Origin of the sequence: Nitrospira sp., assembly GCA_016873435.1 — a bacterium.
Lineage (GTDB): Bacteria > Nitrospirota > Nitrospiria > Nitrospirales > Nitrospiraceae > VGXF01.
Genome location: VGXF01000012.1, coordinates 1 through 45,225 on the forward strand (window position 1 = coordinate 1; position 45,225 = coordinate 45,225).

Below are 45,225 nucleotides of genomic sequence, written 5' to 3' on the forward strand. Positions count from 1 at the left end.
GAGAGCTGCTGTCCGGGGCTACCGCCCTGCAATGCAAGCACGGTGTACTTCAAATAGTCTAATTCCTCAACCACCGCCACCTTCACCCGCACCGCATGCGGCGTTGGCCACGTACCCCGCTGGATGGCGTAGTCGTAGGAAAAGGCCGGTTCGCGCGGCTCGCGATACGGGCCACTCACATTTAAGATAGTAACGGGATTGGTCATGTTGCGCTATTGATCCACCGCTATCAATGAGGCGGCATTCGCGAGCAATGAATCGAACCTGTACGTCGTAAGTATCGATGGTCCCGATTTAATTTTCAATTACGAACGGCTCGTGGTTCATTTTCTGCCCCCTCGCTCATCCCTTATCAGCCCCGCCGGCCGGCAAACAGCCCGACCAGTTTACCTGCCGCCTCCGTGCCGTCCTTGATGCAATCGGGAATGCCGATCCCCCGATACGCTGCGCCGGCCAGGACGAGGCTCGGATAGCGGTCCAGCGATCGCTGCATCGTGTCCAAGCGATCGAGATGGCCGAGCGTATATTGCGGCATCGCGCGATCCCACCGGTTCACGTTGACATAGGAGGGCTCGGCCGTGATGCCGGCGATCGTCCGCAACTCCTCGCGCACTAGCTTTGTGAGCATCGACTCGTCCTGTTGCAAGACGGCTTCACGCCCGATGCCGCCCAGATAGCACCGCACCAGCGCCTGCGTCTGCGGCGCCCGGTGCGGCCATTTCAGCGACGTCCAGGTCGCTGCCAGCAACGGCCGACCTTCCGCCCGCGGCACGACAAAGCCGAATCCGCTCACGGCGGCGCCGAGCGCGGCGGCAGGATAGGCCAGCGAGATGGTCGCGGTGGACGCGTAGGGGATCGCGCCCAGCAGCTCTGATGCGATCGGGCTCAGCGGCCGAATTAACTCGGCCGCCACGAAGGCCGGCGTGGCCAGCACCACCGCGTCCGCCGACACGACGGAGCCGTTGCCCAGCGTGAGATCATACGCCCATTCGCTCGACCGGTTCGTGCTTGCCTGGCGCACGCGCAGCGCCGCGACCGACTGCTGCGTCATGAGTTTCGCACCCGAGGCCATTACCTTGGCCACCAGCGCCTGCGTCAGTTCCGCCAGTCCGTTTTTCAGCGTGACGAACATGGTGCGCCCGCCCGCTCCGCCGGCGGACCGGCCTAATGTAGGTGAGGCTGGACGGCTTGCCAGCATGCCGCGGATCAGACTGCCGTGTGTTCGTTCCAGTTCGAGAAAACGCGGGAACGTGGCCTTCATACTAATCTGTGTCGCATCGCCCGCATAGATGCCAGCCATCAAGGGCTCCACTACGCGCGTGAAGGCTTCACGCCCAAGACGCCGACTGAAAAACTGCGCGAGTGATTCGTCTTCGTCAGAACGGCGCGCCGGCAGGACCAAATCCAACCCCATGCGTGCGATGCCCGGCCATGAAACGAGCCCGCTCTTGAAAAACGGCCCCAGCTTGGTCGGCACGATCACGACCAGCCCCTCCGGCAGCTCGCGGAGCTTTCCGCGCGAGTAGACAAAAGTCTTTTTGTTCCGTTCGTCGGTATTGATCAGCCGGTCGGCCAGGCCGAGCTTTGTGCAGAGCTCGATGCCCGCCGGTTTTTGAGAGAGAAAGGAATCGGGGCCCGCTTCGATGAGCAGATCACCCACCCGATGCGTGACAATTTTACCGCCCCACTCGCGACCCGCTTCGATGAGCGTGCAGGTCGCAGCCACGCCGGCCGTTGCCGCCTGCTCGTAGAGGGCATAGGCGGCCGAGAGCCCCGCGATGCCGCCGCCAACAATCACAACATGTTTGGAGGGGGAAGACGACACAACGCGCCTAGCGGGCCGGCGGGGACTGATGCTGTTCGATCAGAGAGGCCAGGATATTAATCAATGGCGGCGTTGCGTTGAGCATCGCGATCCGCTCAAGGTGTATGCCCAGCTTAGTCGCGCGCTCCTTGAGTTCAATATCAATATCGTAGAGCACTTCCACATGGTCGGAAATAAATCCGATCGGCGCCATGAGCACATGCTTGTGGCCTTCCGCGGCCAGCGCATCGAGCGTCTCCTCCATCGTTGGCCCCAGCCATTTTTCGCTGGAGCGTCCCTGGCTCTGATAGGCAAACCGCGCCCTCACTTGGCCAAGCTGCTTGCAGACCGCGTCCATTGTGGCCTTGACGTGGTCGGGATAGGGATCCTTCATTTGGAGAACACGCTCCGGGAGACTGTGCGCCGTGAAGAAAATCGGCACGCGGCCCCGGACGTCGGCCGGAAACTTCTGCAACGCCTCCGTAATGTTAGCGGCAATTGCCTGGATCAACTTCGGATGGTCATGCCAGCTCTGCACAAAACTGACAGGAAACTCTGCCCCGACCGCCGCTTTGGCCTCCTCGACATTTTTGATATAGGCGCCGATGCTCATGGAGGAATATTGCGGCGCCATGCAGATGCCAATCAACTGCTCGGGCCGTTCGTTGGCCAGTTCCGCGTAGACGTCCTTGATATAGGGATGCCAGTGCCGGAAGCCGATGTGAACGCGGTACCGCGCGCCGCCTAGCCCGTTGAGTTGCTGAGTGAGTTTCGCGGCCACCTCGCGCATGATCGCGAGCACGGGCGTCTTCCCGCCAGTTGCGCGATAGCGTTCCTTGATTTCCTCGACAAGCTCTTTCGGCGTGGGCCGGCCGCCGCGCACGTCCAGTAGATAGGGCTCGACGTCATCGAGCTTGTCTGGCCCGCCCACAGCCATCAGGAGAATTGCGATCGGTTGCTGCGGTCCAGACATGGTGCTCACTCCTTCCCAGTTGTTCGCGTCGGCACGAAGCTAAGGGCGGTTGGCGTGAACGCTCCCTCATGAATTTGCCCCTGGCTTATTCCGTAACGCCTCTCGCCTGCGCGTTAGCGTTGGCTTAGTTTGTGGACGTACTCGGCGGCAGCAGCCACATGCTCGACGGGCGTGTGCTGGAGAATGCCGTGGCCGAGATTGAAAATGTGGCCGTGGCGATTGCCCGCGCGTGTGAGAATGTCCTCCACGCGCCGCTCGATTTCATGCAACGGCGCAAACAGCACGACCGGATCGAGATTGCCCTGTACCGCGACATCAGGGCCGACCCTGGCCCAGGCCTCATCTAGGTTGATACGCCAGTCCACGCCGATCACGGTGCCCCCGGCCTGCCGCTGTAATTTCAACAGAGCCGCTGTGCCGGTACCGAAATGGATCGTCGGCACGTTCTCGCGTTTTAACCCCTCGAAAATTAGCTGGACGTGCGGCAGCACATATTCGGCATAGTCGCCGGGCGAGAGGCAGCCGACCCAGCTGTCGAAGAGCTGTACGGCCTGTGCGCCGGCGCGAATCTGCCGGCGCAGATACCCCGTGATCACACGGGCCAGCTTGTCCATCAGCTTGTGCCAGGCCTCCGGCTCGCGATACATGAACTGCTTGGTCGTGATAAAGTTTCGCGAGCTGCCGCCTTCGATCGCGTAACTCGCCAGCGTAAAGGGCGCTCCCGCAAACCCGATCAGCGGGACCTTTCCCCCCAGCATCTGCTGGGCCTGAATGATCGCCTCCTCAACATAGCGCAGCTCATCGCCATCAATATGCTTCAACCGTTCCACCGCGGCACGGTCGCGAACCGGATTGGCAATGACCGGTCCCTCGCCTTCCTCGAAGCTCAGCGCAAGGCCCATCGGCTCCAGCGGCAGCAGGATGTCGGCAAAAATGATGGCGGCGTCGAGCGGAAACCGGTCGATCGGTTGCAGCGTGACCTGCGCGGCTAGTTCGGGTGTCTTGCATACCTCGAGAATCGAGTGCCTGGCTCGAATCGCCTGATATTCCTGCATGTAGCGGCCGGCCTGCCGCATGAACCACACCGGCGTGCAGTCCACCGGCTCGCGACGGCAGGCTTTGAGAAACCGATCATTCATAGCGTCGGCATATTAGCGGGGTCCTGCGGGAATATCTACTGCAAGCCGAGGGGGCACACCACGCGCTTGATCTGAGATCGCTGGACAAGCATGCCGTGATCGTAGCGCACCTGGAGATTGTGACGCCGCGGCAGTGGCCGCCCGTGAAACCGGAACGCACCGACGCAGCCACATCTCCGGACCCAACCCTCACCATTCCTCTCGCGCCCAAGGGCACGCCAGCCGGGCGGTGACGCCAGTTAGCCTCTGTTCAACCGCCAAATCTCGACATTGAGCAGCCCCGCGAAGGTGACCCAGACAAGATATGGCAGCAGCAGCGCGCCGGCCTGGGGCGACACGGTCCAAAAGGACACCACCGTCACCACAATAGCCACCCATAGTGCGACGATGTCCGCGAGCGCCCAATCCGGCCTGTGCAGGCCGAAGAACAGCCAGGTCCAGATTCCGTTGAGTGCCAGCTGTAGTGCGAACAAGCCCAGCGGCCCCAGCGCCCCTGCGACTCCTGCCTCCCGCCAGACCAACCAGCCCGCCACCGCCATCGCGGTATAAAGGACACTCCACACGGGGGCAAAAATCCAGTTTGGCGGCGTCCATGCCGGCTTGGCAAGTCGGCCATACCACGCATCGGGTCTGAAGCGGGCGCCAAACCACGCGACACCGTAGCAGGCCAACAGGAAGAGGACCAATCCTGCGACTTCTGGAATCGATGGAGACAACATAAGTTTCCTGAAATGCCTTCTAACGTGTTGATATTTATTGGTATTATTCTGCTATAACGCGATTATACTGCTACCTGTTGCTCTCTTCGCACCGCATTTCAACTCAAATGCCAGCCCTTCGTCCACATTTTTGTTCTAGAACGCTCTAGTACGCGTTCTAAATCGTTCTGTAATAACTCATAAGGTCCGCTCTTACTCCTGGCGTCTGACTCGTCCTCGGCGCTCTCCGATAAATTGATAATTATCAAATTTCGGTGCTCTGTCAAGTTTCACCCCTCCTGAGATCCTGGAAACTCGCCTCGCGCCACCGCGCTGGCTACGGTTTTCAAGAATTCCTTCGCTCGCCTCAGATTTTGAATCGCTAAACGGGCGACGCCGTTGTTGATGTAGTCCAACCGCTTTTCTTCTTCAGTTAGCGGCGCGATCTTGCGGCGCGTTGTATAAGGCATTAGGACAGACTGCTTAGCTTCTTGTATACTTGCCCCTGCTCGTGCTCTCCTAGTCTCGTCTCGGAGGTTTATCTATGAATCTTGGCTGCCTGCTTCTCGTGAGCACTCTAGTCACTGCGGGTGCGCTTCCTCGTCTCGCGTTGGCAGACGAGTCTCAGCAAGTCAAAACATACAGAGCGCAATGCGACAAAGGTGAAGGGTTAGCGTGTGCGGTTCTTGGTGAGAGGTATGAACACGGCGAAGGCGTCACACAAGACTTTACTCAAGCAGCAGCGTTCTTTCGTAAAGCGTGTGACGGGGGATATGCGGAAGGGTGTTCCAATCTGGGTGTGGCGTATGAGCACGGCGAAGGCGTGAAACAAAGCACCCCCGAGGCCCTCAACTATTACGGAAAAGCGTGCGGTATGAAGGACGAGGCAGGGTGCGAGGCGTACGCACGACTGAAGAAGAGGTGACTTACTGAGAACTTTTTAAGCGCCCTTCTGACTAAAACCGTTACTATTTCATCTCGTTATTCAGAGGGTCATCATTGACACATTGGACAGTATGATCTACACTCGGCCCTCGAATTTGGATGTCACCCTTCTCTACGATCGCCGGGGAGAGGCGTAGCACCCAGTTGCGGAATCGCGCGCAGCTGCGATATTCTTCCGATTAGGGGAGCTAAGGCCAGTCCCAGTGATCACGAGCGAAGTTCTCACCAGCTGCATGCGGCAAACTCTGCCCGATGCGGTCGTAGCCGTCACGGACCGCACCGGCACGCACGATCATTTCAACCGCAAGGTCGTCTCCGACCAGTTCAAGGGCAAGAGCCAACTGGGCATGCGGGGCAGCGACGTGCTCGGTGCTGTCATCCTGCTCGACGGGCTTTGGCCTACGCCGCCCGATGCCAGGCGGCCGACATAGTGTACCGTGACGCAACGGAAACAAGGCAGCATTGACTAATTTCACAACCAACCCCGCCGATCACAGCGGGTGCATTTAACTAAGGGGGACGCGCGCATGAAGCAGACACCTATCATCATGGCAGCATTGGCGACCATGCTGGTGACGTTTGGAGGCTACCCGCCCGGGTACGCCCAGACAGGATCCGGGAACCGGCAGATGGTACTCATCCCAAGTGGGGAATTCACGATGGGCAGCCTCGATCATGCGGATGAACCGCCCCATCAGGTTGTGCTGGACGCCTATAAGATCGACAAATTCGAGGTATCCAACAAGCAATACGGGGAGTTCATGAAGGCCAAGAACCATCCGGCTCCAGCCTACTGGGATGATCCTCGCCTCAACAAGCCGGAACAGCCAGTGGTCGGCGTGAACTGGTACGACGCCAAAGCCTATTGCGAGTCCAATGGCCTGCGCCTGCCAACGGAAGCCGAGTGGGAACACGTTGCCAAGGGCCCCAAGGGCGACTACCATTATCCGTGGGGGCACTCGTTCGATGCGAAAAAGGTAAACTACGGCCAACGGATTGGGAAAACGTCACCGGTTGATGCCCACCCCGAAGGCGCCAGCGGATTTGGCGTCTACAACATGGCTGGCAACGTATTCGAGTGGGTATCAGACTGGTACGCACCCGACTACTACAAAAAGAGCCCGGCGCTCAATCCAACGGGACCCGACATCGGACTCGATTTCGCCAAGCAGGGGCCGGTCCGGGCCCTGCGCGGCGGATCCTGGCTTGCGCCGGAAACGTCACTGCATACCAGCCATCGCTTTTGGAACCAGCCCGACAACAACTCCTATGGCGTCGGACTTGGATTCCGTTGCGCGGTCTCGGAAGGCCCCCGCACGGCTAGTGACAAAGTCAGCGCGCCAACGAATGCCGGCTCCGCGGTGAATCCCAAAGCGGTGGTGAATTCCAAGGCGGTGGTGAATCCCAAGGTGGAAGCCCGCGAAGCCTACATGGAGGCGCTAATCGCCATGGGGGCAGAGAAGCAAGCGGAGGCCACAGCGCTGATCGACAAGGCCATTAAGCTCGATCCAAAAGTCCGTGAGTATAAGGATTTGCGCGAACTGATCAAGAAAAACACTGACAAAAAGAAGTAGCGGGATCCCGTGGGGCAGGAGCGCTGCCCCCCCGCCTTCACAATTAATTAAGGGGACACTCATGCGTACAGCTTCGTATAGGACAATGGCGTTGACCGGAGCGATGGGGGCAATCCTGATGCTTACAACCGTGGCATCGGCCGCGGGACCGCAAGAACGTCAGCTGATTTCGCCGTCACAGAAGGCGCCCGAGAGCCCTGCCGTGTCAGTGCCTACTGATATGGTCTATGTGCCCTGGGGCTCATTCACCATGGGCATGGACCGACCGCCGTCCAAAGCAGTCGCGGCTAAGCCGATGACCGCCCGCGAGCGGCTGACCAAACGCTCGTGGTCGGCCGAGGCCTTTTTTGACGAGGGGCCTGCGCACACGGTTGTTCTGGATTCATATTTCTTCGACAAGTTTGAGACCTCCAATGCCCTGTTTGGTGCATTCTTAAAGGCCACGGGCCACCCTGCCCCAGCCTATTGGGATGACCCGCGCTTGAACAGGCCGGAGCAGCCGGTGGTTGGCGTGAACTATAACGATGCCAAGGCCTTCTGTGAGTGGAAAGGCAAGCGGCTGCCTACGGAAGCCGAGTGGGAAAAGGCGGCCCGTGGGCCCAAAGGGTACCGGTATCCTTGGGGCGACACTTTTGACGCGGCGAAGGCGAACTACGGGAAACAGCTCACGAGCACCCTGCCCGTAGACTCGCTGCCTGAAGGCGAAAGTTTTTACGGCGCCCGGCATATGGCCGGTAACGTGTTTGAGTGGGTGGCGGACTGGTATCATACTGATTATCTGCCCAGTATGACCGCAATGGCCAATCCGAAAGGGCCGGAGAAGGGCGCCTATATTGGGGCAACAGGGACATATATCGACCGCCTGGCAACCGGCGAAAAGCGCGTGATTCGCGGTGGATCCTGGATTGCCCCCCAGGGCAGCGTCACCACGACGCATCGCTTTTGGAATGACCAGATGAACAACAGCTATGGGGTCGGGCTCGGAGTTCGCTGCGCGCAGAACGCGCCCCAGGAGATTGACCAGCAGGTGCGGGAGGCACACGTGCGCACCTTGGTCAGCATGGGGAAGGAAGACTATGCGGCCGCCGGCCAGTCCTTGGCAGAAGGCCTGAAGCTGGATCCTACGAATGAGGACCTGCTACAGCTCCGCGAGCAGATCAGGAAAACCGCCAGTGGATCTAAGTAAGGCGCCTAGCTGTTAGGAGTGACGCCGTGCACACGCTCACAATATACAGACTGGCCGTGGGAGTGGTGTGCCTTGGCGCAGGGCTTTTTTGCCTGGCACCGTCGGCATTCGCTGACCCGGTTCTCAAGCCCGACAAGACGCTTCATTTTGAGGCCATCCAGAAAGTCCACGACGCCCAACACGAAGTGGACCATGCCTGGGAAGTCTTTCACAAGGCCGCGCTTGGAGGCACCCTCTCCTCCCCGGCTATCCAGACGGATGTGGAGCAAGCCCTGCACGAATCGCGCGGCTTGCTCGTCAAGGCACGCGAGGCGGCCAATGTCGATGACCAGAGCGCCTTGGAGTCAATTCTGAACCGCATTCACAAACTGACCGCACGAGCTATCACTGCAAGTCAGGAGCAGAAAAAATGACGTGGTGTTCGCTGAGAATACTGTGCTGCGCGATCGCAGCCGGCGCGCTCCTGATATCCCTCCCCGCTCTGGAGGCGCGTGGGCCTGAGGAACATGATGCCGTGTCCATGGTGGTTGTGCCCGCCGGGCCTTTTCTCATGGGAAGCTCTGAAGGGCAGGGACGCGCGGACGAGTGGCCGCAACGCACCGTGCATGTGGACGCCTTTGCCATCGACTCCGTTGAAGTCACTAACGCCAGGTTTCTGGCCTTCCTCGAAGCCACCGGTCATCGCCCCCCCCCGAATCCGTACGGAGAGGGCTCGCTGACGTCCGCCAAGGGCATTGAGGACCTGCCAGTTGTCCAGGTGAACTGGCACGACGCCGCTGACTACTGCCAGTGGGCTGGCAAGCGGCTGCCGACCGAGGCAGAATGGGAAAAGGCGGCCCGTGGTACGGACGGCCGCCGCTTTCCCTGGGGCAACGAGCCTCCTACCGGCAATCGCGTGAACTACGACCAGGAATGGAACGATGGAAAGGCTTTGCGCCCCGTTGGAACAACGCCGGGCGGCCAGTCACCGTACGGCGTGCACGACATGGCTGGCAACGCCCGCGAGTGGATCCGGGACTGGTATGCGCAGGACTATTACAAGCAGGCACCCGACCGCAATCCCACGGGACCGGAAAACGCTGTCCTGAAGGTCATCCGTGGAGGATCCTGGCGGAGCCCACAGGCGGATATCACAGCGCCCTCTCGCGGCCGGGGTGGCTTTGCGCTTCGGACGCACGGCACCGGCTTTCGCTGCGTCCGTGGCCCGGGCTAGTCACGGAGGCGCCTGAGGAGCCATGCGCATCGTGGTCGCAGGCGGAACAGGATTCATCGGCCGTGCGCTCTGTCGTACCCTGGCAACCACTGGCCATCAAGTGACCGTCCTGTCACGGACTCCATCTCGTGAAGCCAAGCACACTCGAGCCTCCGCGGCCGTAACTGTTGGGTGGGATGGTGCGCAGCCCGGCTCATGGGAACGCGCGCTCGAAGGCGCGGACGCTGTCGTAAATCTTGCCGGCGAACCGATCGCGAAGGCGCGATGGTCCAGCGCACGAAAGCACACGCTGCGTACGAGCCGAATCGGCACCACGCGGCTGCTAGTGCAAGCGATGAGTCGTTGCCGGAATAAACCGGGCATCCTTGTAAATGCTTCCGGGATTGGGATTTACGGACCCTGCGACGACCAGATCGTGACCGAACGCTCTCCAGCCGGCTCGGGATTCCTAGCAGAGCTTGCAAAGGACTGGGAATACGAAGCCCTACAGGCCGCCGCCTTTGGCATCCGTGTTGTCCTTCCACGTTTCGGTATGGTGCTTGCCGAGGACGGGGGCGCCCTGCCCCGCATACTGCTGCCGTTTCGCCTGTTTCTTGGCGGACCGATACAGCCCGGCACCCAGTGGGTTTCCTGGATCCACCGGCAAGACCTGATTGCACTCATCCACTGGACACTGACAACGCCTGCCATATCCGGCCCAGTGAATGCTGCTTCACCGGGCGCGGTGACCATGACGGAATTCTGTCGCACGATCGGCCAAGTATTGCAGCGACCCAACATGCTGCCCGTGCCGCTATTTGCCCTCCGATTCGTGCTGGGGGAATTGTCCACTCTCATGACAACGGGGCAGCGGGTTGCCCCTCTGGTGGCGCAGCAGACAGGATTCGTGTTCCAGTATCCCGCGTTAAGACAGGCCTTGGAACAAATTGTTCGTGCCGCTGGTCCAGAGCCGATGCCGATGCGCGCCGCGGGATAGCCCCATGAGCGGTTGAGAAGCAACACACATTGTTGGCGCAGCGGCTCTGGCGACTGCAGGTATAACTGGACGATCGGCGGCAGCCACAGAAAACCGGGCGCAGGGCACCCGTCCGGCAAACACATGACACCCCTTGGGCGCCTCTGCCGGCGGGGCCCTCTGGCCCTTTAACAGACCTTGCCGGATGGGCCAGGCTCCCCTGCCAAGATCGCAGGGGGCTCATATCAGAGGATCACTGAGACGCGCAGCATGTGTTACACTGGCACGACCCTGCCAGTGAACGGAGGAGTCCATGATGCCTACGGACAAACACCGCGGTGGACCGCCACAGCGCCCGGCGGTTATTGTGGCGGGCCTGATGACTGCCCTGCTAACGCTTGCGGGCGCGTGGACCTTGATTGGCACCCCGGCTCAAGCCTCCACGGAACAGGTGCGCCCCTATCTGAGCCGAGCTAGAATTTTCCTGTCGGCCGGCGATTATCGGCGTGCGCTGGAAGCTGCGCAGAAAGTCGTGGACGAGTCGCCCTCCGCGGAAAGCTACATCTACCTAACTTATGTTTATCAGGCGATCGACGGCTACCTAGAGTACCTCGCGAGCACGGAGCAATGGGGCGCTGTGGACCGCGTCTATATCAATCTGGCCTTCCGGAATCCGGAGGACTTGGTAGACCCGCCTGGCGGCCTTGCACGCATGGCCAAGGAAATGATCCAGACCAGCGTCCGACAGCAATCCGATTTGAGCGCGGCGATGGCTATTAAGCTGGACAAGGCTTTGGCTGAGCGGCTGTGGCAGCAGCAGGCTGCCTGGCGTACCGCCCATCCTGATCGCTGGTGGACCAGCACACCTGAAAGTTGGAATTGGTGAACGCCGGACTGACGCAACACCTCGTCGAGCTTTCCTGTCGGCCGACACGGGGGACGACAACCGACCGGAAATGCAACCGGAATCCGGCACGCCGTGCTCCGGCGCTGCGCGGGCCTGCCCCCGCTAGGGCGAGCTGCTTATTCTTATGATGCTCGGCAACGACGTTTCTTCCAACGCCTGGATGGGACAACTTCCGTATTGCTGGATGATGCCCCCCGCGCCACCGGCACTCCGGCTGATAGCCGTCTGCGCACAGGAAACGACTTTTGCATGACAACCCCACAACACCAGCCATCCGGACGAGACATCAAGACCTTGGGAGGCCTCTTTCTGATCGTCGGCACGATGGACATGGTGATCATCGCCTGGTATCCCGACTACGCGCTGAAAATTTTCGGCACCTCGCTGTCCGGCACGGCCGGCTACCTGGTTAAACTCCAGTCGCCCATTGTGCATTTTCTGATCGGGTACGGTTTCCTGTTCCTCCGGCCTTGGGCCTGGGGCCTGAGCCTGGCCTATGCCGGGTTCGGCATCGCCAGCGAATGTCTCAACCAGTATGTGCTCGGATTTAGCGTCATCCGGTCCTCGTTCATACTGACGACGCTCGCCTTCATCGGCTATCTGGTCTGGCGGCGCGCGGTATTTGACGGCCCTCCACTCCTCTCGGATAAACGCCTATCGCCGTTCAGGAAGTCCTGCTGATGCGCGGTCTCGTCTGGTTTCGAAGGGATTTGCGCGTGCACGACCATCCGGCGCTGACCACCGCCCTGGCCGAGTGTAAGGAGGTGCTCCCGCTGTTCGTGTTTGACGCCCCGCTGCTGCAGTCGCAGACGTTTGGTGCGCCCTGCGTGAATTTCTTGCTGGGGTGCCTGAAGGAGCTCGGTGATGAGTTGGACGCACGCGGGTTGCGGCTCACCTGGCGACGGGGCGATCCGGTCGAGGCAGTCGTAAAGATGGCGCGCGATGCGCGGGTTGATGTCGTGTACTGGAACCGGGATTACGAACCCTCCGCCGTCGAGCGCGACCAGGCGGTCACTCAGGCACTCGCAGCCTTTCGAATCCCCGCCCGCACCTTCAAGGATCACGTCGTGTTCGAAGCCGGCGAGATTCTCTCCGGCGCCGGTACACCCCTGCAGCGCTACGGCGCCTATCGCACACGATGGTGGGCGCAGTGGCACGCGGCGGCTCCAGCTGTCCTTCCGCCACCCGCGCGGCGGGCCCGGCCCGGCATCAAGACCCTGCTCGAGCTGCCGACACCTGATGAACTGGGCTACGCCCTGTTGCCACCGTCTTTTTCTGCCGGCGAGACCGCGGCCCGGCGCCGGCTGAGGTGGTTTCTCAACGGCCCGATCAAGGACTATGCGATCGGGCGCAACCGTCCTGCCATGGACGGCACGTCAACGCTCTCGCCACACTTTCGGTTCGGCACGCTTTCAGCCAAGAGCGCGGTACATACCGCGCTGGCTGTAGGGGCTGCTCGCGACGCCACTTGGAGGACTGGCATCAGGACCTGGGTGGACGAACTGGTCTGGCGGGATTTTTTCCAGCAGATTGTGGCGTCGTTCCCGCGCGTGGCCAACCGTTCGTTCCGCCCCAATACGGACGCGCCGCGGCCGCGCAAAGATGCCCGGTTGCTCAAAGCCTGGCAGGAGGGCCGCACCGGGTTCCCGCTCGTGGATGCCGGCATGCGGCAATTAAACCGAACCGGCTGGATGCACAACCGCGTGCGTATGGTCGTCGCGTCGTTTCTCGTGAAAGACCTGCGGCTCGATTGGCGGCAGGGCGAACGGTATTTCATGAAGCATTTGCTCGACGCCGACCTGGCGGCCAACAACGGCAACTGGCAATGGTGTGCCTCCACCGGCACCGACGCCATGCCTAGCTACCGGATCTTCAATCCCACGCTTCAGGCGAAAAAATTTGATCCCGATGGCGACTACATCCGCACCCACGTGCCGGAGTTGCGATCGCTGCCGACCAAACTGATCCACCAGCCGGAGATCATGTCCGCCGACGACCAGGACCGGTACAACTGCCGACTTGACCACGATTACCCCAGGCCCGTTGTGGATCATGCCCGCGCTCGCAACGAATACCTGCTTGGAACCCACCGGTAGCCCCGCCTTGACTCCCGATTCCGTCTCCAGCGCTGGCCCCCCTATGGTCGACAAGACAAAGCTACGCCTTGGGATCAGTCGCTGTCTCTTAGGGGACCACGTCCGTTTCGATGGCGGACACAAGCGGGATGCGTTTCTCACTGACGTACTCGGCCAGTTTGTCGACTGGGTGCCGGTATGTCCGGAAGTCGAAGCCGGGCTGGGGACCCCCCGCGAAGCCATGCGGCTCGTCGTCCACGAAGAAGGGCCGCGCCTCATCACGATCAAGCACGGCACGGACCACACACAGACCATGACACGCTTTTCTGAACAGCGCGTGCACAACCTCGAGGCCCTAGATCTCTCCGGCTACGTGTTCAAGAAAGATTCACCGAGTTGCGGGATCGAGCGGGTCCGCCTCTACGATCCGCACGGCATACCGGCGCGAAACGGTGTTGGGCTGTTCGCACGGGCGTTCATGGAACGATTCCCGCTCATCCCGGTTGAGGAGGAAGGCCGGCTCAATGATTCCGTGCTGCGCGAGAACTTCATCGTACGAATGTTCTGCTACCGTCGATGGCGCGACCTCACAGCCAGCCGCGTGACGCGTGGGGCTGTTGTGGCCTTTCACACCGCCCACAAGTATCTCTTGCTGGCGCACAGCCGGCCGCACTACGAAACGCTCGGACGGCTGGTCGCCAGTGCCAAGCAGTACATTCCCACTGACCTAGCCTGCCGTTACGGAGTGCAATTCATGAAAGCACTGGACGTCAAGGCCACGGTCCGGAAACACACTGACGTTCTGCATCACCTCATCGGCCATTTGACCGACAAGCTGGAGGTGGCGGAACGGCGCGAACTACTGGAAGTCATCGACGACTATCACAGGAGACTGACGCCCCTGATCGTGCCAATCACGCTGATCAAGCATTACGTGAATCGGTTCGGCATCGAGTACCTGCAGCAGCAGGTCTATCTGAATCCCCATCCCAAGGAACTCATGCTGCGCAACCATGTATGAACGGCGAGGGTAAGACAGGAACCATGGCACATCGGCCTGCGCGATATGCGGTAATCTCGGCGCTGGTCCTGGCGGGGCTGGCTGTTCCCGCACTCCCCCGCGCCGCGGAGATCGAGGGCGTCCATTTCGCCGACCGTACGCAGGCCGGTCCGGCGGCGCTGGTCTTGAAAAACCTTGGCCTCGCTCGCTATCTTTTCTTGAAGGTGTATGTGACCGCATTGTATGTGGGCGATGGCATCCCGGCGGATAGGGTACTGGCCGATGTACCAAAACGGCTGGAACTGTCCTATTTCCAGAGCATCAAGGCCGGCGACTTCACGACGGCCGCGGATCAAGTCTTGCCGGACAATGTTCCCGCCGCCAATATCGCCGCACTGCGCCCAAAGATCGACCGGCTCCACGCGCTGTACAGAGATATCAAGCCCGGCGACCGCTATGCCCTCACCTACCTGCCGGGGGTTGGCACGGAATTAGCCCTGAATGGAACGCCGCTGGGAACGGTTGAAGGTGCCGACTTTGCGGCGGCCTATTTTGCCATCTGGCTGGGTCCCAAACCGATCAGCGAGTCGCTCAAATCACAGTTATTGAAGACGCCATGATGCCATTGCCCCCAAACCGAGCTACCTCGCCGAAATCGCACGACGTTCTCGTCTCGCTCGTGCGTTGGTTCGACGCCTGGGCCGGCGTAGAAGATATTCGTGAGACCGATCCCCAGCAGGTGGACTGGAGCCGCGTCGTTCCCTTCGTCGTCCTACACCTGATGTGCCTGGGGGTGATCTGGGTGGGCTGGAGTTGGACGGCCGTTGGAACTGCCGCCGCGCTCTACGCTGCCCGCATGTTCGCCATCACCGGTTTTTACCACCGGTTTTTTTCCCACCGAGCCTTCAAAACCTCCCGCTGGTGCCAGCTTGCCTTTGCGATCCTCGGGGCTTCCGCCGTTCAGCGGGGTCCGCTCTGGTGGGCGGCGCATCACCGGCACCATCACCGCCATTCCGACCAAGCAGCCGACATCCACTCGCCGCACCAGCACGGCCTGCTGTGGAGCCACATGGGATGGATCACCTCGCGCCCGAATTTCGTGACGAAGCGGAGGCTAGTACCCGACCTCGATCTCTATCCCGAGCTGCGCTTTCTGGACCGGTTCGACGTTGCAGTGCCCGTCGCTTTAGCAGTTGGGCTTTACGCCCTTGGTGCCTGGCTGGCCATCCGCGCTCCGCACCTGGGCACCAGCGGCGCGCAGTTGCTGATCTGGGGCTTTTTCGTGTCGACGGTTGCGCTCTTCCACGGCACGAATACGATTAACTCGCTGGCCCACCGGTTTGGCTCACGGCGGTACGAGACGCCCGACGACAGTCGGAACAATCCCTGGCTAGCGCTGCTCACGTTCGGTGAAGGCTGGCACAACAACCACCACCACTATCCGGCCTCCGCTCGCCAGGGATTCTATTGGTGGGAGATTGACCTGACCTATTATGGGCTGGTGATCATGTCGTGGCTGGGTCTGATCTGGGACCTCAAGACCGTACCCACGCGTGTGCGACGAGATGAAACTGGATCGGAGGTGACTGCATGAGCCAGCAGGTGGAATTGTTCAAATCTACCTTCAACAGTCTGACCAGCGCGAATATGGCTCTACTTGATAATCTTTATGCCAGCAACGTCGTGTTCGCTGATCCGTTTCACCACATCGCGGGACTGACGGCCCTACGGGCCTACTTCTTGCGGCAATACGAAGGCGTCATCCGCTGCACCTTCACGTTCGAGGAACAGGTCGTGCAGCGCGGGACGGCCATGCTGACCTGGACCATGCACCTGGAGCATGCAAGGATTTCAAAGGGAGAGACGATCCATCTACCCGGGGCCTCGCACATCCGGTTTACCGACAAGGTGACGTACCATCGCGACTATTTTGATGCCGGCGAGTTTCTGTATGAGCGGTTGCCGGTCGTGGGCGGGCTCATACGGGCCATCAAGGGTCGCCTCTGATGAACCGGTCCTATTTCACAGACCGACGTATCTGGATCACCGGCGCCTCGAGCGGCATTGGACGCGCCGTGGCACTTGAGTTGGACCGACGCGGGGCGATCATCATCGCGTCCGCCCGCAGTCAGGACGGTCTGAAGCAGTTGGCGAGGGACGCCGGCAGCGGCCGCGTGCACTCGCTGTCACTGGATGTGACCGACCGCCAGGCCACGTTGGCCGCGGCTCAGACGATCCAGCAGGAAGTGGGCGGACTGGATATTGCCTTCTTCAACGCCGGCACCTGCGAGTATGTGGACGTCGCCCGCTTTGACAGCGCGATGTTTGAACGGGTCCTGCAAACCAACTTCTTAGGCATGGTCTATGGCATCGAAGCGGCTCTACCGTTGCTGCGGCGTTCGGCGCATCCGCACCTTGTCGGTATGAGCAGCACTGTGGCCTATGGCGGCCTGCCCCGCGCGGAGGCCTACGGCGCTTCCAAGGCGGCCATCAAGCACATGCTCGAATCGCTGCGCATTGACCTCGTGCAGGACCACATTCCAGTCTCGATCATCTGCCCGGGGTTTGTGGAAACCCCGCTCACGGATCGCAACGATTTTCCCATGCCCTTCGCCATCAGCGCGGATCTCGCCGCACGCTATATCGCTGACGGCATCGCCGCACAGACGCATGAGATTCATTTTCCCAAGCGCTTCAGCCTGGCATTTAAGCTGCTGGCCCTCCTGCCCAGCCGGCTTTACACGGCTGTCGGCTCGAAAATGGTCAAGTCAGCATGAAGATTGCCGTCGTCGGCACTGGCATTGCGGGAATGGTTGCGGCCTACCTGCTTCACCAGGAGCACGAGATCACGGTCTTTGAGGCGAACGATTACATCGGCGGCCACACCAACACGATTGACGTTGAGCAGGACGGCTCGACCTACGCCGTGGATACCGGTTTCATCGTCTACAACGACTGGACCTATCCCCATTTCGTCGCGCTCCTGGCCAAACTCGGTATCGCCTCCCAACCCAGCACCATGAGCTTTAGCGTCAAAGACGACGCGAGCGGACTGGAATACAACGGCACGACCCTCAATACACTCTTTGCGCAGCGGCGCAATCTACTTCGCCCGTCATTTTACCGGATGATCACCGACATCCTGAGATTTAACCGTGAGGCGCGGGCGCTGCTCGACGCCGGCGACGACACGACGACCCTGCACGAGTACCTGACCGCCAATCGCTATTCGGCGGAATTTAGAGAGCACTACATCATCCCGATGGGGGCCGCCATCTGGTCCACCGATCCCGTCCAAATGGGGAATTTTCCCGCCCGCTACTTCGTCCGCTTTTTTGACAACCACGGCATGCTCAGCGTCGACAACCGTCCCCAATGGCGCGTCGTCCAGGGTGGCTCCAAACAATACGTGGAGGCACTGACCCGGCCTTACCGTTCGCGCATTCGCCTGTGCTGTCCCGTCCGTTCCATTCGACGATTTCCCGACCATGTGGCCGTCGGGACGGCGGACGGCCGGGAGCGGTTCGATCAGGTCATCATGGCCACCCACAGCGATCAGGCCCTGGCGCTGCTGGCTGACCCAACCGGCGCGGAGCGCGACATTCTCGGGGCCATCCGCTTTCAGGCCAACGAGGCAGTGTTGCACATGGACCGATCCCTGCTGCCAAAGCGTCGTCTGGCCTGGGCCAGTTGGAACTATCACCTCTCCAACAAACTGGCTAACCGGGTCGCCGTAACCTATCACATGAACACCTTGCAGAACCTTCGTGCGCCCCGCGAATTTTGCGTGACCCTGAATCGATCAGAGGCCATCGATCCGGCAGCCATCATCAAGCGGATCACCTACCATCACCCGGTCTACACGCGCGAAGCGGTGGCCGCGCAACGGCGGCACGCGGAGATCAACGGCGTGCAGCGTACCTATTATTGCGGCGCCTATTGGAACTATGGCTTCCACGAGGATGGCGTGAAGAGCGCCTTGGCCGTCTGCGGACACTTCGGGAAGGGCTTGGACTCGTGAAGAGCGGCATCTACGAAGGCCTGGTCCGGCACCGCCGCTTTGCCCCCGCGCGGCACTCGTTCCAATATAAGATCTTCATGATGTATCTGGACCTGGACGAATTGCCGACGCTCTTTGATCGGCACTGGTTTTGGTCGGACCGACGGTTCAACCTGGCCTGGTTTCGCCGCAAGGACCATTACGGCAATCCGGGCATCCCGCTCGCACAGGCGATCCGCGACCTGGTCGAGGAACGCACCGGGGTGCGCCCGCGCGGCCCCATCCGCCTGCTCACCCACCTGCGCTACTTTGGCTACTGCTTCAACCCCGTCAGTTTCTATTACTGCTTTGATACAACCGCCCAACAGGTGGATACGATCGTCGCCGAAGTGCACAACACGCCTTGGGGCGAGCAGCACTGCTACGTCCTCGATCAAACCCGCAACGAAGGACACGGGACACACAAGCGCTTCCGGTTCGACAAGCAGTTCCACGTCTCGCCCTTTATGGACATGGATGTCCGCTATGACTGGCGGTTCATCGAGCCGCGCGCGCAGCTCGCCGTGCACATGGACAACCTCAACGGGACAGGTAAGTTTTTTGACGCGACGATGGCCCTGGCCCGCCGCGAGCTCAGCACCGTCGCCCTTGCCCGAGTACTGCTGCGGTATCCCCTGATGACCCTCCAGGTCATCGCGGGCATCCACTGGCAGGCCCTGTCCCTCTGGCTCAAACGATGTCCTGTCTACGGCCATCCTTGGAAAAAGAAAGCGGCGCCCACGGCAACGGCGCCGGGAAAAGCATGAGCCGTTCGTCCACGACCACGGCATCCCGGTCCGCGCGAACGGCCGCACCGGGCTGGTTCGACCGGCTGGCGCGCGCTGCAGTCCATGCCAGACTTCGCGGCCTGCGACAGGGACGCCTCACCATCATCGAGGGCGATGCGCCATTGACCTTTGGCGCCCCCTCCGCCAGTACATCGCACTGCGCCACAATCACAATCCTTGATCCCTCGTGCTATGGCGACATCGCCTTCGGCGGGAGCATCGGCGCCGGCGAGACCTACATGCTCGGGCTCTGGCTCTGCGACGACCTCACGGCCCTCGTCCGGATCTTTGTGGCCAACCGGAACGTGATGGACGAGATGGAAACTGGTCTGGCCCGGTTGACGGCCCCCCTGCGCAAGCTGGGGCACTGGGTAAACCGCAACACAAAATCGGGTAGCCGGCGCAACATCGCTGCGCATTACGACCTCGGCAACGATTTCTTCTCGCTCGTCCTGGACGACACAATGATGTATTCCTGCGCCATCTTCGAACGGCCAGATGTTCCCCTCCGCGACGCCTCCATTGCAAAAAACGATCTCATCTGCCGTAAGCTCGATCTTTTACCAACAGATCATCTGCTCGAGATCGGGACGGGCTGGGGCGGCTTCGCCATTCATGCTGCCGCCCGCTACGGCTGTCGGGTGACCACGACAACCATCTCGCAGCAGCAGTACGACCTGGCTGTGCGGCGGATCGCCGAGGCGGGGCTCTCGGACCGTATTACGGTGATCCAGCGGGACTACCGCGACCTACGGGGGCTGGGCCTGCAGTTTGACAAGATTGTCTCCATCGAGATGATCGAGGCGGTCGGCCACGCGTACTACGATACCTATTTCGCCTGCTGCAGCGACCTACTGAAACCGGACGGCCGGGTGCTCATCCAGGCCATCACAATCGATGACCGCCAGTATGACCGCGCGAGGCGCTCCGTGGATTTCATCCAGCGGTTTATCTTCCCGGGCAGCTGTATCCCCTCCGTCACAGCCCTGTGCCAGTCCATCGCGCGGGCTTCCGAGCTACGGCTCTTCGGGCTGGAGGACATCGGGGCTCATTACCCGCCGACCCTACGGGGCTGGAGAGCGCACCTCGTCGCCAATACAGCCCGGCTGCGCGAGCTGGGCTATTCCGACGCCTTCATCCGCCTGTGGGAGTTCTATCTCTGCTACTGCGAAGGCGGGTTTCTGGAACGGGCCATCAGTGACGTGCATTTGGTGCTGACCAAGCCATTAGCCAGGCCGATCCACAACACATGCCGCGTGACATGCTGAAAAATCTTGCCAATGTTGTTACCTTCCAAGCCGGCTGGTTCACGTGCGTATTGGGGGCTGCCACCGATCATGGCTGGGCAGGACCGCTTGCCTGCATCATTTATCTCGCCTCACATTTGTGGCACCTACCGGACCCTGCCCGTTATCTGCGTTTCTGCACCGTCGTGGGGTTCCTGGGCTTGGCGATTGATTCGACACTGGGCGCATTCGGCATTATTACCTTTCACGCTTCACCATTGCCCGGCTGGGTCTGCCCTCCGTGGCTGACTGCGCTCTGGATGATGTTTGCCGGCACATTACCTCTCTCCCTCAACTGGCTGACTGAACGGCCGAGATTGGCCGCTCTGCTCGGCGCGCTGGGTGGGCCGGCCAGCTACTATGCTGGCGCATCGCTTGGCGCTATCGATCTTTATAACCCTTCCGTCACAAGCCTGCTGATTCTGGCCGTTGTCTGGGGTATCCTCATGCCGGCGCTGCTGCGCCTGAAGAATAGGATGGGACTGCAGACGTTGCCTGCTTCATGACCTCATCCAACCCGCCGCTGATCATTCTGGGGACCGGCTATACGGGCCGCGTGCTGTTCCGGCAGGCGCGAGCCGGGGGCCGCATTGTCTTCGCCGCCAGCCGCCACCCGGAGAACCATTTAACGGGCATTCCGCCCGAGCAGCGCCTCCGGTTCGATTTCCATGACGAGCGCACCTGGCGCGCGCTTCCCGCGCAGGCCGATGCGGTCCTAACCTTTCCCCCCGTGCCGCCGGACACCGCCTGCGCCTTCGGCAAGCAGGTCCTCCCGCGCCTGCGTCAACTGGTCGTGCTCGGCTCCACATCTGCGTATGACGGCTCGCCGCAGGCCATACGCGGCGACATTGTGGAGGAAACCGCTCCGGTGGACCGCTCCATCGCCCGTGTGCAAAGCGAGGAGCTGCTGCGCGAGCAGTATGGGGCGATCGTGCTGCGCGTGGCCGGCATCTACGGCCCAGGCCGCAACCCGCTCGACTGGATCCGGCAGGGCCGTGTTGGGTACTCAAACCGCTTCGTCAATCTGATCCACATCGACGATCTGGCTGCCATTATTATGACTGTGCTCGAACGCGGACAGCCGGGGGAGCCCTACAATGTCAGTGACGGCACACCGCGCCGCTGGTCGGAGATCATGGACACAGCCGCCGCGCGCTGGGGTACGCCGAAACCGCTGCCCGCGGATCCGACTCCGGGCAAGCGGATCAGCAATAGAAAATTGCTCGACGCCTTGCGGTATACTGTCAGGCATCCGGATCTCTTTGCAGCGCTAGACGAACTGGAGATTGCACGCTAATGCGCGCAGTGGTGCTGATCGGACATGGCGGCGTCCCGAAGGACTGCCCGCACGAGCTGGTACGGAAGCTCAAGCAACTGGAAGCACAGCGGCGCGCCGCCGGCATACCCATGTCGAATGAAGAGCGTGAGTTGGATCAGCAGATTCGACGCTGGCCGCGCACGCCGAAGAACGATCCGTATAAAGTTGGCCTGGAATCCCTCGCTGACCAACTCCGTTTGCTGTTGAAGCCCGACAAGCTCGCCATTGCCTACAACGAATTCTGTGCGCCGACGCTTGAGGAAGCCGTCGAAGATTTAATCAAGGACGGCATCAGGGACATCACGGTGATCTCGTCCATGTTCACCGCTGGCGGTTCGCACGCCGAGGTCGAGATTCCGGAAATTGTTGCCGACCTGAAACGGATTCATCCGAACGCGACGATCCGCTACGCCTGGCCCTTCGACCAGAAGCTCGTGGCCACCATGATGGCTACGCACCTGAAGCAGTTTGCGCCACAAACCCCGAACAAGCTTTAGACATACTCCGAGTCGGAGCGGTCGCGCGTGGAGCGCACCTGCGAACTGAGCGCGTCACACAACGTCTGGCTCTCGTGGTCCAGTTGCGCGGCCTCGCTGTCCGACAAAATCCGGGCGTCCTTCGGCTCGAGCTCGATTCGATAGTGATTCTTCCGAACCGAGAACCACTCGATGTAGGGATGAGGTGTGAGGTTGGGATGTGGGTCGAAAGAGATGAGATTGACTTCTCCGACCTGGGGCGATTCCATATCACCAATCACATGGCCGGCCAGGTCGTCGTCTTCGAACCGGGGATTGCTGAATCGAATCGCCTTGCCGGCGATCTCGCCACGAAAATTTCCTTTTAGATAGAGATCCACCGAGCCGATCACCGCAAAGGTGATGCGACCGACCACGCAGCCCTCGACGCGGTTATCCAGCCAGCCCTCCCTGACCCATCTGCTATTGCCGAATTTCTGCGCCATTTTACCTTTTACCCTTCTACCCCGTGGCCCCTGTCGCCCGGCGCTAGCCCGCCCATAATGACCGCAGCCAGAATGAGTGCACTGCCGATCCAGCCCTGCGCACTCATCTGCTCGCCGAGAAAGTACCAGGACAACCAGGCCGCGAAGGCGGGCTCGAGCGAAAAGACCAGCGCCACCTGCTGCGCAGGCAGCACCCGTTGCGCCCATACTTGTATCGCAAAGGCCAGTGTCGCGAGCCCGCCCGTCACGGCCAATCCGACCAATAAGACACCGCTTGGCTGGAGCTGCGCAGATGTCGGCCTCTCGATGAGCATAGCCGGGGCCAGCACGGTCGTGACCAAAATCATCTGCCAAAGGAAAAATAGCGCCGCCTCCCCGCGGCGTGAATAGCTCTCCATGCAGGCAATGTGTCCGCCAAAGGCGGCGGCGCAGGCCAGCGTCCAGAGATCGCCAACGTTCATGTCCAGCGATGGCGTGACCAGAAACCAGAGCCCGACCAGGGCCAACCCGGCGGAGAACCAGGTCCGTCCCTGGAACCGCCTTAAAAAGATCGGCACGAAAATTACATAGAGCACCGTGATGAAGGCCGAGTTGGATGCGGTGGTGTATTGAAGGCCGACGGTCTGCGTAACGTAGCCCGCGAACAAAAACAGTGTCGCGATTCCGCTCATGCGCAGAATATCGCGGTCGGCCCTCAACCGCCCGCCCATCAGCAGAAAGATACCGACGGCCAGGACTGTCCCCAAACCGAACCGCAGGCACATGAACGAGAACGGCGGAATCTGCGCGAGCGCGGCTTTTGTGGCAGGGAACGTCGCACCCCAGATCAGCGTGGTCAGGATGAGGGCAAAACGGGGCATCACTCAAATTTTGAATGATGCACGATGAATTGTGACTGAACTCCCCACTTCAACATTTCACATTCACAATTCAAAAAATTAAGGACTACGGTTTACAGAGAGTGCACCGCCGATGATCGGTGGTGCCCGACTGCTCCATGGCGACCAAGGCCTGGTCTTTGTCTGGATATTCGAACCACCCGCCCTCCCAAAAATCCGTCGTAATATTATGGGTGGGCACGGCCGGACAACGATCCTTATGGAGCGTGGTCCGATCGTTCTGGCGGGCGATGTGGAGCCAGTAAATCATGAAGAGTCGGTGGGGTGTTTGGAAAGTTGGGTTGATGATTTGTCGAGCTGGCGAAGTGCCGTTCAGCCCAACTTTCTCAAAATCACCACATCCCGAAATCACCCAAATTAAACTCGCCGCCCGCCGAGGCGCAGGCTTATGGCAGGAGTTGCCACTCGTCTTTTTCGATAAAGACTTTGGCCCCAGTCTCAAGCTTCTTCACGTCCTCCTTCTCGAACAGCTTGAAATAGCGTTCGATCCGGTCCGGGTCGTCAATGCGCTCTTCCTGCATCATCCCACTGCTTAGCTTGAACCGACGAATCAACAACGGCATGGGCTCTCCCTTTCAACACCCGTCTCTCAAGCGGACGGACGCCGTACAATACTCGACCGTCCGCTCTGCGGTCAATCCCTCCCCGCGCTTCACGAAGCACCTGTTCTGAGCCTGCTTGCCCGGAGTTTGCCGAAGGGCTTGCCCGAATCGTCGAGGTGTCGAAGGGTCGCATCTGCCTGACAATTCGGCTATAATTGATCCATGCCGATGTATGAGTACCGGTGCGAGAGCTGCGGCGGCGAGTTCGAGCTTGTCCAGCCGATGAGCGCCCGCGCCGAAGACACCACCTGCCCCCACTGCAAGGCCAAGAAGGCCGTACGGCTTTTGTCTGGCTTCGCTTCCAAGATTGTCGGTACGCACAAGACCGGTTTCAGTGAAATGAAAGCCTACAACATGCTCAACGAGCGGATGGACAAGTTCGGCAAACTGCCGCCCCTCATGGGTAAGCGGCAGCCGCCCAAGCCCACCCCGCCCTCCGGTTCCGGCTCGGGAGGCGACAGCTCGTCCTGATGCGCCTGCTCTCGCTCGCGGTCCTGGCCATTGTACTCGTGTCTGCTCCGCGCCCGGTCCTCGGCGAAGTGGCGGGCTCCATCACCATCGCCGGCAACGGTCCCGAATCCATCATGATCGAGAAGCTCGCACGGGCCTTCGAAAAGGCTCATCCTCGTGCCTACGTGGACATCCAGTGGAACGACAACTCCAAACCGCTCGACCTCCTGAAAAGCGCCCAGGCACAGGTGGTCGTGGCCGGCAAAGAGGATGCAGGCCTAAGGGCCGCGCGGATCGGCTGGGACGGCATCGCCGTCGTCACGCACATCTCCAACAGCACCAGGGAAATCACCACCGCGCAGGCCGCGCAACTCTTCTCGGGTAAAATCAAAACATGGGCTGAGCTGGGCGGGTCAGACACGCTCGTGCTCCTGCTAGACCGTCCGAAGAATCGGAACATCCGCGACGCCTTTGAGCAGCAACTCGGCATCACAGGTCAGATTCCAGACTCCGCTCAGGTAGTCAAGGCCGACGACAAGGCGATCAAGACCGTCGTGGGCACGTTACCGCCGATGTCGGCCGCCACCTTCGTATCCCTCGGCACGGCGCTGGAAGCCGTAGCCTCCGGCGTGGCGATCCGCGTGTTGCAAATCGACAAGGTCGAGGCGGAGGAGCCGACGGTCAAGGATGGGCGCTACAAGCTGCGCCGTCCCGTGCTGCTCCTGAGCACGAACGAGACGAACCCGGTCGTGGATGCGCTTGTCACTTTTGCGCTCTCGCCGGCGGGTCAGCAGATCGTGGACACCGAGGGCTATACGCCCCTGGAACAGAAGAAATAGCACCGCCCCAGGAGGGCCTTATGAACCGACCATTCGTTTCCGCTGCGATCATCGCCTCCCTACTGCTGCTGCCGCTCGACCGGCTCACGGCCGAGGACCAAAAACAGGAAGGCCAGATCGAAGAAGGCGCCGGGTTCACCATGTTCGGCACAGAATCGATCAAGGGTTTTGACGAACAGAAGATTGAAAAAGACCCAGTCTGTGACCGCAGCAAGCGACCGAAGATTCACAAGGTCGAACCGGACGAAGCCCCGCCCGGCGCGAAGGTCATCATCAAAGGCGAGAATTTCGGGACCAAGGAATGCTTCCGCGGCGTGGCCTTCAGCGCCGCCGGCGCCGGTAAGGTGGAATACAAGTTCGTCAATGAGACAACCATCGAAGCGACCGTGCCGGACGTCAGAGCCGGACTGTCGTTCATCGATGTCGTGGCTGGCGGCGGCAACGCCCGCTCTAAGGGTTTTCTCGTTCTGGCAAAGTAGTCGGCTGGTGAGGCGTGCAGGGTGCGGCGTAAAGGGAAGTGGCCGCTTCCTCTGGCGCCTTTCGTTGTACGCCTCACACCCCTCTGCTCCGTCCCTCGACACCATCGAATCCCCTGTGCTACCTTACTCAGACTTTTTGGGCCTAAGGCCGCACCTCTGAGGGAGCTAAACTCCGCGATGTTTAAGAAGATTCTCGTGGCCAACCGAGGCGAAATCGCCATGCGCGTCATTCGCGCCTGCCGCGAACTCAACATCGCCACCGCCGCCATCTATTCCGACGCCGATCCCACGGGCATCTACGTCAAAAAAGCCGACGAATCCCATCTGGTTGGCCCCGGCCCTGTGAAGGGTTTTCTGGATGGCCCGCAGATCGTCGATCTGGCCAAACGTATCAGTGCCGACGCGATCCACCCGGGTTACGGCTTTCTCTCCGAGAACGCCGCCTTCGCACGCCTCTGCCAGGCTTCCGATATCACGTTCATCGGCCCCTCGCCGAAGGCCATCCAGTTAATGGGCGACAAGATTCAAGCGCGCAATCTCGCACAGCAGGTCGGTGTGCCGATTGTCCCGGGCACGGAGCGGGGCGTGACCAACGTCGATGACGCACTGGCCTTCGCAAAAACTGCGGGCTACCCGATCATGATCAAAGCCGCCGCGGGCGGTGGCGGACGCGGGCTGCGCGTTGCGCGCTCCGATCAGGAACTGCGCACGAACATGGATGTTGCGTCGCGCGAAGCGCAGGCCGCCTTTGGCGACGGCAGCGTGTTTCTCGAAAAATACATCGAACGGCCGCATCACATCGAGTTCCAGATTCTTGCGGACAAGTACGGACACATCGTCCATCTCGGCGAGCGCGACTGCTCTATCCAGCGTCGCCATCAAAAATTGATTGAACTTGCTCCGTCGCTGGTTCTCACGCCGCAACTGCGGGCGAAGATGGGCGAGGACGCCACGAAGATCGCCAGAGCGGTGGACTACGACAACGCGGGCACGGTGGAATTTCTGCTCGATCAGACGGGCCAGCACTATTTTATTGAGATGAATCCGCGCATCCAGGTCGAGCACACGATCACTGAGCAGATCACCGCCGTGGATATCGTCCGCGCGCAGATCACGATTGCCGCGGGCAAGCCGCTGGAGATCACGCAGAAGGACGTCACGCTGCAGGGCCATGCGATCCAGTGCCGCATCAACGCCGAGGACCCGCGAAATAATTTTCGCCCTGCCACCGGCAAGGTCACGGCCTACCTCTCGCCGGGCGGCATCGGCATCCGCATCGACGGCGCGGTCTACAAGGACTACGTCGTGCCGCCCTACTACGACGGCCTGTTGGCCAAGCTCACCGTCCGCGGCCGTACGTGGGAGGAGACCGTCAGCCGCATGCGCCGTGCGCTTGAGGAATATGTCCTGCGCGGGCTCAAGACGACAATTCCTTTCATGGAGCGGATCATGCAGGAGCCGGACTTCCTCGCTGGCAAGTTCGACACGTCGTATCTAGACACACATCCGGACGTGTTCAATTACGACGACCATGTGGAGCCGGAAGATCTGGTACTGGCGATCTCCGCCTCGATTGCCGCCTACGAGGGACTGTGAGTCGCGATGCGCGCTTAATCATGACGTACTGACCGGCACTTCATCGTTCACCAGTCATACTACAGACGGCGGGATATATGGCGACACGCAAACTTACAAAGAAGGCGGCCAAGGACACACTCGGCCTGGATGTCACGCCCGCGCCTGGGAAGAAACTGCTGATCACGGACGTCGCTCTGCGCGATGGCCACCAGTCGCTGCTCGCCACGCGTATGCGCACCGAGGACATGCTGCCCGCTGCGCAGGCGCTCGATGCAATCGGCTACTGGTCGCTGGAAGTCTGGGGCGGCGCCACCTTTGATACCTGCCTGCGGTTTTTAAAAGAAGACCCGTGGGAACGGTTGCGCGCGCTCCGGGTGGCGATGCCCAATACAAAACTTCAGATGCTGCTGCGCGGGCAGAACATCGTGGGCTACCGCCACTACGCCGACGACGTGGTGGAACGGTTCATTGAGCGCGCCGCGCACAATGGGATCGACGTCTTCCGCATCTTTGACGCGCTCAACGATATCCGCAATATCGAACATGCCGTCCGCTGCGTACGGGACCAGGGCAAGCACGTCCAGGCGACGATCTGCTACACGACAAGCCCTGTCCACACACTGGACAATTTTGTCGATCTGGCTAAGCGCATGGAGGATCTTGGCACGGACACGCTCTGCGTCAAGGACATGGCGGGCCTGCTCGCGCCTGCGGATGCGTACCAGCTGATCAAGAAACTCAAAGCGGCAGTAACCGTGCCGATCCAATTGCACTCGCACTACACCTCGGGTATGGCTTCCATGTCCGCGCTCATGGCGGTGCTAGGCGGGCTCGATATTCTTGATACGGCCATGTCGCCACTTTCCGGAGGCACCTCGCATCCCCCGACGGAATCCCTCGTTGCCGCACTGCGCGGCACGCCCTACGACACCGGCCTGCACTTACCAAAGTTTGTCTCGGTCGCCGAACACTTGCGGCAGGCGCGCAAAAAGTATCACCAGTTTGAGAGCAACTTCACCGGCGTAGACGCAGAAATTCTCACCTCGCAGATTCCGGGCGGTATGCTCTCTAATCTCGCGGCCCAGCTCGTGGAGCAGAACGCGCTTGATCGGATGAAGGACGTGCTTGACGAAGTCCCGCGCGTGCGGAAGGATATGGGCTACCCGCCGCTGGTCACGCCGAGCAGCCAGATCGTGGGCTCGCAGGCCACGCTCAACGTGCTGACTGGCGAGCGCTACAAAGTTATCACGACTGAGACCAAAAATTACTTCCTCGGTCTTTACGGGAAGGCGCCCGGCCCTGTGAACAAGGAGATCGCCGCACGCGCCATCGGCAACGAGCAGCCGGTGAAGGGACGTCCGGCGGACCGGCTGCAGCCGGAACTCCCCGCTGCAGTCACAGAATTGTCCGGCAAATCCGCGTCGGCGGAAGACGTCGTCTCGCTGGCGCTCTTCCCAGCGATCGCGCGGGAATTCTTCGAGCAACGCGAGAAGGGGGCGCTCAAGCCGGAGGCCCTGGTACCGCTAGAGGAAGCGGGGCCGCGGGCCGCGCGCGAGCTGCATCTCGCTCCGGCCGAATTCAACATCACGGTCCACGGCGAGACCTACCACGTCCAGGTGTCGGGCTCCGGCCGTAGGGCAGACGGCCGCAAGCCCTATTACATTCGTATCAACGACAAGCTGGAGGAAGTGCAGCTCGAGACAATCCAGGAGGTACTGGCCGGCACGCCGGAGGCGCCGGGTGCCGGCGGAAAAAGTTCGTCTAAGCGTCCTAAACCCGGGAAGCCTGGCGATATCGCCTCACCCATGCCCGGTCGCGTCGTCAAGGTACTCGTGGCCAAGGGTGACTCCGTCAAGACCGGCGATCCCGTGCTGATCATCGAAGCGATGAAAATGGAAAACCGCGTCCCCGCCCCCATCCCTGGCACCGTCGCCGCGCTCTACGTGAAGGACGGCGATGACGTGAAACCGGACGAAACGCTCGTCCAGTTGGAATAACCGCCCAGTTGCCAGGCCATGAATATGGCGTTTCCGGTGGCCTCGGGGGGTGCTCTAGCAGATGGCTCACTACGATCTTATCGTCCTCGGTAGCGGCCCTGCGGGCCAGAAGGCGGCGATCCAGGCCGCCAAGCTGCGCAAGCGCGTGGCCATCATCGAGAAGGAATGGATCGGGGGCGCCTCCGTCAACACCGCCACGCTCCCCAGCAAGACACTCAAGGACGCGATCTACTATTTCCACGGCGCCAAACTCCGCGCCTTCACCAATCTGTCCGAGTCGCTCAAGGAAAGCTTTACGCTGCGCGACCTCATGGCGCGCAAGGCACACGTCATCAAAAACGAGCTGGCCATCATCACCAACCAGCTCCAACGCAACGACGTGGAGATCGTCCGCGGCACCGGCTCGTTTATAGATGCCCACACCATCCGCGTCCTCAAAGAGCCGGGCTCTGACGAGCAGTTGAGCGCGGACTTCATCGTCATCGCCACCGGCTCGCGCCCGCGCCACGAACCCATCATCGCGTTTAACAACACCACCATCTTCGACTCGGACAGCATTTTGGACGCCGAGACGATCCCCAAGACCATGGCCGTGCTGGGCGGGGGGGTGATCGGCTGCGAGTACGCGACGATGTTCTCCGCCTTTGGTGTGAAGGTCACGCTGATCGACCGTCGAAACGAGCTGCTCCGTTTCGTGGACCAGGAAGTGATTCAGGCGCTCATCTATCAGATGCGGATCAACGGCGTGACCGTCAAACTCAACGAGGAGCCACAGGATGTAAAAACTGACGAACGCGGTCTCGTCGTCACCAGGCTCAAGAGCAACAAGACCGTCGTCACGGATATGCTGTTGTTCTCGATGGGCCGCTCCCCCAATGTCGAGGCGCTCAATCTACACACGGTTGGGATCGCGACCGACCAAACAGGGCTCATCAAGGTCAACGAGTTCTACCAGACGGACATCCCGCATATTTATGCAGCGGGCGACGTCATTGGTTTTCCCGGTCTCTCCTCCACATCTATGGAGCAAGGTCGTCGCGCGGCCTGCCACGCCTTCAAGGTCGAACTATCCAAACTGCCGACGATGATGCCCTATGGTATTTACACAATCCCGGAAATTTCCACAGTCGGCAAGAGCGAGGAAGAACTGTCGAAAGCGAACGTGCCTTACGAAGTTGGCCGCGCCTACTACAAAGAAATCGCGCGGGGGCAGATTTTCGGCGACCTGGACGGTCTCATGAAACTCATCTTCCACCGAGACACGCTGGAACTGCTTGGCGTTCATATCATTGGCGAGGGCGCCACCGAGCTCATTCACATCGGCCAGGCAGTCCTCACCTACGGCGGCAAGGTGGATTTCTTCGTCCACAACGTCTTCAACTATCCGACGCTGGCCGAGTGTTATCGCACAGCAGCGCTCGACGGCATCAACCGCCTGGGAATCACTTAGAACGATGAACAAACTAGTCGGAGCAGTTACTGCATCGTTCATCATTCCTACTGCGTAGCTACACCCATCATGTCGTTTAGTCAGCACCTTAAGAAGATTGCCAAGCCGATCTGGGACGCACAGCTGACACATCCTTTTGTCGAACAACTTGGCAACGGCACGCTGCCGGAGCGGAAATTCAAATACTACATCCTCCAGGACGCGCGGTTTCTCGGCGATCTCGCCCGCGTCTTTTCCGCCGCCGCGCAAAAAGCGCTGGATTTGGAGTCCGCACTTAAGTTCCTCACACTGGCGGAAGAAACCCTCGTCGTCGAACGCAGTCTCCACCAAAGTTACGGCCAGCAGTGGAAGATGACGCCAACACAGATGACCTCCGTTCCGATGGCGCCGACCACCTACGCCTACACACGACATATGCTGGCCGTCGCTGCAACCGGCTCAGCTTGTGAAATCACCGTCGTCGCTCTCCCCTGCGCATGGATCTACTGCGTGGTGGGCAAGCATCTCTTACGGAAAGGCCCGCCGCCCAAGAACCATCCCTACCGCAACTGGCTCATGCTCTACGCGTCACCAGAGTTTGCGGAAGTGCAGACGTGGATGAGAAGGAAGGTGGATCAGTGGGCGAAAGACGCAAGCAAGTCCGAGCGGGCACGAATGGAAGAAGCGTTTGTGATCAGTTCGCGCTACGAGTGGTTGTTCTGGGATATGGCATTTTCAGAGGAGGAATGGCCCATCTAACTCAGCGGGTGCTGGAGCATTAAGGCGTGGTTTCGCTTTCGTGCTCGCTGAGCGCGCGCATATGAATGGGGGCTTCAGGCTCTCGTGCGAATGCAAGTTGGTACATACTGCCGTCTGTGCGCTCCCATCCCGATCACCAGAGTTACGCTTCAAGTAGCGCACAACACATGCTCTGCACTAAGGGTAGCACGCTCCTAATTGCAACCCTCCAGATCGTGCGCGATGTCTGCAATCTTAGAAAGAGTAAGGATGTGGTCACTCAACAGGACTGATCGGAGCAATGCTCGCGGCCTAGAAATATGCCGACCTTGATTAGGACATGACTGGATCGATGGACGGAGCAATGACATTAGGGTTTCTGGCCGGAACGTTGACCACCGTGGCCTTCATCCCGCAGTTGATCAAGGCGTGGAAATCGAAATCCACTGGAGATCTGTCGTGGGGAATGCTGGTCACGTTCAGCACGGGTGTGCTCTTGTGGTTGATCTACGGAATCTGGATTGATTCGGCACCGGTCATTTTGGCTAACGCGGTGACGCTGCTCTTACAGGCCGGGATCGTCCTTCTGAAAATTAAGCGCGGATAGATCGGCCAGCGGCTTCCCACAGCGCGGCCCTCGCCGACGAGGGTGCCGAAGGCGGTAAACAGTTGCCTGGTGAAGTACTGCGCCTCGGACGGACCGTCGGCCGTCCGGCGTCGCATGTAATCGTTGCGGCCGCGTTCGCCAACGCCTCCTACTCGAGAGATCCATCGGACAACGTGCAACAGGCCCGCGACTGCGTGACCGTTTGAGGAAACCTATCGTGCCCGACGGACCACTAGGCGCAACTTTGTAACGCGGCAAGAACAATGAGAGCGAGGCCAAGAGCTTTTCAGGGCGAACACCCGGACGCAGTCATCTCACCTCGTCCCTCGCTGAGCCCCCGGTGGGCACACGTTCAGTTCACGGCTTGTGAAGAGGCTGCCCGGCCCATCCGGGCTTGGAGGCGAAGCCCGCTCCATACCGATCGTAGAGCTCAAAAAACTGGTAGGCTTTGCAGTCTGTAACGACTTCCTTGATTTCGACCAGATAACGCTCAAAGGAGTATTCGAAGGCCACGCCCTGCCCGCCCACCAGCGTCACGATACGTCTGACCGGGTCAATCGTGCTCTCCTGGTGGAACACATAGCGATAGTAGGGGCTGCGTGGCCCGCCGATGTGTTTGAGAAACTGTGCCCACGTAGGTGGCTTGTCGAAGGAAAGCCGTTCCTTGATGTTCACGCCCGCGACGGGGCCGAATGGTTCGAAAAAGTCTTTGAACATCAAGTCCCGCCAGTTGTGCTCGTCGGCAATATGATGGATGGCGTGCTCGAAGGGTACGACCGTGTGGGTTTCCCAGCGGGACCCCGGCGCCCAATGGAAGATGACACCGTGTGTCGGCCCCTTCCATTCGGTGCCGCCGATCTGCTCCACCTGGTGCTCAATAATTTTGTTGGCCCAGACCCAGTAGAGAAAATCCAAGAACCGCGGGTCGTCCGGCTTCACGGTCAGAGTTTTGATGTCGAGAGGCCCGGAGGGATTATAGCTGGTCCTGACGTTCCGGCAGTGCTGCTCCCATTGCGCGTCGGACCAGGCAGCCTTACTGACAGGAAAGGCATCGGCGCCGGTGCCAATCGCGCCCAGCGCGACAACGAGGGCCACCGTGCGAAATCTGAAATGATTTATGAGCGCCGGCCGCCACCACATCGAGCTTCTCAATGACGGTCCCTCTCCTGCGGGCCTGGGATCTTCTCGCGACTCCAACCACAGCATGACGGCAAGCACGGCCGGAAGCACGGCGCCAGTATAGCTCACCCACAGCGGAATGGACATCCCACCGAGAGCCCCGACGGATTCGCCAACGATCACCATCCAGCCCCGTGCACTGCGGACAAGATCTAGGGCGGCCACGAGCAAACAGACGACGACGGCTGCGGTCGTAAATGGTTTAATACTGCCTCCTTCGGCTTGAAAACCCCCTGCCCGACGGCGGACAGAACAAACACGCGGGTTTAGCATAGCACACCCGGGAAGATATGTACCGCACATTGCGTTTTCATCTGGTATAGTTGGCGTGAATTGAAGAACGCCGCCGTGCTGGCCTGACAGCGTGGATCGTCCCAGTCTACCGATCTATTTGCTGGTCCTGATGCCGCTGAGCTATGCTGTCGGACGGCTGGCGGAACGCTTCCTGTTCAAAGAGCCGGCGCTACTACACGACACTCCATGACGACGCTCAAACAGGTTCTGACCATTGCCGGCTCGGATTCCGGCGGCGGCGCCGGCATCCAGGCGGACATCAAGGCGATGTCGGCCAACGGCGTCTTCGCCATGTCCGTGCTGACGGCCATCACCGCACAGAACACTGAGGCGGTCACGGACGTCTTCGCACTGCCCGCCTCGATCGTGGCGTCGCAACTGGACGCCGTGTTCGACGACTTCGACGTCGCTGCGGTCAAGACCGGCATGCTCTCCTCTGCAGACATCGTCCGTGTCGTGGCCAGGGCGCTCGCGCAACAGCGCATCGCCACCCTCGTCGTGGACCCGGTCATGATCTCCAAAAGCGGCCACGCGCTCCTCAAGCCAGATGCTGTGGAGGCGCTGCGGACTGAGTTGATCCCGCTGGCGCTCGTCATTACCCCGAACGTGTACGAAGCGGAACAACTATCCGGCCTGAAAATCACCACCCTCGCCGACGCACGACAGGCGGCCAAGGCACTCCACACGCTGGGCTGCAAGAACGTGCTGATCAAGGGGGGCCATTTGCTTTCCGAGCGCGGAACCGACCTGCTATACGACGGACGGTTCTTCACCGTGTTCAAGGGGGAATTCATCGAGACGCCCCACACCCACGGCACCGGCTGCACCTTCGCCTCCGCCATCGCGGCGCAACTGGCGAAGGGGCACACCCTGCCAGAGGCGGTGCCCCTTGCCAAGACTTATCTCACGGAAGCAATCCGGCACGGGCTGGCCATCGGCCACGGCAAGGGGCCGACGAACCATTTTTATTTTCTGGCACCGTGATGCCCGGACCATCTGTGGTGCCTGCATGAAACCGACCGTCCATCCGCATCTGTTTCTGCTGACCGGTCTGCTGTGGCTCGCAGGCGCCTGCGCCCTCGGCCTGCTACTCTTTCTTGGGATGACGATGGGCCAGGGGTACGGGCAGCATCTGCGCCCGCTCCACGCGCACGGCGCCCTACTTGGCGGCGTGATGCAAATCGTCGGGGGCCTCCTACTGGCCGGACGAGACCGCGCCCCATCCGCGCCCCTCGTCTTCGCCGCGCTCAATCTCGGGACGATCGGCCTGCTGGCCGGACAAACGCGGGAGGACGCGATATTGATGAGCGCGTCCAGCCTGCTGTTTCTCAGCGCGGTCATCGCGTTGAAGGACGATCTTATCCGCCAGCTGCGTCTTAGCGCGGTCGGCGGCCCGCTGGGCTGGTGGTATTACAGTGTGGCGCTGGCGTCGCTAGCAATCGGCCTGCTGGCCGGCGCCGCTATCCCGTTTCGCCTGCTACCGCCCGACTCCATCGGGCAGGGCCGACTGGCACACATCCATTTCCTCACGCAGGGCTTTCTGCTGTTGATGATCGTGGGCGCCATACACGCCCAGTTCCCTGGCGGGGTCAACGCCAACCTGCACAGCACGCGGGTCGCCCAGACGACCTTTGCGCTGCTGCCCTCGGGCATTGTGACTCTGATCGTCGGGTTTCTGTTGAGCGATCACTGGGTACAGATCGCCGGCGGGCTACTGATGCTGGCTGGCGCCGCTTGCTACAGTTATAACACCACGCGGACCTGGATGAGTGTGGGACGGGCGGGCCGCGCCGGCACGGATTTCAGCCTAATCGCGACGTTCTTTCTGGTCGTCGCCAGCGTCTGTGGAATCGGCGTCTCCGCTAACGCTCTGGGGCAGCCGCCCTACGTACCCCTTGGCTCGCTGCACCTGATGGCCTACACACACCTGGCGTTCGTCGGCTTCATGCTGCTGTCCGTTCTCGGCGCGCTGATCAACCTACTGCCGCGCCTGCTGGCCGACGAACGCGCGCCCAGCAACAAGAAGCGTGGTCCCTACGAGGCGACGCTGACGGCCCTGGCCGCGCGGGGGAATCCGATTCAGCTCTGCACGATCAGCACCGGCGCGATGAGCCTCGTTGTCGTCGCCGCCCTTGTCTGGCAGTATCCGCTTAGCTCGCCACCGGTGGCCTATGTCGCCTGGGCCGGCGCACTGCTGCTGGCGACGGGGCTGGCGCTGTTCGTCGGCAACGTCGTGCAGCTTCTCCTCGTCAAGCCGGAAGACTAGCAGAGAGGCGCCCCCATGCCTGTCCAGGAGACGCCAGTTTGCTTTACCGCCAACGGCAATCGCCGCGTTGCGGCCCTGCTGACGATCCCGGAAGGCAAGACCGACCACGTCGTCCTGCTCTCGCACGGATTTCTCACCAACAAAAACAGCACGACGAACAAGACACTCACGCGCACCCTGACCGAACGGGGCCTAGCAACCCTGCGGTATGATTTTTTTGGCCACGGCGAGAGCGACGGCCCCTTCGCGAACATCACTGTGGACGCGGCCATCAATCAGGCACTCGCTGCGCTCGACTGGCTGGCCGCCAATGGGTACAACAAAATTGGCATGGTCGGCTCCAGCTTCGGTGGACTAGTGTCGACCCTCGCCGCCGCACAACGTCCGAACATCAGGTGCCTCGGACTGAAATGCCCCGTGGTGGACTTTCCCGAGGTCCTGCGCTTGGAGTTCGGTGAAGCCGGCATGGTGCACTGGAAAGCGCATAACGAAATCCCTGACGTGACCGGCGGCTCGAAACCCCTCTCGCTGCACTATGCTTTTTATGAGAACGCACTCACCCACGACGGCTACACGGCCGCTGCCTCGATCCGCATCCCCACGTTGATCGTGCAGGGCGAACGGGACGAACTGGTGCCGCTCCATCAAAGCCAACAACTCATGGGCCTCCTGCAAGGCAAGCGGCAACTGGAAGTACTGCCGGGTGCTGACCACGGCTTTACCAAAGGGGACGATTTCAAAACGATGACGGGTTTGTTGGCCGACTGGATAGTGCAACACCTTACATGAATAACCTGCGCGACGAACAGATCGAAGTGCTCAAGGCCCTCTATCCGTCTTACAAGGCCGAGGTCTACCGGCGACGCGAACAGATGATGAAGCTCACCGCCTTCGCCTGCTCGTTCCTCGTGCTCCTGCTGATTACGATGCTAACCGCGCCCGGCTCCGACCGCCCCGCCTTCACCACGGTCCTCTTTGCGTCCACCGGCGTGGCACTCTTCTCCAGCCTCTTTGCCTATCTGGTGCTCCAGCAGCGTGACCGCCACCGCATGGCCAAGGAAGCACTGATCGAAATCGAACGGCTGCTGGGGCTCTACGACGAAGGACTCTTTCTGCAAGGCAAATCGCTCTATCCGGAAAACTGGCAGACCGACTGGCAGGCTGACCGCAGCGTGACCGTTTACCTGGCCATGCTGATGACCCTCACCGTGCTGGTCATCGCGGCAGTACTCTTAAGAATGTAACCCGTGATGAGTGTTGAGGGGGGTAGACGAGACGCCCCTCCCACTGCATCACGCCTCACGGATCACCCGTCACCGGCCTGGCACAGCGGAAGCCCGTGTAACTGTTGCGCGTACCCGGTGGAAGTTTAAAGCGGCCGTACGTCAGCATATATTTGGCCATGTCCGACCAGGACCCGCCGCGCAGGACTTTGAACTGGCCCAGCTCAGGGCCTGATGGATTTTTCTTCGGGCTTTTCTCGTAATAATTGCCCTCGTACCAGTCCTGCGTCCATTCCCAGACGTTTCCGCCCATGTCGAAGAGACCGTAGGGACTTTTCCCCTTCTCGTAGGTACCCACCGGCTGAAGAACCTGCTCGTAGCTGAACCGGGCCCCGAGCCCATGGTTGGCGAGGTCCGATGCCGGCTTCTGCACGCCCCACGGATAGGGCCGCTCATCGGTCCCGCGCGCAGCCTTTTCCCATTCCGCTTCTGTCGGCAGACGCTTGCCGGCCCAGTGGCAATAGGCCTGCGCGTCCTCCCAATCCACGCCAATCACTGGTCGATCGCCATGCTCAACCAATTTGACCGTCTCCCAATACGCTGGCGGGTCGCGATGCGTGGCTGCAAGAAACCGGGCATAGCGGGCCACGGTGACTTCATACACATCCATTGAATAGGCATCAAGATGGACTTTGTGGCGCGGCCGTTCATCTTCGAGCGCAGCCACACCGTCCAACCCCATTGAAAATTCACCGGCGGGAATGGCGGCCATCGACGTATCATCACCCCGCACGGTCGCCTCGTTTTTCTGCTTGCGGAGCTTGTTGATCTGCGCGTCGACTGAAATGGGAAGGCACGCCACACAGACAATCAGTACGGCTGGCCACCCACGGCCCATCAGAGAATCGTGCCCCCAACGACCCAGTGGCGATCATCAATCACGTCGATCAAGAGCCGCGACAGATTCATCTCAGCCAACTGCGCTGCCACTTCGTCTTCGGTGAAGGCGGCTAGAAGCGAATTGTAAAAGTCTCGCCGCAAAATCGCCAGCTCAGTAGCGGCATAGCGATTCACAATGGCCTGTGCGGCCTCCGGTGATTCGGGACGCACCAGATCCATGACCAGCACGCAGGCGCCCGGCTTGACCTGCGTCTTGAGGCCATGCCAGAACTGCAAGGGATTGGGAATGTGATGCAGGAGCGAATTGGAGAGCACCGCATCAGCCCGTTCGGCCAGTGTCAGCGCCTGTATCCGCTCGCACTTCAACGCAATCTGCGCAGCCAGACCGGCCTCTCTGACTGCCGCCTCGGCCAGCTTGATCATCGGCAGCGAGGCGTCCACCGCCGTTACGCGGCACTTCGGTAGGGCTTTCACAAAACGGATTGGAATATTGGCCGGCCCGCAGCCCAGATCGAGTACGTGGCCTTCAGAAAAGTTTGGGAAATACTCGCGGAACAGGTTGACAAAAGCCTGGTTCTCTTCGTCAAAGTCAGCCTTGGCATAGGCAGACGCCTGCTCGTCATCATCCATCAGCTCAGGCTCGAGGACGCGCTTCATTTTCGTTCCTCGAAGCACGTGATGCGTATCTCGTCACACGTTAAGGAAGAGTCTTGCTTCACGCTTCCACCACCACCGGATCGCCCTGCTTGACGGTTCCTTCAGCCAGCACCTTCGCGTAGACACGGCTCCAACCCGGATGGGATTTTTGCGCGATGCGCGAGAAATCGCCGTCCTTAAACCAGCAGGCGTTGTGTTTGCACGGCGCCGTGTAACTCAGGACTTCCACCCGCACCTCGTCCCCCACGCGCAATTTGGTTCCCGGCTCGACATGCTTCCAGACGAGTCCGGCAATCGTGAAATTCTCTCCGGCTGACCCCGGCGCGATCGAATGGCCCTCCTTCCGAAGCGCTTCGATCAGTTCCAGCGCATAAAGACAGATCGCGCGGTCCGGCCCCCCGTGAACTTCGAGATTCCGTTGCCGGTCGCCTTCTACGCCGTGCTTGGTGACACGGGCCCTTGGTACCGCGCGTTTGGGGACACCGCCAGTGGATACGCTGATTTGATGTAAATGCGGATTCGTCATACACCTCCGTCACATGAGTCCGGCTTGAGGATTTGCACTGCCAGCCAGCCAGCCCGTTCTTTCGACGCGACGATTACGCCGCCCGCTTCTGAAAACACTCCGGCGATCTCGGACCGGTCTTCCAGCAGGACACCCGACACAAGCACACGCGCGCCGTGCGCGAGCAGCGGCTCGAATAACCGCCCTGCCTCCAGCAGCGTGGGCCGGTCAAGATTGGCCAGAATCAGATCAAACGGATGCGATCCCAGCGCGTCCAGCGTGGCGACCCGCAAATCAAGTTCGGGACCGAACCGATTGTCCGTCGCATAGTCTCGCGCACAGTCGATGGCGACCGGATCATTGTCGATGCCTATGGCAGCCTTCGCGCCCAGCTTCAACGCCACCATGGCTAGAATGCCGCTGCCAGTACCGACGTCCAACACTCGCTCGCCGCCGTGAATGCAGTCCTCCAGCCACTCAAGCAGCATCGCCGTCGTGGCATGGTGGCCGGTGCCAAAGGCCTGCTTGGGATCAAGCACCAGTTCGATGTCACCAGATTGCAGTTCCATGCGCTGCCAGCTCGGGCGAAGCACAATGCGCCGGCCGATGCGAATGGGGGTGACCGACTTCGCCCACTGCTTGTTCCAGTCCTGTGCGGGCACCTGATCCACGGTAATGGATACTGACGTGTCTCCGCACAGACTCAACACCCGCTTGAGCACAGCCAGCCGGTCTGGACTCCACCGATCTGCCGGCCAGTAGAGCCGCACCGCCCCGTTCTCTTGCCATGCACCGGAGACAGCGGGATCGCCCAGCAGACCGAGCACCTCGCCGGCATCCGCTGATCCCGTCCATCGCACTTCGATCCAGTTCTGCGCCATACGATCACGTGACGGGCATTGTACCAAGCCGGTTCAGAGGGGACCATCCCCAACTTGACAGGCCCCATCGGCCTTCCTGAGTTGCTGCCGTTCCGGGGACTCGCGACCGAGACCCTCACATGAAGACATGGCTACGATGTATTCTTCGCGCGATGCGGGCGCTGGCGGCCTACACGTTCAAGGGTATGCCGAAGGCACCCCCAATACGACATCGACCATCACCGGCACCACGTCCGGCAAGTCGTAGTTCGAGGGCGGCCTGGTCAAGAAGGACCAGACGACGCGGGCCGAGATGCGAGTGGCGCGCGATCACCTGAGCGCGCGACGCGCGAACTAAACTAATGGATTCTTGTCGGCTCGGCCCGTCGGGCGTGCGTCCGCCGGGCCAGGCTGCTTTTAGCGCAGCATTAAAATAATGGAGAGGCACACGCTGGCATTGTTCACCATATGCGCGAGGATTCCCGGCAGGATGCTCCCGCTCCGCTCGTAGACCCAGGCCCACAGTAGTCCGCTCCAGAGCACGCTGATGAACCCCAGCAACCCGTAGCCGTGCGCGACGGCAAACACCGATGCGCTAATCAACGCCGAGGCGACGAATCCGAACCGCCGGCGCAGCGTGGCAAAAAAGAGTCCGCGGAAGACGATTTCCTCGAACACCGGCGCGAAGACGATCGTTTCGACCAGGCTGGTGGCCAGCTCCATTCCATCTCCCCAGACCAGCGCCTCATCGAACCCCTCCGTCCAGTGGCTGCCGAGTCCCATCGGCTGCGTGATCATCGTAACCAGCCATTCGACCAGCAATCCAGTGGCCGAGACGATAGCCACCAGCCGCCAGCACCGGCCCCAGCGGCCCCGCCGGGGTATCCACCCGACGCCCGCCCGCAAACCCAGTCCAGCCGGTTCCATCAAATCGCGTCGCGCCAGCAGCAACAGTGGCAGATAGGTCAGCGGCATGGCGAATAGACGGAACGATGGGGGACCGATCGACAGAATGCTCAGCAGTAGCCCGATCCACAGGGCGCCGCCACGAATCAGTACCGTTGCGCCGGCCGAGCCGGGCCAGGGCGGCGGCATCATGGCCTCGCCGACGCCCCACGTTTCTTCCCGCGAGTGCGCGCGCGCCAACACCCACCCCAACAACGCCACGCCCAGCAGTATCAGCCCCAGATCCAGTCCCAGCAGCAGGCGCGCGCGCACGAGCAGCCGGTCGCTGCGCTCCGCCAGCCCACCCTGGACTTCTGTGAGCCACTTCTGATTGCCCGCGCGCGTGGCGAGGCTCAGCGCCAACCGATCCCCAAACCATCCGAGTGGAATCGTGCTCTCCAGCTCGTCCCGCAACGCACGCGCTTCGTCCGGTGCCAGCGTGTCATCGTGTAAATAAGCGGCTCCCAACAGACGCGCGTAGACCGGGAAGGGATCCGGCAACTGGGTCCAGCCCGCGATCTTGTCCTCGACGAGATCGATCCGGCCCGCTTCACCCTCAAGAATTGCCAGATAGGCCTGCGAGAGTGGTTTGCCGGATTCCACTGCCAGCTCCTCATACCATTCGATCGCCTGGGCCTGATCGTCTGCCCATCCGGTCGTCGCCTCGTAGAACAGATGCTCCCAAAGGGGGGTCTGCGCGATTGCATAGTCCAGATCCATTGTGCGATTGACGATGAGGGAGAGGGCCCGGTCCGGATCGGCAACGCGCTGGAGACGCGGCGTGGAGAGCACCAGCCCAGCCAGCATGAGGATGCCACCAGCCAGCACGAGGGCGGCCAGGCCCGTCACCAGCCTCGGCCAGAGCGGCTGCGACGGCTGAAGAGGGAATTGGGCTGCCGGTGCGGGCGCAGGCGTTTGTGAAAAATCGGTCTCCAAGGCTGCGCAGTATAGCATCCCAAACGGCCCCTCTGCCCCCTCGACATCGAAGTGGAACGGCCCCCCCCCGCTTCTGTATACTGTTGATGCTATGAACCAGCAGGAAGACCGCCCCCTCACCGACCGCCGTTACGAACGCGCCGGATATCGGCTGCTAAAATGGGCCCTGGCCTGCCTGACGATCGGTCTAATCGCAGGAGGCTTCTTCTGGTGGCTCAATGAATGGAAAGCCGCGCAGGAGAAACCCCCGACGCTGGCGCCTCAAGTGGTGGCCGACTATCTCCACGCCGTCATCGAAGCGCAGCGCACCGTCTACACGACCAAAGTCATCGACCCTCTGGAGGCCAAGGGTGTGCATGCTGAGGAACACTGGAAGCAGCAGAAGGCCCTGCCGCTGCCTGCGCAGATGGTCCTCGAAAGCGGACGTCTCGTGGCCCAGACCAATCTGGGCATCAAATACCGTTTGGCCAGCCTCACGCCCATCTATGTGTGGAACGCGCCGGCCAATGATTTCGAGCGCAAGGGACTTGAAGCTGTAACCAAAACTCCCAATCAACCCTACACTGGGTTCGTCAGCGAAGGTCGCAACCGATACTTTAAGGCCATCTATGCCGACAAGGCCTTCTCGGAAGCCTGCGTCACTTGCCACAACGCCCATAGCAACAGCTCGAAAAAAGACTACCGGCTCAACGACGTGATGGGCGGCCTCATCATCACGATTCCGATCAACGAATCATGACCGTCATGACGAAGGCGGGCTATGCCATCCAGCACGTGCGCGTGGTGGACGGACTTGGACGGACTTGGCCACGGGCGACCGTTGTGATCAAGGGCGACCGCATCGCAACCGTGGACGACGCGAAATCGCCGTCCATCCCACGCGACGTCACGCGCATCGACGGCCGCGGGCTCACGCTGCTACCGGGCCTCATGGACTGCCACGTGCACCTGTGCCTGGGCGGGGATGCCGACGTGGTCAAGACCGTGCAGGGGGACGATCCAGCGCTGACCCTGCTGAAGGCTGCGCGCTATGCGAAGCAGACGCTGGAAGCCGGTTTCACAACCGTGCGTGACGTGGGCTTCCGTGACCATGCCGTGTTCCAGCTCAAACGTGCCATCACCGATGGACTGCTGCCCGGTCCGCGCATCGCCGCCGCGGGAAGAGTCATCTGCATGACCGGAGGCCACGCCCGCTTCATCGGCCAGGAGGCTGACGGACCCGAAGCCGTGGCCGCCGCCGTCCGCGAGCAAATCGCCGCCGGCGCCGAGGTCATCAAGTTCATTGCCTCCGGCGGCGTCCTCACGCCGGGTACGTCGCCAGATGCCGCGCAGATGACGCCGGAGGAACTCTCGGCGGGCATGCGCATCGCGCGGCAGGCCAACCGGCGCGTGGCCGCCCACGCGCACAGCGCGCAGGGCATCAAGAACGCGATCCAGGCCGGTGCCCATTCAATCGAACACGCCACGCTCATGGACGACGAAGCGGCCGGCCTGATGAAGCGTCATGGCGCATACATGGTCCCGACCCTCTCGGCCCTGGCCACCACCGCTGCCTGCGGCCTGTCGTGCGGCGCGCCGAAAACTGCCGTTGAGAAAGCCACGGCCATGGTGTCGCGCCACAAGACCAGTTTCAAGATGGCGCATAAGGCGGGCATCGCGATCGCGATGGGAACGGATGCGGGGACGCCGTTCAATTACCACGGCGAGAACGCGCAGGAATTAGAACGGATGGTCGCGCTGGGTATGACACCAATGGAGGCGATCATCGCCTCGACAGCATCGGCGGCAGCGCTGATCGGGGTTGCAGATCAGGTCGGCACGATCGAGCCGGGCAAGCTGGCCGACCTGATACTGGTCAAGGGCAACCCCCTCTCGACGATTACACTCTTGCAAGACAGAAAAGGGCTTGCCGGCGTGATGCAAAATGGAAGGTTCGTTGCAGGACCGCTTTCTAAACTGTGACCGATGCCTGCAGCACGATGAAGTAAAATTCCCTCCGCGGTGCATCGTTCATACTTAACTCCGTTCATACAGCAACTCCATCGCCGAGCCGATCCCAGTGAGGCGGCCGTTTTGGAAGACCTCCTTGAAATGCTGGTGCATCGAATTGACGGCCGTCGCGTCGTCCTTCTTAACGACGCCCTGTGAGACCATCATCTGCACCGCCACATCGCACAGGCGCTCGGCCCGCATCTCCATTTCGGCTGTGACGAATTCTGGCAGCAGCTCCTTCGCCCGCTCGCGGACAATCTCCGCCTTGAACGTATCGTAGCCCTGCGCCTTGACAGTCCGCGTACGCAGGACCGACAGTTCCGCCTTGATCCGCTTCGTGTCCCTGATGAGCAGGGCAAACAGTTCCTTGCGCCCCTCCTCGAACAGCTTCTCCTCCATCTGCTGGAGGATGAGCCCCAAGTCGGGCGTCTCCGCCCGCACTTCGTCGCCAAACCGTAGGCGGTCGTAGGACCGGCGTTTCTCGGGATCGCCGACGATCTCGTAGGCTTCGTTGATCTCCCGGATTTTCTCCTCGGCCGTTGCACTGCCGGGGTTGCGGTCCGGATGGTACTGGAAGACGAGCTTCCGGTAAGCCTTTTTGATCTCCTCGTCGGAAACATCGTATGCCACGCCGAGGGTGTCGTAAAAATCCTTTCGCCTCATGAGGCGGCATGATACCAGATGTGCATTGACTTCACGAGAATCTGATACAGCTCTCAATGCGATGGTCCGCATTCTTGTGTGTCTGTCCATCCTGCTGGCCCTGCTGGCCGCTGACCTTCAGGCCCAGACCGAAGAGGGAAATTCGCTCACTGCACGGCTGGCGCCGGTGTCCGGCGCGAGCATGGTTAAGGACGTCGCCCGGCTGAGCGGACCCGATTTCAACGGTCGGCAGGTCGGCACTGCGGACGAGCTGCGGTCCGGACTCTCTGTTACCAACTGGTTCAACTCGCTCGGTCTCGCCACGGTCGTCAGCGGCGGGCCGCATG

General features: G+C 60.9%; 52 protein-coding genes. 36 read left to right on the plus strand and 16 right to left on the minus strand.

Translation table 11 applies throughout. From position 1 onward, the window contains the following. The 6 genes from FJ248_07410 to FJ248_07435 all read right to left on the minus strand — a co-directional run. Positions 1–206, minus strand: a 206-nt coding sequence (locus FJ248_07410) for a hypothetical protein (protein MBM4120706.1), incomplete at its 3' end; no start/stop codon positions are given. Between the two features lie 146 nt (positions 207–352). Next, the gene (hemG, locus tag FJ248_07415) at positions 353–1,855 is read right to left on the minus strand and encodes a protoporphyrinogen oxidase (GenBank protein ID MBM4120707.1); all 1,503 of its coding nucleotides are present in this window, start codon (positions 1,853–1,855) and stop codon (positions 353–355) included. Beyond that, on the minus strand, positions 1,833–2,777 hold the full coding sequence (locus FJ248_07420) for a ferrochelatase (protein MBM4120708.1): 945 nt from the start codon (positions 2,775–2,777) through the stop codon (positions 1,833–1,835). Before FJ248_07420 ends, hemG begins: the two co-directional genes overlap by 23 nt. A gap of 113 nt (positions 2,778–2,890) precedes the next feature. After that, complete coding sequence (gene hemE / locus FJ248_07425) at positions 2,891–3,916, minus strand: uroporphyrinogen decarboxylase (protein ID MBM4120709.1); 1,026 nt, start codon at positions 3,914–3,916, stop codon at positions 2,891–2,893. A gap of 239 nt (positions 3,917–4,155) precedes the next feature. After that, complete coding sequence (locus FJ248_07430) at positions 4,156–4,635, minus strand: tryptophan-rich sensory protein (GenBank protein ID MBM4120710.1); 480 nt, start codon at positions 4,633–4,635, stop codon at positions 4,156–4,158. Positions 4,636–4,904: 269 nt separating this feature from the next. Next, positions 4,905–5,084 carry a hypothetical protein gene (locus FJ248_07435; protein MBM4120711.1) on the minus strand — a complete coding sequence of 60 codons (180 nt, stop codon included), beginning with the start codon at positions 5,082–5,084 and terminating at the stop codon, positions 4,905–4,907. Positions 5,085–5,158: 74 nt separating this feature from the next. Between FJ248_07435 and FJ248_07440 the strand changes: the two genes are divergently transcribed. The 21 genes from FJ248_07440 (at position 5,159) to FJ248_07540 (ending at position 22,397) form a co-directional block, all read left to right on the plus strand. Then, on the plus strand, positions 5,159–5,539 hold the full coding sequence (locus FJ248_07440) for a sel1 repeat family protein (GenBank protein ID MBM4120712.1): 381 nt from the start codon (positions 5,159–5,161) through the stop codon (positions 5,537–5,539). 253 nt (positions 5,540–5,792) lie between these two features. Beyond that, positions 5,793–5,990 (plus strand): BolA family transcriptional regulator, encoded by a 198-nt coding sequence (locus tag FJ248_07445; GenBank protein ID MBM4120713.1) that lies wholly within the window; start codon positions 5,793–5,795, stop codon positions 5,988–5,990. A 96-nt stretch (positions 5,991–6,086) separates the two neighbouring features. Next, positions 6,087–7,133 (plus strand): formylglycine-generating enzyme family protein, encoded by a 1,047-nt coding sequence (locus tag FJ248_07450; GenBank protein MBM4120714.1) that lies wholly within the window; start codon positions 6,087–6,089, stop codon positions 7,131–7,133. A 103-nt stretch (positions 7,134–7,236) separates the two neighbouring features. Further along, entirely contained in the window at positions 7,237–8,319 is a 1,083-nt protein-coding gene (locus FJ248_07455; GenBank protein ID MBM4120715.1) for a formylglycine-generating enzyme family protein, read from the plus strand. 26 nt (positions 8,320–8,345) lie between these two features. Next, the gene (locus FJ248_07460; GenBank protein ID MBM4120716.1) at positions 8,346–8,732 is read left to right on the plus strand and encodes a hypothetical protein; all 387 of its coding nucleotides are present in this window, start codon (positions 8,346–8,348) and stop codon (positions 8,730–8,732) included. Continuing rightward, complete coding sequence (locus FJ248_07465; protein ID MBM4120717.1) at positions 8,729–9,532, plus strand: formylglycine-generating enzyme family protein; 804 nt, start codon at positions 8,729–8,731, stop codon at positions 9,530–9,532. Before FJ248_07460 ends, FJ248_07465 begins: the two co-directional genes overlap by 4 nt. 22 nt (positions 9,533–9,554) lie before the next feature. Further along, the gene (locus FJ248_07470) at positions 9,555–10,508 is read left to right on the plus strand and encodes a TIGR01777 family protein (protein MBM4120718.1); all 954 of its coding nucleotides are present in this window, start codon (positions 9,555–9,557) and stop codon (positions 10,506–10,508) included. A gap of 292 nt (positions 10,509–10,800) precedes the next feature. Beyond that, on the plus strand, positions 10,801–11,373 hold the full coding sequence (locus FJ248_07475; protein MBM4120719.1) for a hypothetical protein: 573 nt from the start codon (positions 10,801–10,803) through the stop codon (positions 11,371–11,373). A gap of 270 nt (positions 11,374–11,643) precedes the next feature. After that, positions 11,644–12,075 (plus strand): hypothetical protein, encoded by a 432-nt coding sequence (locus FJ248_07480; protein MBM4120720.1) that lies wholly within the window; start codon positions 11,644–11,646, stop codon positions 12,073–12,075. After that, positions 12,075–13,490 (plus strand): deoxyribodipyrimidine photo-lyase, encoded by a 1,416-nt coding sequence (locus FJ248_07485; GenBank protein ID MBM4120721.1) that lies wholly within the window; start codon positions 12,075–12,077, stop codon positions 13,488–13,490. Before FJ248_07480 ends, FJ248_07485 begins: the two co-directional genes overlap by 1 nt. A gap of 43 nt (positions 13,491–13,533) precedes the next feature. Continuing rightward, positions 13,534–14,490: a DUF1722 domain-containing protein gene (locus FJ248_07490; protein ID MBM4120722.1), complete on the plus strand. Its 957-nt coding sequence runs from the start codon at positions 13,534–13,536 to the stop codon at positions 14,488–14,490. 23 nt (positions 14,491–14,513) lie between these two features. Continuing rightward, the gene (locus tag FJ248_07495) at positions 14,514–15,089 is read left to right on the plus strand and encodes a hypothetical protein (GenBank protein ID MBM4120723.1); all 576 of its coding nucleotides are present in this window, start codon (positions 14,514–14,516) and stop codon (positions 15,087–15,089) included. Beyond that, complete coding sequence (locus FJ248_07500; protein ID MBM4120724.1) at positions 15,086–16,063, plus strand: acyl-CoA desaturase; 978 nt, start codon at positions 15,086–15,088, stop codon at positions 16,061–16,063. Before FJ248_07495 ends, FJ248_07500 begins: the two co-directional genes overlap by 4 nt. Beyond that, positions 16,060–16,476, plus strand: a complete 417-nt coding sequence (locus FJ248_07505; protein ID MBM4120725.1) for a nuclear transport factor 2 family protein — start codon at positions 16,060–16,062, stop codon at positions 16,474–16,476. The genes FJ248_07500 and FJ248_07505 overlap by 4 nt, the downstream gene beginning before the upstream one ends. Continuing rightward, positions 16,476–17,246: an SDR family NAD(P)-dependent oxidoreductase gene (locus tag FJ248_07510; GenBank protein ID MBM4120726.1), complete on the plus strand. Its 771-nt coding sequence runs from the start codon at positions 16,476–16,478 to the stop codon at positions 17,244–17,246. The genes FJ248_07505 and FJ248_07510 overlap by 1 nt, the downstream gene beginning before the upstream one ends. After that, complete coding sequence (locus tag FJ248_07515; protein MBM4120727.1) at positions 17,243–18,490, plus strand: FAD-dependent oxidoreductase; 1,248 nt, start codon at positions 17,243–17,245, stop codon at positions 18,488–18,490. The genes FJ248_07510 and FJ248_07515 overlap by 4 nt, the downstream gene beginning before the upstream one ends. Then, positions 18,487–19,275: a DUF1365 domain-containing protein gene (locus tag FJ248_07520; protein MBM4120728.1), complete on the plus strand. Its 789-nt coding sequence runs from the start codon at positions 18,487–18,489 to the stop codon at positions 19,273–19,275. The genes FJ248_07515 and FJ248_07520 overlap by 4 nt, the downstream gene beginning before the upstream one ends. Next, positions 19,272–20,564 carry a class I SAM-dependent methyltransferase gene (locus FJ248_07525; GenBank protein MBM4120729.1) on the plus strand — a complete coding sequence of 431 codons (1,293 nt, stop codon included), beginning with the start codon at positions 19,272–19,274 and terminating at the stop codon, positions 20,562–20,564. The genes FJ248_07520 and FJ248_07525 overlap by 4 nt, the downstream gene beginning before the upstream one ends. Next, positions 20,546–21,088 (plus strand): DUF2878 domain-containing protein, encoded by a 543-nt coding sequence (locus tag FJ248_07530; GenBank protein MBM4120730.1) that lies wholly within the window; start codon positions 20,546–20,548, stop codon positions 21,086–21,088. The genes FJ248_07525 and FJ248_07530 overlap by 19 nt, the downstream gene beginning before the upstream one ends. Continuing rightward, entirely contained in the window at positions 21,085–21,879 is a 795-nt protein-coding gene (locus FJ248_07535) for a hypothetical protein (protein MBM4120731.1), read from the plus strand. The genes FJ248_07530 and FJ248_07535 overlap by 4 nt, the downstream gene beginning before the upstream one ends. Then, entirely contained in the window at positions 21,879–22,397 is a 519-nt protein-coding gene (locus tag FJ248_07540; GenBank protein MBM4120732.1) for a hypothetical protein, read from the plus strand. The genes FJ248_07535 and FJ248_07540 overlap by 1 nt, the downstream gene beginning before the upstream one ends. Here the strand turns inward: FJ248_07540 and FJ248_07545 are convergent. From FJ248_07545 to FJ248_07555, 3 genes are all read right to left on the minus strand, one after another. Further along, entirely contained in the window at positions 22,394–22,861 is a 468-nt protein-coding gene (locus FJ248_07545; GenBank protein MBM4120733.1) for a hypothetical protein, read from the minus strand. The genes FJ248_07540 and FJ248_07545 overlap by 4 nt on opposite strands. Positions 22,862–22,869: 8 nt before the next feature. Further along, the gene (locus tag FJ248_07550; GenBank protein MBM4120734.1) at positions 22,870–23,721 is read right to left on the minus strand and encodes a DMT family transporter; all 852 of its coding nucleotides are present in this window, start codon (positions 23,719–23,721) and stop codon (positions 22,870–22,872) included. Positions 23,722–23,806: 85 nt separating this feature from the next. Further along, a complete protein-coding gene (locus FJ248_07555; protein ID MBM4120735.1) occupies positions 23,807–24,010 on the minus strand; it encodes a hypothetical protein in 204 nt (67 codons plus the stop codon). A 514-nt stretch (positions 24,011–24,524) separates the two neighbouring features. Between FJ248_07555 and FJ248_07560 the strand changes: the two genes are divergently transcribed. The 8 genes from FJ248_07560 to FJ248_07595 all read left to right on the plus strand — a co-directional run bounded on the left by FJ248_07560 (position 24,525) and on the right by FJ248_07595 (position 32,479). Continuing rightward, a complete protein-coding gene (locus FJ248_07560; protein ID MBM4120736.1) occupies positions 24,525–24,833 on the plus strand; it encodes a zinc ribbon domain-containing protein in 309 nt (102 codons plus the stop codon). Then, entirely contained in the window at positions 24,833–25,651 is an 819-nt protein-coding gene (locus FJ248_07565) for a hypothetical protein (GenBank protein ID MBM4120737.1), read from the plus strand. Before FJ248_07560 ends, FJ248_07565 begins: the two co-directional genes overlap by 1 nt. Before the next feature lie 20 nt (positions 25,652–25,671). After that, positions 25,672–26,130: a hypothetical protein gene (locus FJ248_07570; GenBank protein ID MBM4120738.1), complete on the plus strand. Its 459-nt coding sequence runs from the start codon at positions 25,672–25,674 to the stop codon at positions 26,128–26,130. A 177-nt stretch (positions 26,131–26,307) separates the two neighbouring features. Continuing rightward, positions 26,308–27,726 carry an acetyl-CoA carboxylase biotin carboxylase subunit gene (gene accC / locus FJ248_07575; protein MBM4120739.1) on the plus strand — a complete coding sequence of 473 codons (1,419 nt, stop codon included), beginning with the start codon at positions 26,308–26,310 and terminating at the stop codon, positions 27,724–27,726. 77 nt (positions 27,727–27,803) lie between these two features. After that, positions 27,804–29,705 (plus strand): oxaloacetate decarboxylase subunit alpha, encoded by a 1,902-nt coding sequence (gene oadA / locus FJ248_07580; protein MBM4120740.1) that lies wholly within the window; start codon positions 27,804–27,806, stop codon positions 29,703–29,705. A 61-nt stretch (positions 29,706–29,766) separates the two neighbouring features. After that, positions 29,767–31,155, plus strand: coding sequence for a Si-specific NAD(P)(+) transhydrogenase (locus FJ248_07585; protein ID MBM4120741.1), 1,389 nt, complete (start codon positions 29,767–29,769; stop codon positions 31,153–31,155). A gap of 69 nt (positions 31,156–31,224) precedes the next feature. Beyond that, positions 31,225–31,893, plus strand: a complete 669-nt coding sequence (gene tenA, locus FJ248_07590) for a thiaminase II (protein ID MBM4120742.1) — start codon at positions 31,225–31,227, stop codon at positions 31,891–31,893. Between the two features lie 331 nt (positions 31,894–32,224). After that, entirely contained in the window at positions 32,225–32,479 is a 255-nt protein-coding gene (locus tag FJ248_07595) for a hypothetical protein (GenBank protein MBM4120743.1), read from the plus strand. A 357-nt stretch (positions 32,480–32,836) separates the two neighbouring features. Here the strand turns inward: FJ248_07595 and FJ248_07600 are convergent, their stop codons facing one another. Then, positions 32,837–33,574 (minus strand): hypothetical protein, encoded by a 738-nt coding sequence (locus tag FJ248_07600; GenBank protein MBM4120744.1) that lies wholly within the window; start codon positions 33,572–33,574, stop codon positions 32,837–32,839. Between the two features lie 564 nt (positions 33,575–34,138). Here FJ248_07600 and thiD point away from each other — a divergent pair. From thiD to FJ248_07620, 4 genes are read left to right on the plus strand one after another with little or no spacing between them, the layout of a single operon-like run. Beyond that, positions 34,139–34,936: a bifunctional hydroxymethylpyrimidine kinase/phosphomethylpyrimidine kinase gene (gene thiD, locus FJ248_07605; protein ID MBM4120745.1), complete on the plus strand. Its 798-nt coding sequence runs from the start codon at positions 34,139–34,141 to the stop codon at positions 34,934–34,936. Between the two features lie 25 nt (positions 34,937–34,961). Continuing rightward, positions 34,962–36,218, plus strand: coding sequence for a hypothetical protein (locus FJ248_07610; GenBank protein MBM4120746.1), 1,257 nt, complete (start codon positions 34,962–34,964; stop codon positions 36,216–36,218). A gap of 15 nt (positions 36,219–36,233) precedes the next feature. Beyond that, positions 36,234–37,007: an alpha/beta hydrolase gene (locus FJ248_07615; GenBank protein MBM4120747.1), complete on the plus strand. Its 774-nt coding sequence runs from the start codon at positions 36,234–36,236 to the stop codon at positions 37,005–37,007. Then, positions 37,004–37,462: a hypothetical protein gene (locus FJ248_07620; protein MBM4120748.1), complete on the plus strand. Its 459-nt coding sequence runs from the start codon at positions 37,004–37,006 to the stop codon at positions 37,460–37,462. The genes FJ248_07615 and FJ248_07620 overlap by 4 nt, the downstream gene beginning before the upstream one ends. Before the next feature lie 55 nt (positions 37,463–37,517). Here the strand turns inward: FJ248_07620 and FJ248_07625 are convergent, their stop codons facing one another. From FJ248_07625 to FJ248_07645, 5 genes are all read right to left on the minus strand, one after another. Then, positions 37,518–38,339: a formylglycine-generating enzyme family protein gene (locus FJ248_07625; GenBank protein MBM4120749.1), complete on the minus strand. Its 822-nt coding sequence runs from the start codon at positions 38,337–38,339 to the stop codon at positions 37,518–37,520. Next, positions 38,339–38,998, minus strand: a complete 660-nt coding sequence (locus FJ248_07630) for a class I SAM-dependent methyltransferase (GenBank protein MBM4120750.1) — start codon at positions 38,996–38,998, stop codon at positions 38,339–38,341. The genes FJ248_07625 and FJ248_07630 overlap by 1 nt, the downstream gene beginning before the upstream one ends. Positions 38,999–39,056: 58 nt before the next feature. Beyond that, the gene (locus FJ248_07635; GenBank protein MBM4120751.1) at positions 39,057–39,524 is read right to left on the minus strand and encodes an MOSC domain-containing protein; all 468 of its coding nucleotides are present in this window, start codon (positions 39,522–39,524) and stop codon (positions 39,057–39,059) included. Further along, positions 39,521–40,384: a 50S ribosomal protein L11 methyltransferase gene (locus FJ248_07640; protein ID MBM4120752.1), complete on the minus strand. Its 864-nt coding sequence runs from the start codon at positions 40,382–40,384 to the stop codon at positions 39,521–39,523. Before FJ248_07640 ends, FJ248_07635 begins: the two co-directional genes overlap by 4 nt. Positions 40,385–40,780: 396 nt before the next feature. Beyond that, entirely contained in the window at positions 40,781–42,262 is a 1,482-nt protein-coding gene (locus FJ248_07645; protein MBM4120753.1) for a CPBP family intramembrane metalloprotease, read from the minus strand. Positions 42,263–42,335: 73 nt separating this feature from the next. Between FJ248_07645 and FJ248_07650 the strand changes: the two genes are divergently transcribed. Together FJ248_07650 and FJ248_07655 are read left to right on the plus strand one after the other, a co-directional pair. Further along, positions 42,336–42,983 (plus strand): DUF3365 domain-containing protein, encoded by a 648-nt coding sequence (locus tag FJ248_07650; GenBank protein MBM4120754.1) that lies wholly within the window; start codon positions 42,336–42,338, stop codon positions 42,981–42,983. After that, entirely contained in the window at positions 42,980–44,206 is a 1,227-nt protein-coding gene (locus FJ248_07655) for an amidohydrolase family protein (protein MBM4120755.1), read from the plus strand. The genes FJ248_07650 and FJ248_07655 overlap by 4 nt, the downstream gene beginning before the upstream one ends. A gap of 54 nt (positions 44,207–44,260) precedes the next feature. Here FJ248_07655 and FJ248_07660 read toward each other — a convergent pair whose 3' ends face one another. Then, positions 44,261–44,899 carry a hypothetical protein gene (locus FJ248_07660; protein ID MBM4120756.1) on the minus strand — a complete coding sequence of 213 codons (639 nt, stop codon included), beginning with the start codon at positions 44,897–44,899 and terminating at the stop codon, positions 44,261–44,263. Between the two features lie 61 nt (positions 44,900–44,960). Here FJ248_07660 and FJ248_07665 point away from each other — a divergent pair. Next, a partial coding sequence (locus FJ248_07665) for a hypothetical protein (protein MBM4120757.1) occupies positions 44,961–45,225 on the plus strand: 265 nt, incomplete at its 3' end.

Excerpts from the sequence above, each read along its gene's own strand:
- FJ248_07420 (MBM4120708.1), bottom strand. The coding sequence starts at position 2,777 with ATGTCTGGACCGCAGCAACCGATCGCAATTCTCCTGATGGCTGTGGGC.
- hemE (MBM4120709.1), bottom strand. The coding sequence starts at position 3,916 with ATGAATGATCGGTTTCTCAAAGCCTGCCGTCGCGAGCCGGTGGACTGC.
- FJ248_07430 (MBM4120710.1), bottom strand. The coding sequence starts at position 4,635 with ATGTTGTCTCCATCGATTCCAGAAGTCGCAGGATTGGTCCTCTTCCTG.
- FJ248_07435 (MBM4120711.1), bottom strand. The coding sequence starts at position 5,084 with ATGCCTTATACAACGCGCCGCAAGATCGCGCCGCTAACTGAAGAAGAA.
- FJ248_07440 (MBM4120712.1), top strand. The coding sequence starts at position 5,159 with ATGAATCTTGGCTGCCTGCTTCTCGTGAGCACTCTAGTCACTGCGGGT.
- FJ248_07445 (MBM4120713.1), top strand. The coding sequence starts at position 5,793 with ATGCGGCAAACTCTGCCCGATGCGGTCGTAGCCGTCACGGACCGCACC.
- FJ248_07450 (MBM4120714.1), top strand. The coding sequence starts at position 6,087 with ATGAAGCAGACACCTATCATCATGGCAGCATTGGCGACCATGCTGGTG.
- FJ248_07455 (MBM4120715.1), top strand. The coding sequence starts at position 7,237 with ATGGGGGCAATCCTGATGCTTACAACCGTGGCATCGGCCGCGGGACCG.
- FJ248_07465 (MBM4120717.1), top strand. The coding sequence starts at position 8,729 with ATGACGTGGTGTTCGCTGAGAATACTGTGCTGCGCGATCGCAGCCGGC.
- FJ248_07470 (MBM4120718.1), top strand. The coding sequence starts at position 9,555 with ATGCGCATCGTGGTCGCAGGCGGAACAGGATTCATCGGCCGTGCGCTC.
- FJ248_07475 (MBM4120719.1), top strand. The coding sequence starts at position 10,801 with ATGATGCCTACGGACAAACACCGCGGTGGACCGCCACAGCGCCCGGCG.
- FJ248_07480 (MBM4120720.1), top strand. The coding sequence starts at position 11,644 with ATGACAACCCCACAACACCAGCCATCCGGACGAGACATCAAGACCTTG.
- FJ248_07485 (MBM4120721.1), top strand. The coding sequence starts at position 12,075 with ATGCGCGGTCTCGTCTGGTTTCGAAGGGATTTGCGCGTGCACGACCAT.
- FJ248_07490 (MBM4120722.1), top strand. The coding sequence starts at position 13,534 with ATGGTCGACAAGACAAAGCTACGCCTTGGGATCAGTCGCTGTCTCTTA.
- FJ248_07495 (MBM4120723.1), top strand. The coding sequence starts at position 14,514 with ATGGCACATCGGCCTGCGCGATATGCGGTAATCTCGGCGCTGGTCCTG.
- FJ248_07500 (MBM4120724.1), top strand. The coding sequence starts at position 15,086 with ATGATGCCATTGCCCCCAAACCGAGCTACCTCGCCGAAATCGCACGAC.
- FJ248_07505 (MBM4120725.1), top strand. The coding sequence starts at position 16,060 with ATGAGCCAGCAGGTGGAATTGTTCAAATCTACCTTCAACAGTCTGACC.
- FJ248_07510 (MBM4120726.1), top strand. The coding sequence starts at position 16,476 with ATGAACCGGTCCTATTTCACAGACCGACGTATCTGGATCACCGGCGCC.
- FJ248_07515 (MBM4120727.1), top strand. The coding sequence starts at position 17,243 with ATGAAGATTGCCGTCGTCGGCACTGGCATTGCGGGAATGGTTGCGGCC.
- FJ248_07525 (MBM4120729.1), top strand. The coding sequence starts at position 19,272 with ATGAGCCGTTCGTCCACGACCACGGCATCCCGGTCCGCGCGAACGGCC.
- FJ248_07530 (MBM4120730.1), top strand. The coding sequence starts at position 20,546 with ATGCCGCGTGACATGCTGAAAAATCTTGCCAATGTTGTTACCTTCCAA.
- FJ248_07535 (MBM4120731.1), top strand. The coding sequence starts at position 21,085 with ATGACCTCATCCAACCCGCCGCTGATCATTCTGGGGACCGGCTATACG.
- FJ248_07540 (MBM4120732.1), top strand. The coding sequence starts at position 21,879 with ATGCGCGCAGTGGTGCTGATCGGACATGGCGGCGTCCCGAAGGACTGC.
- FJ248_07545 (MBM4120733.1), bottom strand. The coding sequence starts at position 22,861 with ATGGCGCAGAAATTCGGCAATAGCAGATGGGTCAGGGAGGGCTGGCTG.
- FJ248_07550 (MBM4120734.1), bottom strand. The coding sequence starts at position 23,721 with ATGCCCCGTTTTGCCCTCATCCTGACCACGCTGATCTGGGGTGCGACG.
- FJ248_07555 (MBM4120735.1), bottom strand. The coding sequence starts at position 24,010 with ATGATTTACTGGCTCCACATCGCCCGCCAGAACGATCGGACCACGCTC.
- FJ248_07560 (MBM4120736.1), top strand. The coding sequence starts at position 24,525 with ATGCCGATGTATGAGTACCGGTGCGAGAGCTGCGGCGGCGAGTTCGAG.
- FJ248_07565 (MBM4120737.1), top strand. The coding sequence starts at position 24,833 with ATGCGCCTGCTCTCGCTCGCGGTCCTGGCCATTGTACTCGTGTCTGCT.
- FJ248_07570 (MBM4120738.1), top strand. The coding sequence starts at position 25,672 with ATGAACCGACCATTCGTTTCCGCTGCGATCATCGCCTCCCTACTGCTG.
- accC (MBM4120739.1), top strand. The coding sequence starts at position 26,308 with ATGTTTAAGAAGATTCTCGTGGCCAACCGAGGCGAAATCGCCATGCGC.
- oadA (MBM4120740.1), top strand. The coding sequence starts at position 27,804 with ATGGCGACACGCAAACTTACAAAGAAGGCGGCCAAGGACACACTCGGC.
- FJ248_07585 (MBM4120741.1), top strand. The coding sequence starts at position 29,767 with ATGGCTCACTACGATCTTATCGTCCTCGGTAGCGGCCCTGCGGGCCAG.
- tenA (MBM4120742.1), top strand. The coding sequence starts at position 31,225 with ATGTCGTTTAGTCAGCACCTTAAGAAGATTGCCAAGCCGATCTGGGAC.
- FJ248_07595 (MBM4120743.1), top strand. The coding sequence starts at position 32,225 with ATGGACGGAGCAATGACATTAGGGTTTCTGGCCGGAACGTTGACCACC.
- thiD (MBM4120745.1), top strand. The coding sequence starts at position 34,139 with ATGACGACGCTCAAACAGGTTCTGACCATTGCCGGCTCGGATTCCGGC.
- FJ248_07610 (MBM4120746.1), top strand. The coding sequence starts at position 34,962 with ATGAAACCGACCGTCCATCCGCATCTGTTTCTGCTGACCGGTCTGCTG.
- FJ248_07615 (MBM4120747.1), top strand. The coding sequence starts at position 36,234 with ATGCCTGTCCAGGAGACGCCAGTTTGCTTTACCGCCAACGGCAATCGC.
- FJ248_07620 (MBM4120748.1), top strand. The coding sequence starts at position 37,004 with ATGAATAACCTGCGCGACGAACAGATCGAAGTGCTCAAGGCCCTCTAT.
- FJ248_07625 (MBM4120749.1), bottom strand. The coding sequence starts at position 38,339 with ATGGGCCGTGGGTGGCCAGCCGTACTGATTGTCTGTGTGGCGTGCCTT.
- FJ248_07630 (MBM4120750.1), bottom strand. The coding sequence starts at position 38,998 with ATGAAGCGCGTCCTCGAGCCTGAGCTGATGGATGATGACGAGCAGGCG.
- FJ248_07635 (MBM4120751.1), bottom strand. The coding sequence starts at position 39,524 with ATGACGAATCCGCATTTACATCAAATCAGCGTATCCACTGGCGGTGTC.
- FJ248_07640 (MBM4120752.1), bottom strand. The coding sequence starts at position 40,384 with ATGGCGCAGAACTGGATCGAAGTGCGATGGACGGGATCAGCGGATGCC.
- FJ248_07645 (MBM4120753.1), bottom strand. The coding sequence starts at position 42,262 with ATGCTATACTGCGCAGCCTTGGAGACCGATTTTTCACAAACGCCTGCG.
- FJ248_07650 (MBM4120754.1), top strand. The coding sequence starts at position 42,336 with ATGAACCAGCAGGAAGACCGCCCCCTCACCGACCGCCGTTACGAACGC.
- FJ248_07655 (MBM4120755.1), top strand. The coding sequence starts at position 42,980 with ATGACCGTCATGACGAAGGCGGGCTATGCCATCCAGCACGTGCGCGTG.
- FJ248_07660 (MBM4120756.1), bottom strand. The coding sequence starts at position 44,899 with ATGAGGCGAAAGGATTTTTACGACACCCTCGGCGTGGCATACGATGTT.